Source organism: Pseudomonas sp. H3_A02 (assembly GCF_054671965.1).
Window position 1 is genome coordinate 5,000,687 of sequence record NZ_CP162807.1, and the last position, 57,671, is coordinate 5,058,357.

General features: G+C 60.9%; 50 protein-coding genes and 1 pseudogene (2 of these 51 running past the window's edge). 21 read left to right on the forward strand and 30 right to left on the reverse strand.

Annotation, left to right across the window (positions count from 1 at the left end; all coding sequences use genetic code 11):
* Positions 1–424, forward strand: the 3' portion of a protein-coding gene (locus AB4N80_RS21925; protein ID WP_122566328.1) for an efflux RND transporter permease subunit. Its footprint begins 2,672 nt before the window's first position; only the last 424 of its 3,096 coding nucleotides appear in the window; its start codon lies beyond the left edge, outside the window; it ends in the stop codon at positions 422–424.
* 654 nt (positions 425–1,078) lie between these two features.
* Here the strand turns inward: AB4N80_RS21925 and AB4N80_RS21930 are convergent.
* The 4 genes from AB4N80_RS21930 to AB4N80_RS21945 all read right to left on the reverse strand — a co-directional run bounded on the left by AB4N80_RS21930 (position 1,079) and on the right by AB4N80_RS21945 (position 5,338).
* Complete coding sequence (locus AB4N80_RS21930; RefSeq protein ID WP_460078787.1) at positions 1,079–1,927, reverse strand: ureidoglycolate lyase; 849 nt, start codon at positions 1,925–1,927, stop codon at positions 1,079–1,081.
* 25 nt (positions 1,928–1,952) lie between these two features.
* Positions 1,953–2,693 carry an SDR family oxidoreductase gene (locus AB4N80_RS21935; protein ID WP_122568393.1) on the reverse strand — a complete coding sequence of 247 codons (741 nt, stop codon included), beginning with the start codon at positions 2,691–2,693 and terminating at the stop codon, positions 1,953–1,955.
* Complete coding sequence (locus AB4N80_RS21940; RefSeq protein ID WP_122568392.1) at positions 2,690–4,072, reverse strand: MFS transporter; 1,383 nt, start codon at positions 4,070–4,072, stop codon at positions 2,690–2,692. Before AB4N80_RS21940 ends, AB4N80_RS21935 begins: the two co-directional genes overlap by 4 nt.
* 327 nt (positions 4,073–4,399) lie before the next feature.
* A complete protein-coding gene (locus tag AB4N80_RS21945; protein WP_122568391.1) occupies positions 4,400–5,338 on the reverse strand; it encodes a LysR family transcriptional regulator in 939 nt (312 codons plus the stop codon).
* 114 nt (positions 5,339–5,452) lie between these two features.
* Here AB4N80_RS21945 and AB4N80_RS21950 point away from each other — a divergent pair, with 114 nt between their 5' ends.
* Together AB4N80_RS21950 and AB4N80_RS21955 are read left to right on the forward strand one after the other, a co-directional pair.
* Complete coding sequence (locus AB4N80_RS21950) at positions 5,453–6,634, forward strand: fumarylacetoacetate hydrolase family protein (RefSeq protein ID WP_460078791.1); 1,182 nt, start codon at positions 5,453–5,455, stop codon at positions 6,632–6,634.
* A gap of 46 nt (positions 6,635–6,680) precedes the next feature.
* Positions 6,681–8,465, forward strand: a complete 1,785-nt coding sequence (locus AB4N80_RS21955; RefSeq protein ID WP_460078793.1) for an IlvD/Edd family dehydratase — start codon at positions 6,681–6,683, stop codon at positions 8,463–8,465.
* Positions 8,466–8,744: 279 nt separating this feature from the next.
* On the opposite strand, the gene AB4N80_RS21960 is transcribed toward AB4N80_RS21955, so the two are convergent.
* Together AB4N80_RS21960 and AB4N80_RS21965 are read right to left on the reverse strand one after the other, a co-directional pair.
* Positions 8,745–8,981 (reverse strand): hypothetical protein, encoded by a 237-nt coding sequence (locus AB4N80_RS21960; protein ID WP_163006827.1) that lies wholly within the window; start codon positions 8,979–8,981, stop codon positions 8,745–8,747.
* 12 nt (positions 8,982–8,993) lie between these two features.
* On the reverse strand, positions 8,994–9,461 hold the full coding sequence (locus AB4N80_RS21965; protein WP_305470636.1) for a DUF1203 domain-containing protein: 468 nt from the start codon (positions 9,459–9,461) through the stop codon (positions 8,994–8,996).
* 258 nt (positions 9,462–9,719) lie between these two features.
* On the opposite strand from AB4N80_RS21965, the gene AB4N80_RS21970 reads away from it, so the two are divergent.
* Complete coding sequence (locus AB4N80_RS21970; protein ID WP_122568387.1) at positions 9,720–9,938, forward strand: tautomerase family protein; 219 nt, start codon at positions 9,720–9,722, stop codon at positions 9,936–9,938.
* A 97-nt stretch (positions 9,939–10,035) separates the two neighbouring features.
* Positions 10,036–10,518 carry a DoxX family protein gene (locus AB4N80_RS21975; RefSeq protein ID WP_122568386.1) on the forward strand — a complete coding sequence of 161 codons (483 nt, stop codon included), beginning with the start codon at positions 10,036–10,038 and terminating at the stop codon, positions 10,516–10,518.
* 51 nt (positions 10,519–10,569) lie between these two features.
* Here AB4N80_RS21975 and AB4N80_RS21980 read toward each other — a convergent pair whose 3' ends face one another.
* The gene (locus tag AB4N80_RS21980; protein ID WP_460078797.1) at positions 10,570–12,795 is read right to left on the reverse strand and encodes a TonB-dependent receptor; all 2,226 of its coding nucleotides are present in this window, start codon (positions 12,793–12,795) and stop codon (positions 10,570–10,572) included.
* Positions 12,796–13,041: 246 nt separating this feature from the next.
* Between AB4N80_RS21980 and AB4N80_RS21985 the strand changes: the two genes are divergently transcribed.
* The 7 genes from AB4N80_RS21985 to AB4N80_RS22015 all read left to right on the forward strand — a co-directional run bounded on the left by AB4N80_RS21985 (position 13,042) and on the right by AB4N80_RS22015 (position 22,186).
* A complete protein-coding gene (locus tag AB4N80_RS21985; protein ID WP_122568384.1) occupies positions 13,042–14,286 on the forward strand; it encodes an MFS transporter in 1,245 nt (414 codons plus the stop codon).
* A gap of 836 nt (positions 14,287–15,122) precedes the next feature.
* Positions 15,123–15,638: a sigma-70 family RNA polymerase sigma factor gene (locus AB4N80_RS21990; protein ID WP_122568383.1), complete on the forward strand. Its 516-nt coding sequence runs from the start codon at positions 15,123–15,125 to the stop codon at positions 15,636–15,638.
* Complete coding sequence (locus tag AB4N80_RS21995) at positions 15,639–16,616, forward strand: FecR domain-containing protein (RefSeq protein WP_460078801.1); 978 nt, start codon at positions 15,639–15,641, stop codon at positions 16,614–16,616. It begins immediately after the preceding gene.
* Between the two features lie 99 nt (positions 16,617–16,715).
* Positions 16,716–19,127, forward strand: a complete 2,412-nt coding sequence (locus AB4N80_RS22000) for a TonB-dependent siderophore receptor (RefSeq protein ID WP_460078803.1) — start codon at positions 16,716–16,718, stop codon at positions 19,125–19,127.
* Positions 19,128–19,191: 64 nt separating this feature from the next.
* Positions 19,192–20,379: an ABC transporter substrate-binding protein gene (locus tag AB4N80_RS22005; protein ID WP_305481392.1), complete on the forward strand. Its 1,188-nt coding sequence runs from the start codon at positions 19,192–19,194 to the stop codon at positions 20,377–20,379.
* Positions 20,376–21,437 carry a FecCD family ABC transporter permease gene (locus tag AB4N80_RS22010; RefSeq protein WP_122568379.1) on the forward strand — a complete coding sequence of 354 codons (1,062 nt, stop codon included), beginning with the start codon at positions 20,376–20,378 and terminating at the stop codon, positions 21,435–21,437. The genes AB4N80_RS22005 and AB4N80_RS22010 overlap by 4 nt, the downstream gene beginning before the upstream one ends.
* A complete protein-coding gene (locus AB4N80_RS22015; protein WP_122568378.1) occupies positions 21,431–22,186 on the forward strand; it encodes an ABC transporter ATP-binding protein in 756 nt (251 codons plus the stop codon). Before AB4N80_RS22010 ends, AB4N80_RS22015 begins: the two co-directional genes overlap by 7 nt.
* A gap of 43 nt (positions 22,187–22,229) precedes the next feature.
* On the opposite strand, the gene AB4N80_RS22020 is transcribed toward AB4N80_RS22015, so the two are convergent.
* Complete coding sequence (locus AB4N80_RS22020) at positions 22,230–24,191, reverse strand: methyl-accepting chemotaxis protein (RefSeq protein WP_305481391.1); 1,962 nt, start codon at positions 24,189–24,191, stop codon at positions 22,230–22,232.
* A 271-nt stretch (positions 24,192–24,462) separates the two neighbouring features.
* On the opposite strand from AB4N80_RS22020, the gene AB4N80_RS22025 reads away from it, so the two are divergent.
* Genes AB4N80_RS22025 through AB4N80_RS22035 form a run of 3 tightly spaced genes read left to right on the forward strand, consistent with a single transcriptional unit; the run spans position 24,463 to position 27,288 of the window.
* A complete protein-coding gene (locus AB4N80_RS22025; RefSeq protein WP_460078808.1) occupies positions 24,463–25,260 on the forward strand; it encodes a MipA/OmpV family protein in 798 nt (265 codons plus the stop codon).
* A complete protein-coding gene (locus AB4N80_RS22030; protein ID WP_122568375.1) occupies positions 25,260–25,946 on the forward strand; it encodes a response regulator transcription factor in 687 nt (228 codons plus the stop codon). The genes AB4N80_RS22025 and AB4N80_RS22030 overlap by 1 nt, the downstream gene beginning before the upstream one ends.
* Complete coding sequence (locus AB4N80_RS22035) at positions 25,939–27,288, forward strand: sensor histidine kinase (RefSeq protein WP_305470627.1); 1,350 nt, start codon at positions 25,939–25,941, stop codon at positions 27,286–27,288. The genes AB4N80_RS22030 and AB4N80_RS22035 overlap by 8 nt, the downstream gene beginning before the upstream one ends.
* A gap of 156 nt (positions 27,289–27,444) precedes the next feature.
* Here the strand turns inward: AB4N80_RS22035 and AB4N80_RS22040 are convergent, their stop codons facing one another.
* The 5 genes from AB4N80_RS22040 to AB4N80_RS22060 form a co-directional block, all read right to left on the reverse strand.
* A complete protein-coding gene (locus AB4N80_RS22040) occupies positions 27,445–28,701 on the reverse strand; it encodes an MFS transporter (protein WP_122568431.1) in 1,257 nt (418 codons plus the stop codon).
* 351 nt (positions 28,702–29,052) lie between these two features.
* Positions 29,053–30,306, reverse strand: coding sequence for an OprD family porin (locus tag AB4N80_RS22045; RefSeq protein WP_122568373.1), 1,254 nt, complete (start codon positions 30,304–30,306; stop codon positions 29,053–29,055).
* Positions 30,307–30,400: 94 nt separating this feature from the next.
* A complete protein-coding gene (locus AB4N80_RS22050) occupies positions 30,401–31,705 on the reverse strand; it encodes a CitMHS family transporter (protein ID WP_122568372.1) in 1,305 nt (434 codons plus the stop codon).
* 140 nt (positions 31,706–31,845) lie between these two features.
* Entirely contained in the window at positions 31,846–33,171 is a 1,326-nt protein-coding gene (locus tag AB4N80_RS22055; RefSeq protein ID WP_122568371.1) for a dicarboxylate/amino acid:cation symporter, read from the reverse strand.
* 41 nt (positions 33,172–33,212) lie between these two features.
* The gene (locus AB4N80_RS22060; protein ID WP_305470623.1) at positions 33,213–34,295 is read right to left on the reverse strand and encodes a 4-oxalomesaconate tautomerase; all 1,083 of its coding nucleotides are present in this window, start codon (positions 34,293–34,295) and stop codon (positions 33,213–33,215) included.
* A 168-nt stretch (positions 34,296–34,463) separates the two neighbouring features.
* Here AB4N80_RS22060 and AB4N80_RS22065 point away from each other — a divergent pair, with 168 nt between their 5' ends.
* Entirely contained in the window at positions 34,464–35,354 is an 891-nt protein-coding gene (locus tag AB4N80_RS22065; protein WP_003200706.1) for a LysR family transcriptional regulator, read from the forward strand.
* Here AB4N80_RS22065 and AB4N80_RS22070 read toward each other — a convergent pair.
* Positions 35,279–36,664: an MFS transporter gene (locus AB4N80_RS22070; protein WP_460078813.1), complete on the reverse strand. Its 1,386-nt coding sequence runs from the start codon at positions 36,662–36,664 to the stop codon at positions 35,279–35,281. The genes AB4N80_RS22065 and AB4N80_RS22070 overlap by 76 nt on opposite strands.
* A gap of 125 nt (positions 36,665–36,789) precedes the next feature.
* Between AB4N80_RS22070 and AB4N80_RS22075 the strand changes: the two genes are divergently transcribed.
* On the forward strand, positions 36,790–37,248 hold the full coding sequence (locus AB4N80_RS22075; RefSeq protein ID WP_122568368.1) for a winged helix-turn-helix transcriptional regulator: 459 nt from the start codon (positions 36,790–36,792) through the stop codon (positions 37,246–37,248).
* Between the two features lie 162 nt (positions 37,249–37,410).
* Here AB4N80_RS22075 and AB4N80_RS22080 read toward each other — a convergent pair.
* Both AB4N80_RS22080 and AB4N80_RS22085 read right to left on the reverse strand, forming a co-directional pair.
* Positions 37,411–37,506 (reverse strand): annotated as a pseudogene (locus AB4N80_RS22080) (LysE family translocator); the annotation flags it as partial.
* An 81-nt stretch (positions 37,507–37,587) separates the two neighbouring features.
* Positions 37,588–37,857: a YceK/YidQ family lipoprotein gene (locus AB4N80_RS22085; RefSeq protein ID WP_460078816.1), complete on the reverse strand. Its 270-nt coding sequence runs from the start codon at positions 37,855–37,857 to the stop codon at positions 37,588–37,590.
* Between the two features lie 343 nt (positions 37,858–38,200).
* Here AB4N80_RS22085 and AB4N80_RS22090 point away from each other — a divergent pair, with 343 nt between their 5' ends.
* Positions 38,201–39,421 (forward strand): multidrug effflux MFS transporter, encoded by a 1,221-nt coding sequence (locus AB4N80_RS22090; protein ID WP_122568366.1) that lies wholly within the window; start codon positions 38,201–38,203, stop codon positions 39,419–39,421.
* A gap of 16 nt (positions 39,422–39,437) precedes the next feature.
* Here AB4N80_RS22090 and AB4N80_RS22095 read toward each other — a convergent pair whose 3' ends face one another.
* Complete coding sequence (locus tag AB4N80_RS22095) at positions 39,438–40,643, reverse strand: DSD1 family PLP-dependent enzyme (protein ID WP_460090586.1); 1,206 nt, start codon at positions 40,641–40,643, stop codon at positions 39,438–39,440.
* Positions 40,644–41,055: 412 nt separating this feature from the next.
* On the opposite strand from AB4N80_RS22095, the gene AB4N80_RS22100 reads away from it, so the two are divergent.
* Positions 41,056–41,544, forward strand: coding sequence for a hypothetical protein (locus AB4N80_RS22100; protein ID WP_122568364.1), 489 nt, complete (start codon positions 41,056–41,058; stop codon positions 41,542–41,544).
* 189 nt (positions 41,545–41,733) lie between these two features.
* On the opposite strand, the gene AB4N80_RS22105 is transcribed toward AB4N80_RS22100, so the two are convergent.
* From AB4N80_RS22105 to AB4N80_RS22135, 7 genes are all read right to left on the reverse strand, one after another.
* Positions 41,734–43,002: a lipase family protein gene (locus tag AB4N80_RS22105; RefSeq protein ID WP_354336568.1), complete on the reverse strand. Its 1,269-nt coding sequence runs from the start codon at positions 43,000–43,002 to the stop codon at positions 41,734–41,736.
* On the reverse strand, positions 42,999–43,982 hold the full coding sequence (locus AB4N80_RS22110; protein ID WP_122568362.1) for an alpha/beta hydrolase fold domain-containing protein: 984 nt from the start codon (positions 43,980–43,982) through the stop codon (positions 42,999–43,001). Before AB4N80_RS22110 ends, AB4N80_RS22105 begins: the two co-directional genes overlap by 4 nt.
* On the reverse strand, positions 43,979–44,305 hold the full coding sequence (locus AB4N80_RS22115) for a DUF4387 family protein (protein WP_122568361.1): 327 nt from the start codon (positions 44,303–44,305) through the stop codon (positions 43,979–43,981). The genes AB4N80_RS22110 and AB4N80_RS22115 overlap by 4 nt, the downstream gene beginning before the upstream one ends.
* Before the next feature lies 1 nt (position 44,306).
* Positions 44,307–45,674, reverse strand: coding sequence for an acyclic terpene utilization AtuA family protein (locus tag AB4N80_RS22120; protein ID WP_122568360.1), 1,368 nt, complete (start codon positions 45,672–45,674; stop codon positions 44,307–44,309).
* The gene (locus AB4N80_RS22125; protein ID WP_122568359.1) at positions 45,671–46,699 is read right to left on the reverse strand and encodes a phosphoglycerate dehydrogenase; all 1,029 of its coding nucleotides are present in this window, start codon (positions 46,697–46,699) and stop codon (positions 45,671–45,673) included. Before AB4N80_RS22125 ends, AB4N80_RS22120 begins: the two co-directional genes overlap by 4 nt.
* A gap of 30 nt (positions 46,700–46,729) precedes the next feature.
* Complete coding sequence (locus AB4N80_RS22130) at positions 46,730–48,127, reverse strand: OprD family outer membrane porin (RefSeq protein WP_122568358.1); 1,398 nt, start codon at positions 48,125–48,127, stop codon at positions 46,730–46,732.
* A gap of 84 nt (positions 48,128–48,211) precedes the next feature.
* Positions 48,212–49,501 carry a CitMHS family transporter gene (locus AB4N80_RS22135; RefSeq protein WP_305471185.1) on the reverse strand — a complete coding sequence of 430 codons (1,290 nt, stop codon included), beginning with the start codon at positions 49,499–49,501 and terminating at the stop codon, positions 48,212–48,214.
* 258 nt (positions 49,502–49,759) lie between these two features.
* On the opposite strand from AB4N80_RS22135, the gene AB4N80_RS22140 reads away from it, so the two are divergent.
* On the forward strand, positions 49,760–50,965 hold the full coding sequence (locus AB4N80_RS22140) for a citrate synthase (RefSeq protein ID WP_122568356.1): 1,206 nt from the start codon (positions 49,760–49,762) through the stop codon (positions 50,963–50,965).
* Positions 50,966–51,014: 49 nt separating this feature from the next.
* Here AB4N80_RS22140 and AB4N80_RS22145 read toward each other — a convergent pair whose 3' ends face one another.
* The 3 genes from AB4N80_RS22145 to AB4N80_RS22155 all read right to left on the reverse strand — a co-directional run bounded on the left by AB4N80_RS22145 (position 51,015) and on the right by AB4N80_RS22155 (position 54,188).
* A complete protein-coding gene (locus AB4N80_RS22145) occupies positions 51,015–52,388 on the reverse strand; it encodes an MmgE/PrpD family protein (RefSeq protein WP_305470613.1) in 1,374 nt (457 codons plus the stop codon).
* Between the two features lie 79 nt (positions 52,389–52,467).
* Entirely contained in the window at positions 52,468–52,776 is a 309-nt protein-coding gene (locus tag AB4N80_RS22150) for a DUF4387 domain-containing protein (RefSeq protein ID WP_122568355.1), read from the reverse strand.
* The gene (locus AB4N80_RS22155) at positions 52,773–54,188 is read right to left on the reverse strand and encodes an acyclic terpene utilization AtuA family protein (RefSeq protein WP_460078826.1); all 1,416 of its coding nucleotides are present in this window, start codon (positions 54,186–54,188) and stop codon (positions 52,773–52,775) included. The genes AB4N80_RS22150 and AB4N80_RS22155 overlap by 4 nt, the downstream gene beginning before the upstream one ends.
* A gap of 291 nt (positions 54,189–54,479) precedes the next feature.
* Between AB4N80_RS22155 and AB4N80_RS22160 the strand changes: the two genes are divergently transcribed.
* Entirely contained in the window at positions 54,480–55,406 is a 927-nt protein-coding gene (locus tag AB4N80_RS22160) for a LysR substrate-binding domain-containing protein (protein ID WP_122568354.1), read from the forward strand.
* A gap of 36 nt (positions 55,407–55,442) precedes the next feature.
* Here the strand turns inward: AB4N80_RS22160 and leuD are convergent, their stop codons facing one another.
* The 3 genes from leuD to AB4N80_RS22175 form a co-directional block, all read right to left on the reverse strand.
* Positions 55,443–56,051, reverse strand: a complete 609-nt coding sequence (gene leuD, locus AB4N80_RS22165; protein ID WP_460078829.1) for a 3-isopropylmalate dehydratase small subunit — start codon at positions 56,049–56,051, stop codon at positions 55,443–55,445.
* A gap of 3 nt (positions 56,052–56,054) precedes the next feature.
* Positions 56,055–57,476: a 3-isopropylmalate dehydratase large subunit gene (leuC, locus tag AB4N80_RS22170; RefSeq protein WP_122568352.1), complete on the reverse strand. Its 1,422-nt coding sequence runs from the start codon at positions 57,474–57,476 to the stop codon at positions 56,055–56,057.
* Positions 57,477–57,634: 158 nt separating this feature from the next.
* Positions 57,635–57,671: the 3' portion of an alginate export family protein gene (locus tag AB4N80_RS22175; RefSeq protein WP_354336563.1), read on the reverse strand. It continues 1,280 nt past the right edge of the window; the window shows 37 of its 1,317 coding nt (coding positions 1,281–1,317); its start codon lies beyond the right edge, outside the window; it ends in the stop codon at positions 57,635–57,637.

Sequence of the window (57,671 nt, forward strand, 5' to 3'; positions counted from 1 at the left end):
TCCGACCTCGGTGTTGCTGGTGGTGCCGCTGGGGGTGCTGGGTGCGGTATTGGCCGTGTCGTTGCGCGGCATGCCCAACGATGTGTTCTTCAAGATCGGGCTGATCACCATCATCGGTCTGTCGGCGAAGAACGCGATCCTGATCATTGAGTTCGCCAAGAGCCTGTACGACGACGGCCACGATCTGATCGACGCAACGCTTGAGGCCGCCCGCCTGCGCTTGCGACCGATCATCATGACTTCGCTGGCGTTCATCCTTGGCGTGGTGCCGCTGGCGATTGCCACCGGGGCCAGCTCGGCGAGCCAGCAGGCCATCGGCACCGGGGTGATCGGCGGGATGATCAGCGCCACGCTGGCGGTGGTGTTCGTGCCGGTGTTTTTTGTGGTGGTGATGAAGCGTGTCAGGCGTGTTGATGCCAAGTGAGGCTAGGCCTTATAGCCGGCCTGGTTCTCCCGGTCGTACTCTGTTCCCATTGTGGGAGCGAGCTTGCTCGCGATGGCGGCCTCGCGGCTGGCCTGGATGTTGGTGATTGAGTACATATCCATTGCTGCGGTAACGGCTGCTTAGGGTTCCGCTTTTACAGCGGGTCACTTTTGAAGAGCCCGGAAGCCGGCCCAGTCAAAAGTAACCAAAACGCTTCTGCCCCACCACTCGGCACCTCGCCTAGGCTCGGCACCTCGCCTAGGCTCGGTGTGCCCGAACGAAGGCATTGCTCCGTGGGCCCGCCGCGAAGGGCCATCCATGGCCCAGCGCGGCTATCCCGGCATCCATGCCGGGATGCCCACTCCACAATGCCTGCGTTCGGCCAGCGTGGTTAACGGGGCGCCGAGATCAACGTCCACCACGAGGCGGCCTGATAGCCGACCTGGTTCTTGGTGAGACCGCGTTCCCCCTGTGGGAGCGGGCTTGCTCGCGAAGGCGGCCTTACAGCCGACCTGTTTCTCCGGCCATGCCCTGATCCATTGTGGGAGCGAGCCTGCTCGCGAAGGCAGCCTTACAGCCGACCTGTTTCTTGGTGAGACCGCGCTCCCCCTGTGGGAGCGAGCTTGCTCGCGAAGGCGGCAGCAAGCCCAACCATCAGTCCGCCTGCACCGTGACCTGGCGCTGTTCGCCCAACCCCTCGATCCCCAGGCGAATGGTCTGGCCCGGCCGCAGGAACACCGGGTTGGGCTTGATGCCCAGGCCAACACCCGGTGGTGTGCCGGTCGAGATGACGTCGCCGGGTTGCAGGCTCATGCACCGGCTCAGGTAGGCAATCAGCTGCGGCACGCTGAAGATCAGCGTCCGGGTATTGCCGTTCTGATAGCGGTGTCCGTCAACCTCCAGCCACAGGTCCAGCGTATGGGGGTCGGCGATTTCGTCCCGGGTCACCAACCAGGGCCCGAGAGGACCGAAGGTGTCGAAACCCTTACCCTTGTCCCAGGTGCCACCGCGCTCCAGCTGCCACTCGCGCTCGGACACATCGTTAATGACGCAGTAGCCAGCGACATGCTCCATGGCATTGGCTTCGTCGATGTAGCGCCCGCCTTTACCGATGACCACGCCCAGTTCGACTTCCCAATCGGTCTTGAGCGACCCACGGGGGATCTGGATGTCGTCGTTCGGCCCGCAAATGGCACTGGTCCATTTGTTGAAGATGATCGGCTCTTTCGGCACCTCCATGTTCGACTCGGCGGCATGGTCGGCATAGTTCAGGCCGATGCAGATGAATTTGCCGACCTGGCCGACACAAGCACCGATGCGCGGCTGGCCGACCACGAGCGGCAAGCTGCGCAGGTCCAGGGCGGCGAGCGCTGCCAAGCTCTCCGCGCCCAGGACCTGTCCGGCGATGTCCGGCACATGGCCCGAGAGGTCGCGGATTTGATTGTCATCATCCAGCAGCCCGGGTTTTTCCGAACCTTTTTCGCCGTAACGCAACAGTTTCATGAAGTGCTCCTGCTCAATTGAAAATTCAGAGGCTCATGCCGCCATCAATCACGTGCACCGCCCCGGTGGTGTAGGCGGACGCATCGCTGCCCAGGTACACCGCCAATTGCGCGATTTCCTCGGTGCTGCCGATACGCCCCATGGGCTGGCGGTCGAGAAATTGCCGGTAGACCTGCGCCTCATCGACGCCCTGTTGCATGGCCTGGTCGGCGATGCGCTGGCGCAGCGAAGGCGAATCCACGGTGCCCGGGCATATCGCGTTGCAACGGATGCCCTGGCTGACGAAGTCGATGGCGACGGATTTGGTCAGCCCCACCACCGCCGCCTTGCTGGTCGCATAGGCGAAGCGATTGGGCACGCCCTTGATACTGGAGGCGACCGACGACATGTTGATGATCGAGCCACCGCCACGGGCCAGCATGCCCGGCAGGAATATGCGGATCATCCGGTACATGGCCGTGACATTGAGGTCCATCGAACGCGCCCAGGCCGCTTCATCGCATTCCAGAATATTGCCGCTGTGCACGTAGCCTGCGCAGTTGAACAGCACATCGAGCCCGCCGATACGTTCGCAAGCGGCGCTGATGGCAGCGGTCGACGTGACGTCCAGGGGCATGGCGGTGATTCCTTCGATCCCCGCCAGTGCATGGATATCGATGTCAGTGGCGAACACCTCGGCCCCGGCCCGGGCGAAGGCAAGGGCGCTGGCCAAGCCAATGCCCTGCCCCGCAGCCGTCACCAGCACGCGCTTGTTTTGTAGACTCATGCGGTCTCCAGTTGCGCTGCCGTGATGGCCTGCTTAGGGGTCCTGCCGAGCATCGAGGCAGGGATGGCCAAGATCAACCCGCCGCTGACCAAAAGACACAAGGCGAGCACATAAGTGCCGTTGTTGATGTTGCCCGTGAGGGTTTCGGCCACAGCGGTGATCATCGAGCCGGTAAAGCCGGACAGGTTGCCGATGGCGTTGATCATGCCAATGCCGGCTGCGGCGGCGACGCCCGACAGCACGGTACCCGGCAGGGTCCAGAAAATCGGCATCAGGCTGAGGATCCCCGAAGCGGAGACGCTGAGGAAGAGCACGGACAACACCAGGTTGTCAGCGAAAAAGGCACTGAGGATCAGGCCGACGCCACCAATAAACGCCGGAATCGCCGCATGCAAGCGCCGCTCACCGGTGCGGTTGGAGTGCCGGGCATTAAGCAGCATCGCCACCACCGCCACCGAGTAAGGGATGGCGGTGAGCAGACCGATGTGCAAGCTGTTGGTGATGCCGGTGCTCTTGATGATCGACGGCATCCAGAACGCCAGGCCATAGAAGCCGGTGTTGAAGGTCAGCAGGATCAACACCAGCAACCACACCCGAGGGTTGAAGAACACTTCGCTCAAGCGCGTGGCCTTGCCCTGGTTGTCGGTTTGCAGATTGGCCTTGAGCAGGGCTTTTTCCGCGACGGTCAGCCATTTGGCTTTGTCGATGTTGTCGGCCAGACAGACGATCACCACGAACGCCATGATGATCGACGGAATGCCTTCGATGAGCAGCATCCATTGCCAGCCAGACAAACCATGCACCCCTTGCATGCTGTTCATCAGCCAACCGGAGAGTATGCCGCCCAAGGTCAGGCTGACCGGTAGCGCCAGCAGGAACCCGGACATCACCCGGCTCTGGCGGTGGGTCGGAAACCAGTAGTTGAGGTAGAGGATCACGCCAGGGAAAAAGCCCGCTTCACAGATGCCCAAGAGGAAGCGCAGCACATAGAACATCGTGCTCGATTCGAGGTGGAAGAAAGCCGCCAGCGGTACGGTGTAGGCCACGGCCATGGAGATCACCGCCCAACTGAGCATGATCCGGGCGATCCAGAACCGTGCGCCAAAGCGATGCAGCAACAGGTTGCTGGGCACTTCGAAGAGGAAATAGCCCCAGAAAAACATACTGGCGCCCAAGGCATACACGGTGTTGCTGAATTGCAGCTCGTTGAGCATGTCGAGCTTGGCGAACCCGATGTTCACCCGATCGAGGTATGCCGCCATGTAGCACAACAGCAACACGGGCAGGATCCGCCAGATGACCTTGCGGTAGGTCCGGTCTTCAAAATCGAGCTCGCCGGCTTGCGCCTGAGCGGGCAACTGCTCGGAGATGGTTTGCATGAGGTAACCCCTGATTGTTTTTATTGGGTCACGTCGAATGAACGAATCATCCGGCGATTGAACGAGGACTCTACTGTCGGGAATCGATTCTTTCCCAATGGCATTTTTGGATTAGTCGATAACGTATTGTTATCGAGACTTGGGTTTGGCAAGGGGGCTACTGCGCAGCCCAGCGGGAGCAAGCTCCCTCGCCACAGGGTTCGGTGCAGGCTGATCCTCCGCCATCGCGAGCAAGCTCGCTCCCACAGATGTTTCGTGTTGGCTGAGAGATTCGCGACACTCCCGTCCCCTGTGGGAGCGAGCTTGCTCGCGATGGCGGCGGCACATTCAACGGCTCAGACGGGCGTTGTCCTTGAGGATATCGGCAAACTCCAGCGCCGCGCCCACCAATGGCTCATCCTTTCGCGTGAGGATGCCGTAGTCCTGCGGCACCAGGTGCAGCGGAGTATCGAGGGTCTTGAGTTGACCGCTTTCGAGCAGAGGGTCGACCATGGCATTGGGCAGCATGCCGATCATGGGCCCGCGTTGCAGCACCTGGAGGAAGGTCTGCATGGAAATGGTGTCGATGGTGTTGCGCGGCATCCCCACCCCGGCTTCGGCAAAGGCCAGTTCCATGCGTGCGCGGATCGGCGTACCGATCGGGTAGAGAATCCACGGCAGGTCCACCAGTTGCTGCAAGGATGTCGGCCCGGCATTCGCCAGCGGATGGCGGTCATTGACCACGATGCAGAACGGTTCCGGGGCCAGGGGTTGGAAGTCGTAGCGCTGGTGCTGGCTTTGCTCGGTAAACCGGGCCACCGCCAGATCGAGCTTTTTCTCTTCAAGCATCTTCATCAAATGGTTGCTGGTCTGCTCCACCACCTCGATGGACAGCAAGGGCCAGCGTTGCTTGATCTGCAGGATCGCCTCGGGCAAGGCCACCGCCGTTGCGGCAAAGATACCGCCGACCTTGAGGTAGCCATGGCCACCTTCGCGCAGGCTGCTGATTTGCTCGACGAACGAACGTGCGTCGTTCAAGGCGATCTGCGCGTAACGCAACACATGTTCGCCCAGTGCGGTGGGCGGCATGCTCCGGGGTCGGCGTTCGAACAGGGCGAAGCCGAGCAGGCTTTCGATTTCCTTGAGCATCTTGCTCACGGCCGGCTGGCTGAGGTTCATCTGCTCGGCCGCCAAATGCATGTTGCAGGTGCGCCCCAAGGTATCGATCAGCAGCAGATGGCGGAATTTGAGCCAGCCGCAGAAGCTGGAGAAAGACAGATCGGACATGGGCAATCCTCGACGATGCAATAACCGGACGTTATCAGATACTGAATATATCTCATTGGAGTTCATCAACTGCGCGCCCTAGCTTGAAAGCTTTACGAACCAGGAAGACTGCCCATGTCGCTGATGCTTACTCCCGAGAACACCCTGCCCGTCGATAGCGTCGCCGGCACCCTGATTGGTCGTGCCTGGGTGCCTGGCCGTATCGCCGGACCTTCCCCCGTGGTGCTGCGCAGTGACGGGGTGTTCGACCTGTCAGAACGTTTTGCGACATTGAGTGACTTGCTGGAAACAGAGTCCCCCCTGGCCGCCGTCAGGCAGACACCCGGCACTTTCATCGCCAGCGTCGAAGCGCTGCTGGCCAACACCGGCGTTCATGCCGACCCGACCAAGCCGTATCTGTTGCCGCCACTGGACTTGCAAGTGATCAAGGCCGCCGGTGTGACCTTCGCCGCCAGCATGATTGAGCGGGTGATCGAGGAACAGGCCGGCGGCGACGCGGCAAGAGCCGAGGCCGTACGCGCCACCGTACACGGCGTGATCGGCGACAACCTGCGCGCCATCGTGCCGGGTTCCGAGCAAGCCATGCGCCTGAAAGCCTTGCTCATCGAACAAGGCATGTGGTCGCAGTACCTAGAAGTCGGCATCGGCCCGGATGCGGAGATCTTCACCAAGGCGCCGGTCCTGGCCGCCGTGGGCAGCGGCAGCCGCATCGGCATTCATCCGATATCGCAATGGAACAACCCGGAACCGGAAGTGGTGCTGGCGGTGAACAGCCGTGGCCAGATCCACGGCGCCACCCTGGGCAACGACGTCAACCTGCGAGACATCGAAGGTCGCAGCGCGCTGTTGCTGAGCAAGGCCAAGGACAACAACGCGTCCTGCGCCATCGGGCCATTCATTCGCCTGTTTGACGAACGCTTCAGCCTGGATGACGTCCGCGCCTGCGTGGTCGATCTCCAGGTACAAGGCGAAGATGGCTACCGCCTGCACGGTTCGAGCTCCATGAGCCAGATCAGCCGTGACCCGCAGGACCTGGTAGGCCAGACGCTCAACGCCAACCACCAATATCCGGATGGTTTTGTGCTGTTTCTCGGTACCCTGTTCGCCCCCACCGAAGACCGCGACCATCCCGGCAGCGGTTTCACCCACAAGCGCGGGGACCGGGTCAGCATCAGCAGCCCGTTGCTCGGCAGCCTGCATAACCAGGTGACACACAGCTGCGACGCGGCCCCCTGGACCTTTGGCGTCAGTGCCTTGTTGCGCAACCTCTCCGCCCGCGGACTGCTGGGGCGCTGAACCACGACCGTGACCGATTCATCCCATTACAAGAGAGACCTGAATCATGAGTGACACGCCAAAACGCCGCCTGCGCAGTGAGCAATGGTTCAATGACCCGGCCCATGCGGACATGACCGCCCTGTATGTCGAACGCTACATGAACTACGGCATGACCCGCGAAGAGCTGCAGTCGGGACGACCGATCATCGGCATCGCCCAAACCGGCAGCGACCTGACTCCCTGCAACCGTCATCACCTGGAACTGGCCCAACGGGTCAAGGCCGGCATCCGTGACGCCGGTGGCATCCCCATGGAATTCCCGGTGCACCCGATCGCCGAACAGTCGCGGCGCCCCACCGCGGCCCTGGACCGCAACCTGGCCTACCTGGGGCTGGTGGAAATCCTCCACGGCTACCCGTTGGACGGCGTGGTGCTCACCACCGGTTGCGACAAGACCACGCCCGCCTGCCTGATGGCCGCGGCGACCACCGATCTGCCCGCCATTGTCCTCTCCGGCGGGCCGATGCTCGACGGCCATCACAAGGGCGAACTGATCGGCTCGGGCACCGTGCTCTGGCACGCGCGTAACCTGATGGCCGCCGGCGAGATCGACTACGAAGGCTTCATGGAAATGACCACCGCGGCATCGCCATCGGTGGGTCACTGCAACACCATGGGCACCGCCTTGTCGATGAACGCCCTGGCCGAGGCCCTGGGCATGTCGCTGCCGGGTTGCGCGAGCATTCCGGCGCCCTATCGCGAGCGCGGGCAAATGGCCTATGCCACCGGCAAGCGCATCTGCGAGCTGGTGCTGCAAGACATACGTCCGTCACAGATCATGACCCGCCAGGCCTTCGAGAACGCCATCGCCGTCGCCTCGGCCCTGGGTGCTTCGAGTAACTGCCCGCCGCACCTGATCGCCATCGCTCGGCACATGGGCGTCGAGCTGAGCCTGGATGACTGGCAACGGATTGGCGAAGACGTGCCGCTGCTGGTCAATTGCATGCCGGCGGGCAAGTACCTGGGCGAAGGGTTCCATCGGGCCGGCGGCGTGCCCTCGGTCATGCATGAACTGCAAAAAGCCGGACGCCTGCACGAAGACTGCGCCACGGTCAGCGGCAAGACCATCGGCGAAATCGTCAGCAACAGCCTGACCAGCAACGCCGATGTGATCCATCCCTTCGACACCCCGCTCAAGCACCGCGCCGGTTTCATCGTGCTCAGTGGCAACTTCTTCGACAGCGCGATCATGAAGATGTCGGTGGTGGGCGAGGCGTTTCGCAAGACCTACCTCTCCGAGCCCGGCGCCGAGAACAGTTTCGAAGCCCGGGCCATCGTGTTCGAAGGACCGGAGGATTACCACGCCCGCATCGACGACCCGGCGCTGGACATCGACGAACGCTGCATCCTGGTCATCCGCGGCGTTGGCACGGTGGGCTACCCCGGCAGCGCCGAGGTGGTGAACATGGCCCCGCCGGCCGCACTGATCAAACAAGGCATCGACTCCCTGCCCTGCCTGGGCGACGGCCGCCAGAGCGGCACCTCGGCGAGCCCATCGATCCTCAACATGTCCCCTGAAGCGGCCGTGGGTGGCGGCCTGGCGTTGTTAAAAACCAACGATCGGCTGAAAGTGGACTTGAATACACGCACCGTGAACCTGCTGATCGACGACGAAGAGATGGCCCGGCGCCGACTCGAATGGGCGCCGAACATCCCGCCTTCGCAAACGCCCTGGCAGGAACTGTACCGGCAACTGGTGGGGCAACTGTCCACCGGGGGGTGCCTGGAGCCGGCGACGTTGCATCTGCGGGTGATTGCTCGTAGTGGTGAGCCGCGTCATTCGCACTGACAAGGTTGCGAGGGAGTCAATCGAATCCAAGACTGTTGAGAATGGAAAAAGAGGCCGAAGCCTAATGCCGACCAGTTAAGTGGACGCCACGAGGAAACACACAAACCGTGGCGAGGGAGCTTGCTCCCGCTGGGCTACGCAGCAGCCCCAAAACAGGGCCGCTTCGCGACCCAGCGGGAGCAAGCTCCCTTGCCACAGGATGATTGCCCGGCTTTATTTCAACTAACTGACGTCAGTCAAGGCTGGGCCGTGTAATTACCCCGCCCACCGTATGCACATTCAATGTTTATCCAGTAGATGTTGGTAGTCATCCGCCAGCTTGGCGACGATGGGCAGCGTTTTTCGCAGGCTTGCGACCTGGCTCCGTGCCGACTGAATGTCGGCTTGTTGCTGAGCAATCTCAGCGTCAACAGTGAGAGGCAGGACCATCGGCAAAATCGTCTGCAGCAGCCTGACCAACATCACCGATGTGCTCCAGCCATTTGACACTCCGCTTAAACCAAGCTCTGCAAACATCGGCTCCCCTTTCTACGCCCGATCTATCCGCCCCGAGTAACACCCTTGCTTCGCATTATGAACGTGGATGTAACTGACCTCAGGATTGGCAAACAGCCGGGTGATCACAGGTTCTATTGCCTGTCCGTCCACCACATCGGCGTCGAGCAGCATCCCCTCTTCGGAAAAAGCACGCAGGGACAGTAGTCGAATGCGCATGACCTCAGGCACCTGGTTGACGGCATCGTAAGCCTGGCTCGCGCCCTCCCGGATGAAAACCGCATGAGAGGCACGGTACGGCGAGTTGGCCGGCTGGCTGACATGGTTCAGTAACAGCATGCGTTGTCCCAGCTCCGCGTCTTTCATTTCTATGCGGTCAGGAAAGCCTGGCTGACGATCAACGACATAACGCCTCACCCCCCGCGATGCAAGTGCTTCATCGGACAATCCAAACAGTGCGCGGAATGGATCGGGGGCAAGGCCTGTGATGCGAAAGTTCATGATGGGCACCTCTTGATGTGAGTGCCTAGAAGAGAGCACCTGGGCAGTACCCGCTATCCGGTTCTTGCGGCGAAAATCAATGACGCCGCGAATCCGTAGGGAGACTGGCACGTGAAAGTGATCCGCAGTACCGATTGTTCTCGGTTATTGAATTCAGATGGCAACTCAACAGGGTTTATCTCCCGGGCCCAAACAAGAAAAATGCGCGCCATGGGTTCTTCGCCCGCCCAATCTGTTTCACACCCACGGAGCAAACCGATGCCATTCGCCAACTACAAATTCCCCGAAGGAATCCTGGACCACGCCCGCAAGGAGGAGATCATCCATCGCACCACGCAAATGTTCGTCGAGTACTTTGGCGAGCAGGTGCGGCCGTTCACCATGGTCCTTGTCGAAGAGGTCGCCGACGGTGGTTGGGGGCGCGCCGATGAAACATTGACGTTGGCGAAGATGGGATTGCCGGCGAAAGGACAATAGCGCCTGTGAATCATCAGCGACGCATCGACCCCGCATCGCCGGGGTCGTTATCGACGTCATGCATCAGTGCTTCAAGCCACCCTGCCAGGGATTCCCAATGACAACTCAAGACGTATCCTCGCCGCGCTCCCTGTTGGCGACCGTGACTGCACGGGTCGCCGGTTTCGAACCGTATCTGTACGCCTTGCTGCGAATCATCTTCGCCGTCGTCCTGTTTACCCACGGCTTGCCAAAGGTTCTGCGCACCGCCCATGGCTCGATGGCCGATCCAATGGCCGCGTCTATCAACCTCATCCAGAACGTGATGGGACTGCCTTTCGCTGCGCAGCTGGCCTTTCTGGTCATGCTCCTGGAAACGGCTGGGGCGTTGATGCTGGCGACAGGGCTCGGCACGCGGCTCGTCGCTCTGCTGATCGCCATTCAAATGGTTGCCATCAGCTACGCGTTGGGGCCGACATGGCCCTGGATAGACCGAGGCATCGAGTTTCCGGTGCTGATGGGATTTCTGGCGCTCTACATCGTCGCGCGCGGCGGCGGAGTCTATTCATTGGACGCGCGCTTGGGCACGCGTCTGCGATAGAAACGGCTTAGGCGCGGGTGGCCCTTTGTTTGAACCACCCTTGCCCTATGCTCAGAAATCGACCGTGGCCGACAACTGCAAGGTACGCGGCGAGCCTGGAGAGAAGGCCCCATACGAGGCAACACCCGACCAGTACTCGTGGTCAAAGACGTTCTGGACTGTGGCCCTGAACGTCGTCGGTCGACCTTCGATCTTGGTGGCATAGCGAGCCCCCGCATCGAAGCGGGTCCAGGCATCCAACTCCTGGGTGTTGGCCTGGTTCACGTATTGGCTGCTGGTGTAGATCGCGCCGCTGGTGAGGGTAAAGCCTTCCACCCATGGGGTGTCCCATTCAGCCCACAAGTTGGCTTGTACGTCTGGCACGCCCACCGGCTTGTTGCCACGGTTGGCCGCCGTCGCGGAATCCGTCAGCTCGCCGTCGAGCAGTGTCACGCCGCCCATCAGGCGTGTGCCGGGGGCCACTTCGCCGAACACGCTCAGCTCCACGCCACGGTTGCGCTGTTCAGCCTGTACCGAGAACACGTTGTTCGCACCGATTTCGCCGCTGGGCTTCTCGATCTGGAACAGCGCCAGGGTGGTCATGAACGTGCCGTGCTCGTACTTGACCCCAATCTCATGCTGTTTGGATTCATAAGGAGCAAACGTTTCGCCCGCATTGCTCGCTGTGCCTGGCGCGACGTCACCTTTACTCAACCCCTCGACATAGTTGTAGTAGAGCGACACGTCCTCCCAGGGCTTGACCACCACGCCGACCAGCGGGGTCGTGGCGCTGTCGTCATAACGAGAACTGACCGAGCCGGCGGCATTGTAATTGCGCGACTCGATATTCTGCCGACGCAGCCCCAGGGTCAGTTGCAGACGTTCATCCAGTACCGACAAGGTGTCGCTCAAGGCGAAGCCGGTCAGCTGCGATTCGGAAACCCGCAGCACCTTGGGCGCATTAATGGCCGGCTTGGGCACGTCCACCGGGTGATAGATGTTCGAGCCGACCACCGGCCCGTTGTTGATCCCCCGGGACAGTTCATCCTGGTAAGTCGTCGCCATCAGCGTGGTCGTGTGGCTGACAGGACCGGTGTCGAACACCCCACGAACCCCCACGTCGGCTGTCGAACGGTCCACGTTGAATTTGTAATACCCCGGCGTGTTGCTGATATCGCCGGCGTCGTTGAGGATTCTTGGTACCTGGTCGGACATCCGCTTGACGTCCGACCGACCACCACCGGCGTGGGCAAACACCGTGACCGCGTCCGTCAGGTCATATTCGCCACCCAGCAAGGCCGACTGCTCCTTGGTGTCTGACCAACCCCATTTCTGTGAGGCATTGGTACGACCGTTGGGGGCGGATGGAATGTCAACGCCAGGCGCAACGGTGAAGGGGCGAGAGGCACCGTCGAAGCTTTCTTTCTGGCTGATGAAGTCGAGGTTCAAGCGCAAACGCTCGCCCCGATAATCAAGGGCGATAGCGCCGATATTAAGTTCGCGTTCCTGATCGTCGATGGCCGTGTCGCCGCCCTGGAGGCTGCCGTTGAAACGCACGCCGAACTGGTTGTCCGGGCCGAATCGACGGCTGACATCCAGATGCCCACCTACTTGGGAATCAGACGCGTAGCTGCCGGTAAAGCGCGTCAGGTCTTCGTCCAACGGACGCTTGGGGACGATATTGATCACCCCGCCCACCCCGCTGTTCGGAGAGATGCCGTACATCAGCGCCCCCGGCCCCTTGAGCACTTCGACGCGTTCGGCGTAGTCGGTGAAGACCCGGTAGTTGGGCGCCACGCCGTATACGCCGTCGTAGGCCAGCTCGCCGAGGTTGCCCTCTCCGATGGGAAAACCACGGATGAAAAATGAGTCGACGATGCCGCCCACCTGGCCCGTCGAGCGCACCGAAGGGTCGCGTTGCAGGGCATCGGCCACGGTCACGGTTTGCAGGTCGGCCAGGGTCTTGGCGGTGTAGCTGGTCACGCTGAACGGTGTGTCCATCACGTCCTTGTTGCCCATCATCCCCAAGCGCGCGCCACGCGCCACTTGACCACCGGCCAGCTCGGGCGGCAGTGCGCTCAGGTTGTTGTGGGTGCCGGTGATGTTGGTCGCGTCAAGGGTCAAGCCTTGACCGTTGTCGACCGCAGGGACGTCCGAGGTTCTATCGGTGGAGGGCTTTTGCCCGGGGGTTTGCGCCCAGGCGGTGGCGCTTCCTGCGACCAGAATGAAACTCAGGGTGGCGGTACGAATCGCGAGGGATAACGCAGACTCACCACAAGGTCGACGTGCAACAGACATGGCTTAAGGATCCTTTCCAGCGAGAGAAAATGGTAATCACTCCTATTGCCAGTCGACCTGCGGAAAAGTATCACCTCCCGGGGTTTATTTTTTCAGGTTGCGCTGGATCCATCAGGCATACAGAGGCTGCTGCGGTATCGACAGCTTGCAACCTCTCGTACAGCCGGGCATCTTGCCGACCGTGTCGTCGCCTGCAGCACATGCTGATCTACCCGCTTGCGAGCGTTTAACCACCGAGGCTGAGTCATGTCCCACGCAGGTGTCATCCAGGGTTCGAACGTCAGAATCCTGATTTACCTTCTATTCGCGATCCAGCTCATCTCCATGGGCGCGATGGAAATGAGCGGGCCGTTCTGGCCGGTCCACCTGCGCGGGCTGACGTCCTCGGAGTCGGTCTTCAGCTTCGCCAGCATCGCCGTGTATGTCGGGCCGATGCTGGGCATCATTCTGACCAGCGCCTTCTGGGGTCGTATCGGCGATCGCTACGGTCATAAGTTGATGATGATCCGCGCCCTGGCGGGCCTGTCATTGACTCAGTTGGGGCTGGCGCTGTGCAGCGATATCTGGGCCATCCTGGTGCTGCGCTTTTTGCAGGGTGCCTTTGCCGGGTACATCGCCCCGGCGCAAGCCTATGGCGTCAGCATCGAAGCCCCGTCGCGACGGGCGCGGCTGTTCGCGATCCTGCAAATATCCACCAACGTCGGTTCATTGCTCGGCGCGGTGGTCGGGGGCCTGATCCTCGATCACGCCACCTTCTTCTGGATCAACATCATCGCCTCGGCCTTGTGCGCGGTGTGCACGGTGGTGGCCGCCGTGACCTTGCCGGACGTGCCGCCGGTGAAGAAACCCGCGATCAGCCAGGCCCCGGCGACAACAAGCCGTACCGACAGCGTCTGGCAAGGATCGCCCTTGCTGTCGTTGCTGTGCGTCATGGGCATCCTGCTGTTGGCGCGGATGCTGCCACAGACCTCATTCTCCTTGTACGTGAGTTCGGTATTCGACGTCAGCAACTCGGTGGTCGGCCTGTGCTACGGCTTGCTGGCGCTGGGTTTCATCCTCTCGGCCACGGCCTGGTCGCGCTATTTCGAGCACCGTACCCAGCAGGACACCTTGCATCGCATCATCTACGTCGTGCTCGGCTGCATCGCCCTGACCGCCCTGGCGGGGGTCACGCGCAATGCCATCGTATTTGTCGTCGTCTACTTCATTTGGGGGGTGCTGCTGGGGGCTACCACGCCGGTGCTGATGGCGCTGATCTCGAAATCCGCCGACAGCGCACGGCAAGGCCACGTGCTGGGCATTGCCCAAGGCACCGCGCAGTTCGCTTCGATCGCAGGCATCTCGGCTGGTGGATTGCTCAGCCAGGTCTACGGCTTGCAGTACACCTACCTGTTCGTTTGCCTGGCTTATGGGTTGGCACTGATTCCCGTTGTCGTCTTGCGCTACTGGCCCGCGAGCCTGCAAGCCAGTCCCGCCCCGCCTGGGGACTGATCGAGGAGGGAGCGAGCTTGCTCGCGATGGCGCCGGTACAGTCCACATCCCTGCAAGCTGACATACCGTTATCGCGAGCAAGCTCGGCTCCCACACTGATCTCGGGTGTTCATGGAAGCGGTGTTCACCGCAGATCTTTGTGGGAGCGAGCTTGCTCGCGATGGCGCCGGTACAGTCCACATCCCTGCAAGCTGACATACCGCTATCGCGAGCAAGCTCGGCTCCACACTGATCTCGGGTGTTCATGGAATCGGTGTTCACCGCAGATCTTTGTGGGAGCGAACTTGCTCGCGATGACGCCGGTACAGTCAACACCCTGCAAGCTGACATACCGCTATCGCGAGCAAGCTCGGCTCCCACACTGATCTCGGGTGTTCATGGAATCGGTGTTCACCGCAGATCTTTGTGGGAGCGAGCTTGCTCGCGATGACGCCGGTACAGTCAACATCCCTGCAAGCTGACATACCGCTATCGCGAGCAAGCTCGGCTCCCACACTGATCTCGGGTGTTCATGGAATCGGTGTTCACCGCAGATCTTTGTGGGAGCGAGCTTGCTCGCGATGACGCCGGTACAGTCAACATCCCTGCAAGCTGACATACCACTATCGCGAGCAAGCTCGGCTCCCACACTGATCTCGGGTGTTCATGGAATCGGTGTTCACCGCAGATCTTTGTGGGAGTCGAGCTTGCTCGCGATGACGGCGGCACATTCAATCTCAATGCAGCCTGATCCACCGATATCGCGTGCAAGCTCGCTCCCAGTCGATGCCGCTTGCGTCGCGGGCAAGTTGTCCTTTAGCATTGGGAATACTTCTCAATTGCAAAAAGCTGCAGCCATGAGCGAAACCCTGCCCGCGAACAACGACCATCATCTGCGCGTGATCGAAGACCTGTACGCCGGCCATCACGGCTGGCTGTACGCCACGCTGAAGAAAAAGCTGGGCAATGCCATGGATGCGGCGGACCTGGCCCAAGACACCTTCACGCGCATTCTTGCCTCCCAAGTCACGGCCATTGACCAGCCCCGGGCCTACCTGAGTTGCGTGGCCAAGGGCATTCTCATCAATTGGTATCAGCGCAAGGCCCTGGAACGCGCCTACCTGGAGGCGCTCGCGCATTTGCCGGCCCAGGAAGTGCCGTCCCCTGAATTGCGCTTCCTGGTGCTGGAAACCTTGCACGAAATCGATGCCATGCTCGACACCCTCCCGGCGCCGGTCAAGCGGGCATTCCTGTTGTCGCAGATCGGCGGTCTGAAATACGACGACATCGCCCAACAGCTGAACGTCTCGCTGATCACGGTCAAGCGCTACATGAAGCAAGCATTCGTGCAGTGCTTGATGCTGGTGGAATGAATGCTCACTCGTCGCCGTGAGCCGCCCCTCGATCCCAAGGTTCTCGAAGAAGCCGCCGAGTGGCTGATGCGCTTGAGTGAAAGCGACCTCAGCGACACCGAGCGTGCCGAATGGGAGTGCTGGAGAGCCAGCAGCCCCGAGCGCGGCCGGGCCTGGTCTCGTGCGCAGTTGCTGCAAAGCAAGCTCGGCGGCTTGCCACGAGCATTGGCAATGTCGGCGTTGGATCGCCCAAGCAGCCCCGAACGGCGTGCGGCCCTCGGCAAACTGGCGTTGCTGCTGGCAGCGGTGCCTGTCGGTTGGGGCAGCTGGAAACTGGCGCAGTCGCAGCAATGGTCCGCCGACTACCGCACCGCCATTGGCGAGCGTCGCGAGTTGACCCTGGCCGACGGCTCGCACCTCACCCTCAATACCGGCACGGCCATCGACGTGCTGTTCGACACCCAGCAGCGGCTCATCCGTGTGCGCGAAGGGGAAATCCTGGTGCAGACCGCGCCGGATGCTTCACCCCAGGCCCGACCGTTCCTGGTCAGCACCGGCGAGGGTCGGATGCAGGCCCTGGGTACGCGGTTCACCGTGCGCCAACTGCCATCGCGCACCCAGTTGGCGGTACTCGAAGGCGCCGTGCGGATTGAATTGGCCGAGGCTCGCCGGGCCGCGCCGCTCATCGTCAACGCCGGGCAGCGCACCGACTTCTCGTCCCAGGCCTTCGGCCCGTTGACCCCGACAGATCGCAACGTCGGCGCCTGGACCCAAGGCATGCTGATGGCCGACAAGATGCGCCTGGCGGATTTCGTCGCCGAACTGGCGCGCTATCGCCGGGGCTTCGTGCGGTGCGACCCGGCCATCGCCGAGCTGCGGGTTTCCGGCGCCTTTCCCATCAGCGATACCCAGCGCACGCTCAACATGCTGGTGCAAACCTACCCGGTCCTGGTCACCGGCCATTTGAGCGGTTACTGGGTAACGCTCTCCCCTGCCTGACCCCACAAAAATTATTCGCTACCCAGGTGATACTTTTTTTGATCTCAACTGGCAAAGAAAGGAATAACCATTTCATCTCCTCCATAGGGTCATCCATCCATGCTCGTTGCACGGCCCCTGCGTCCGGATCGTCCGTCCAAGCCCGTCATGCGCAGTGTGCTGTTGAGCCTTGCGTTGAGCACGGTCACCGGGTCGTTCGCCTTCGCCGCCGTGCCCGCGCAACTGGAAGCCATCGCCCCGCGCGCCTATGAAATCGCCCCCGGGCCGCTCGGCCCCGCCCTGTCGAGTTTTGCGATAGCCGCCGGCATTGCCTTGTCGTTCCAGCCGTCAATCACTGAGGGCCTGGTCAGCCCGGGACTCTCCGGCACTTATCCGACAGCCCAAGCGCTCACACACCTGCTGGCCGACAGCGGCGTGGAGATGGTTGCCCGCGACGATGGCAGTTACACGCTGGTACTGCGCCAGGTGTCCCTGCCTGAGATCAACGTCGATGCCGCCGGTAGACGCAGCACCGGCCTGCCACCCACCGACGCCAGTGGCCAGGTCGCCCGCGGTGCCCGCCTCGGCCTGCTGGGCAACGCCGATGTGATGGATGCGCCGTTCAGCATCAGCAGCTACACCTCGACGATGATCAAGGATCAACAGGCGGTCACCGTGGGCGACTTGCTGGAGCGCGATGCTTCGGTGCGCTCCACTGGCCAGGCGGGCGGTATCGTCGACTCGTTCTTCATCCGCGGTTTTCCGTTGGGGGAAGGCAATCTCGGTGAGTTGGCGTTCGACGGTGTGTATGGCGTGGCATCCAATTACCGGGTATTCACCGATTACGCCGAGCGCATCGAACTGGTCAAGGGCCCCGCCGCCCTGCTGTATGGCATGTCGCCCAACAGCGCCGTAGGCGGTGTGATCAACGTGGTCCCCAAGCGCGCCCTCGACGAAGACCTGACCCGGTTCACCAGCCGCTACGCCAGCGACTCGCAACTGGGCGGTCACCTCGACGTCAGTCGACGCTTTGGTGAGGAGCGCCGGTTCGGGATCAGGCTCAACGGTAGCCTGCAGCAGGGTGACACGGCCATCGACAAACAGTCCCGAGACGTCGGTACCGGCGCCATGTCCCTGGACTACCAAGGGGATCGCCTGCGCATGACCCTGGACCTGATCAGCCAGGATGAAAAGTTCGACGCCGCCTCACGCCCTTTCAGGATCGACCCCGGCGTGCAAATTCCCTCCGCCGCCAACGGCCGCACCAGCGTCAGCCAGGACTGGGGACGCTCGCGAGCCCGGGACAAATCGGCGTTGCTAAGTGGCGAGTATGACCTCAGCGACCAGTTGACCCTGTTTGCCCACGCCGGCGGTGGGAAATCCGAGGTCGAGCGCCTGTCCGACCAGACCCCGACCATCCTCAATGCCGCCGGCGACACCTCATCAGTTCCCGGTTATTACAAATTCAAAGTCCAGCGCTACACCGTCGACGCCGGCGCGCGCCTGGGCTTCGACACCGGGCCGGTCAGCCACCGCACGGTGCTGCAAGTCAGCCGTTATCGCGACGAGTTGTCCCGGGGCATTGTTTCCGGCCCCGCCATCCTCTCGAACATCTATCACCCGGTCGACCGGCCCCGGCCCAACCTCGCCGAGCCCCACACGCCGAAAGTCTCGGCGAGCGAACTGTCGGGCGTCGCCCTGGCCGACACCTTGTCGGTGCTCGATGAGCGCCTGCAAGTCACCCTCGGGCTGCGCCGGCAAAACATCCAGTCGGACAACTACAACACCACCGTGGCCACCCCGTCCTACGACAAGAGCAAGACCACGCCCCTGTTCGGTATCGTCGCCAAGCCCTGGGAGCATGTCGCGCTGTACTACAACTACATCGAAGGCCTGAGCAAGGGTGACATCGCGCCGTCCGCCGCCACCAACGCCGAAGAGGTTTTCTCCCCCTACATCTCCCGCCAGCAGGAGATCGGGGTCAAGGTCGACTACGACCGTTTCATGGCCACGCTGGCGTTGTTCCAGATCAAGAAACCCAGCGGTGAATTGTCGTCCGGGGTGTTTTCGGTGCAGGCCCAACAACGCAACCGTGGCGTGGAATTGAACCTGTCCGGCGAAGTTGCCCGGGGCACGCGCCTGCTCGGTGGCGTAACGCTGCTCGATGGAGAACTGACCCGCACCCGTGTGGCCGCCAATCGTGGCAACACACCGGTGGGCGTCCCCAAGGTCCAGGCCAACCTCTGGGCCGAGTGGGACACCCCGGGCATCGACGGGCTGACGCTGACCAGTGGCGCGATCTACACCGCCAGCCAGTACGTAGACCAGGCCAACACCCAAGAACTGGATGCCTGGACCCGCTTCGATGTCGGTGCCCGTTATGCCACCCGCATCGCCGAACGGCAGACGACCTTTCGCGCCACGGTGCAGAACGCCTTCGACCGCGCCTATTGGTCGGGAGTCGCGTCCTATGGCGCGTTTTCCCAAGGCGCACCGCGCACGCTGTTGTTATCCGCCACCGTTGATTTCTGAAACCTGCGGGCCGGGGCGGCGACTTGCGCCGTTGTCCGGTCCGGCTTTTGTAAAGGCATGAACCATGGTTACCGCTTTTCGCCGCCCTCACACCCTCTTCGCCCTGCTGTTCGCCGGGCTGCTCGGTGTGTCGTTGCTTTCGCTGACGCCCCGCAGCGCCCTGGCCGTCGAGGCGGACCCTGCCCTGGGCAGCGTGACCGACCTGCTCGGGCGCCAGGTCAAGGTCCACCTCCCGGTCCGGCGGGTGATCCTCGGCGAAGGCCGCCAGTTGTATCTGGTGGCGGCGCTGGATACGCAAAACCCCATCGAACGCATCGTCGGTTGGCGCAAGGATCTGATCCAGTCCGACCCGGACACTTACGGGGCCTATCTGCGCAAATTTCCCGACATCGCCAAGATCCCGACCTTCGGCGGGTTCGAGGACGGCACCTTTGACATCGAGCAGGCGATTTCCCAGCGTCCCGATGTGATCATCCTCAATATCGAAGCCCAGCACGCCACCGAGGATGCGCGCTACATCGAGAAGCTCGACGCCTTGGGTATCCCGGTGGTCTACGTCGACTTTCGCAACAACCCGATGCAGAACACCGAGCCGACCATGCGCCTGTTCGGCCAGTTGTTCGGCAAGCAAGCCCGTGCCGAAGCCTTCATCGATTTTCGCAACCAACAGATTCGCCGCGTCACCGACGTCATTGAAGCGCGCCACCCTGCCCGGCCAAAAGTCTTCATCGAGCGCATCGGCGGTTACACCGATGATTGCTGCCTGAGTTTCGGCAACGAGAATTTCGGCCTGTTCGTGGAAATGGCCGGCGGCGATAACATCGCCAAAGGCATCATCCCCACCACGTTCGGCCAGTTGAATGCCGAACAAGTGGTGGTCGCAAATCCGGCGCAGGTGGTGGTCACCAGTGCCAACTGGGAAGCCTTTGCCCCCGGTGGCCATTGGGTCGGAGTCGGACCGGGGGCGGACATGACCCAAGCCAGGCAAAAACTGGCGTGGTACACCCAGCGGCCAGCCTACGCCGGCATCAAGGCCCAGGACGACCGAGCGTTCCACGCCATTTGGCACCAGTTCTACAACAGCCCCTATCAGTTCGTAGCCATCCAGCAATTGGCCAAATGGTTTCACCCGACGTTGTTCGCCGACCTGGACCCGGATGCCTCGTTCCGCCAACTGCATGAGCAGTTCCTGCCGGTGCCTTATGAGCCGGGCTACGCCGTCAGCCTGCGCCAGACCGAGGACAAGCCATGACTTCGCTGAACGAAACCCTGGTGATGCAACGTGACACCTACCGGCGCCTGGTGCTGCGCAAGCGGCTTATCCTCGGTGGGCTCGCGCTGTTGCTGATCTGCAGCGTCCTGCTCGACCTGGCCCTCGGGCCGGCCCGCTACAGCCTCGACGAAGTCCTCGGTGCGCTGTTGTCACCCGACAGCGCATCGCCCCAGGTCCGCGTGGTGATGTGGGACATCCGCCTGCCCGTGGCGCTGATGGCCGTGGCGGTGGGTGCCGCCTTGTCGCTGGCCGGCGCGCAGATGCAGACGATCCTCAACAACCCGCTGGCCAGCCCATTCACCCTGGGTATTTCCGCCGCCGCCAGTTTCGGCGCGGCCATGGGGCTGGCGTTTGGCGTGGCCTTGTTCCCGCTGGCGGCGCAGTACATGGTGCCGGTGAACGCGTTCATCATGGCCATGCTGTCGGCATTGCTGATCCACTTCCTGAGCCTGCGCCGCGGTGTCACCGCCGAGACCATCGTGCTGCTCGGCATCGCCTTGGTGTTCACCTTCAATGCGCTGTTGGCGCTGGTGCAATTCTTTGCCACCGAACAAGCCGTGGCCGCCGTGGTGTTCTGGACGATGGGCAGCCTGACCAAAGCCACCTGGCCCAAGCTCGGGGTGATCTGCCTGGTGATCCTGGTCACCCTGCCGATTTTCGCCCGGCGCGCCTGGGCCTTGACCGCGCTGCGCCTGGGGGACGACAAAGCCGCGAGTTTCGGCATCAATGTGCGCAGCCTGCGCTTTCAGACGCTGATCATGGTCAGCCTGCTTGCCTCGTTCCCGGTGGCGTTTGTCGGCACGATCGGCTTCATCGGCCTGGTCGGCCCGCACATTGCGCGGATGCTGATTGGTGAAGACCAGCGGTTCTTCCTCCCGGCGTCCCTGCTGACCGGCGCACTGATTCTGTCCGCCAGTTCGGTGATCAGCAAAACCCTGATCCCCGGGGCCATCTTCCCCATCGGCGTGGTCACGTCGCTGATCGGCGTGCCCTTCTTCATATCCTTGATTCTCGGCGGGAAGAAAAACTCATGGTAACGATCCGGCTGGAGAATCTCGGGGCCCGCTACGGCCAGCGCACGGTCATTCACGGCGTCACCACCGCAGCGTTTGTCGGCGGCCAGGTGGTGGCGGTGGTCGGCCCCAACGCGGCGGGCAAATCCACCTTGTTCAAGCGCATGGCCGGGTTGATCGACGGCCCTGGGCAGGTGGTCTTGGCGGACTCGAAAAAGGGACCCCAGGGCATCAGCTACATGCCCCAAGGCTTGAACGCCAGCGCCCGGTTGACGGTGTACGAGTCGGTGCTGCTGGCGCGCAAGCAGCTCACGCCGGGCTGGGTCGTCCATGATGATGAGCTGAAGCTGGTGGACGACATTCTCGCCGCACTGGGCATCACTGAGTTGTCGTTCCGTAACCTCGGCGAGCTCAGCGGCGGACAGCAGCAACTGGTGTCGATCGCCCAGACCCTGGTGCGCGAACCGGAAATCCTGCTGATGGATGAACCGACCAGCGCCCTGGACATGCATCGGCAAGTCCAGGTGCTGAACTTCATGCGGGCCCTGGCGCGCAAACGCCAGGTCATTGTGTTCATCGCCATCCATGACCTGAACCAGGCGCTGCGCTTTGCCGACCAGGTGCTGGTCATCGCCGACGGCACCGCCCAGGGTAGCGGCCCGAGCGCCGAGGTGATTACCGAGCCGATGCTGCGCCAGGTCTACAAGGTGCAGGCACGGATCGAGCAGTGTAGCCGCGGCGAGCGCCACATCCTGATTGACGATATCGTTTGAGCGCACACCCGGGCCTTGCGCCAAAGGCCCGGGGCCGCAGGACCTAGGCCACCTTGAAGCGATTGACCAACTGTTGCTGGTACTCGGCCAGGCGAGCCAGTTCCTGGCTGGTGATGGCTGTCTGCTCGGCTCCGGCGCTCACCTGGATCACCAGGTCATTGATCTCGTTCACGTTGCGATTGATATCCTCGGACACCGCGCTTTGCTCTTCGGCAGCGGAGGCGATCTGGATGTTACGGTCGCTGATCGTCGCCACGCCCTCGGCGATCTCCACCAACAACTCGCCCGCGCGCTCGACTTTGCTCGCCCCGTCCTGAGCCTTGTCCAAGGTCTGCTGCATGGACAGCGCCGCACGATCCGACCCGGCTTGCAGGTTGCTGATCATCTGTTGAATGTTGCCCGTGGATTCCTGGGTCTTTTGCGCCAAGGTACGCACTTCGGAGGCGACCACCGCAAAGCCGCGCCCATGATCCCCAGCCCGCGCCGCTTCAATCGCCGCATTGAGCGCCAACAGATTAGTCTGTTCGGCAATGCCGCGAATCACATCGAGCACGGAAGAAATGGCATCGCTTTCCAGCTTGAGATCACCAATGATCCCAGCGGTTTCCTCGGCCTGCCCGGACAATTGGCGAATCAGCCCGATGGTGCTTTCGATTTCCACGCGCCCTTGGGCCGTATTGAGATTGACCTGTTGCGACATGTGCGCCGCATCGTTGGTACTTTGCGCCACCTCGCGCACCGTGGCGCTCATCTGATTGATCGCGGTGGCCACCAACTCGGTGCCTTGGCGCTGTTGCTCGACACTCTCGCTGGTCTGGACCGTCACCGTGGAAGACTCTTGCGCGGCGGTGGCCACTTGCGCCGTGGCATTGCCGATTTCCTGCACGACTTCGCTGATCTCTTGCGCCATGCGATTGAGGTTGCGTGAGATCTGGCCGAACTCATCCCGGCCTTCATAGGTGGCCCTGGCGGTGAGGTCACGCTGGGCAAGGCCGTTCAGAACCCGGTTCACATCGCGTACCGCCAGATCGATCAGGCGGATGATCACATACGACAGTACCGTCACCGCCAGCAGCGCCACGATGACCGAGCCGAGGGTCAGCCACAACGCACGGTTTGCTTCATCACGCCCCTGTATCGCCAGGCGGCTGACGCTTTGACCGAGAGCTTCTTCCACCTGGCTCATCATGTCGATGCGCTGAGTGGAGAGTTCGAACCAGGCCTCTGGCTTGATGCCCAGCGACTGGCCCAAAGGAACCTCGAAAGCCAGGCGCTGCAACTTGCCGACTTCGACCGCAGCGGGTTTGAGCATCTGCTCGGTAAATTGTTGAAGCAGGGCTGGCTGGGCCTGGCGACGGAATGCGTCGGAATAAGCAGAGAACTCGCCGAGATTTCGGCTAAAGCGCGATAACAAGGTCTCGTCGAAACGATCCTGACTGAATACCAGGCCCAGCACGACCCGTTCGCGTCCGGCCCGTTCTTTCATCTCGATAAACTGATTGAGCGCACCGAGCGCATGAACAATGGTGGCGTTATTGATCGTCGCTTCCAAAGAGTGGGTATAGCCCATCAGCGCTTGAATGATCTCGGTATAACGAACACCGGATTCGGTGCTACTGATACCCAACTTATCCACTTGCCCACGAATGGCGGGCAGTTGCTCCAAGGCCTGGAGGACAGTGTCCAATTGCGCGCTCCCCGACGCAGACAACCGGCGCACCACCTCGGCCGAGGCATTGGAGCCCTGGCGCGCCTGGGCCATCCGTTCGCCCATCGACTTGCCACCGCTGCCCAGGAACACCCCGCTGGCGCCGCGCTCGCGCTGCAATACCGTGATCAGTTGACTCAATTTCTGCGCCGTGGCGCTGGCGGTGACCGTGGCGTCCATATCGCGCAGTGTCTTGTAGTTGTCCACGACAAAGACGCCGGCCAAGGTGAGGAATCCCAATAAGGGAAGTAGCAGGATCAATAAAAGTTTCAGACGCAGCGGTGCATTCCTGAGCATTTCCGTTCAAGCCTCATTTCATATTGAATTAGTGACGCGTGAACTTGTTGTAAGAAGGCTGTTATACACGCTGACTTGGGTCGATCTTAGCGCAATACTAAATAGCCATCACCCCTGATATTGCACCGCTTGGCACTTATAACGGTCATGAAGCGGGAATATGTATTTGCCTTGATCGAGGTCAAGCTTTCGACAATTAACCGTAAGTATCCGGTAAGGGAAAACGCTCAACGATAGGCGCGCATTTCATCCTGTCCCGTTGGAGCCCCCCATGCATTTGCTGCGCTTAGCCGTTTCAACCATCCCGAATGTGATCCTGCTCGCCGTGGTCAGTTCGGCGATGACCGCCCAGGCTACAGAGCCTGAAACCGTCGAACCGTCGTCGTCTTGGGGACTGGGGGTCGGCGCGATCAGCAGCCAGCAGCCCTATACCGGCATCGATCGTGACAACAAGGCGATACCGCTGATCTACTTCGAGAACGAATACCTGCGGGTGTTCGGCCCAAACGCCGAGGTCAAGCTGTCGCAGTTGGAGATCAGCGACACCCAGCAAATCGATTTCAGCCTCGTGGGCCAGTACGACTTCAGTGGCTATGATGCCGATGACTCGCGGGTTTTCGATGGCATGAGCGACCGTAAAAGCAGCTTCTGGGCCGGGGCCAAAGTGCAGTGGCACACCAATCTGGTGGACGTGCACGCCGAGTGGCTGGCGGATGTCTCGGGCAACAGCAAGGGGCAGCGCTTCAACCTGGGCCTGGAGCGGACCTGGCGGCTCGGCGAGCACATCACCCTCACGCCCCATGTGACGGCTATGTGGCAGGACAATAAATACGTCGATTATTATTTTGGCGTGCGCGACAGTGAAGCCCGCATCGGTCGCGCGGCCTATGCCGGCAAGTCTGCCCTCAATAGCGAATTTGGCATCCGGGGAAACTACATGTTCGATCAGCACCACTCTGTGTTCCTCGATATCAAGGCGACCCGCTTCGCCAGTGAGATCAAGGACAGCCCGCTGGTAGACCGTTCTACCGAAAACAGCGCGCTGTTCGGCTACCTGTACCGCTTCTGATGAGCCGCATTCTGCTGGTCGAGGACCACGAACGCTTGGCGCAACTGGTCAGCACGGGATTGACGAACGCCGGGATCGCCGTCGATGTGATCAACCGCATGGATGGCGCATGGGCGGCCATCCAGCGGATGCCCTACCAGGCGTTGATCCTCGATCGCGGCTTGCCGGACGGCGACGGGCTCGTTTTGTTGAAGCGCCTGCGCAGCGCCGGGCTTGGCCTGCCGTGCCTGGTGCTCACGGCACGGGATGCCCTGCATGATCGGGTACAGGGGCTCGATGCCGGTGCCGATGACTATCTGCCCAAGCCGTTTGCCATGGATGAAATGGTTGCCCGGGTGCGGGCTTTGCTGCGGCGCCCGGTGGACTGTCGCCCACTGGCCCCCAGCCACGGTGACCTGAGCCTGCAACCCGAGACCGGCACTATGTGTTGTGCCAATGAAAGCATTACCTTGGCGCCGGCGGAAATGCAGATCATGTTGCTGCTGTTGCGCAAGTCTGGGGAAATCGTCCGTCGCCCCAGCATCGAGGCGGCGGGCTGGGGCTTGAGCGAAGCGGTCACGCCGAACGCCCTGGACGTGGCCCTGCACCGTATCCGCCGCAAGCTGCTGGCCATCGGCTCCCGCCAACGCATCGTCAACCTGCGAGGTCTCGGTTATGCGCTCCGCCAGGTCGACGTGGTTGAGTAGCCTCAGGTTCAAGGTGCTGCTGGCCTATATTGCCGGCGTGGCGCTGAGCATCCTGCTGATCGTCTCGGCGGCGTTGGTCCTGGTCACCTCACAGAGCGACATCCTGTCGGTCATGAACATGGCCGAACGCACCCAGGAGCTGGCGGAAAAACTCCAGTTCGATGCTGGCGGGCGCCCGGTCGGATTCGACCCCAGCGAGGCGGATCGAATCTGGACCTATGACAGCATGCGCCAGGAGATCGGCTACCGCGTGCTGGACGCCTCGGCAAACGTGGCCCTGGCGTCCACCGATGCGACCTTTTGGCCGGCGAGCGCCTCGGTGCGCCCTTTGGAGCAGGAACCGTTCAAGTTCGAGCGCCAGGGCATTTTGATGTATGGCGCCACCGCACCGGTCGAACACGACGGCCAGACCTGGTTCCTGCAGCTCGCCGTCAGCGAACGGTTGATGGACCTTTTCCACGGTGCCTTCGCCCTGCCCTTCATGGGCGCCGGCATCGTCCTGTTCAGTCTGGTACTGCTCTTCGTCTTTGGCGCCTGCGCCTATGTCATTTTGGGCTATACACTCAAACCCTTGCGCGAAGTGTCCGAGTCAGCGGCGGCCATCTCGCCTCGCTCGCTGCATTCACGCTTGCAAGTCAGCAGCGTACCGTCCGAGGTCGTGCCACTGGTGGACAGTTTCAATCGAGTCCTCCAACGCCTGGAAAATGGCTACCGGATCCAGCAGGAATTCCTGGCGACCGCGGCACACGAGCTGAAGACACCGCTGGCGCTGATACGCGCGCAAATCGAATTGATGGCAGACAGTCCCGATCGCAATGCGCTGCTCAACGACGTGGCCCACATGACCCGTCAAGCTCAGCAACTGCTGTTGTTGACCGAAACCAGTGAGGCCCAGAATTATCGGTTTGCCGCGGTCGAACTGGCCGATGTGGCGAAGGAAGCCACCGACTATCTACAGCGCATGGCCGAAGCCGTCGATGTGCGCCTGGTGCTGGCCGAGGATTGCACGGGCATTGCCCCTTGGCAGGCAGATCGCAGCGCCCTCTTCACCTTGCTGAAAAACCTGCTGGAAAACGCCCTCCAACACGCCCCTCGGGGCACGGAGGTTCGGGTGGACATCGGCAGGGATCACCTGAGCGTACGCGACTGGGGCCCTGGGGTTGATCGGGAGCAACTGCCCCAGCTGTTCGTACGCTTCTGGCGCGGACCTCATCGTCGCGACCATGGCGCCGGCCTGGGTCTGACGATCTGCCAGGAAATCGCCCAGGCCCATGGCTGGACGCTCTCGGCCACGAGGGCGGAGCCAGGCTTGTTGCTGCAGGTATCTCGACGAGATGACTAGATTCAGATGCCAGGCATGATATGCAACTCAATGTGGGAGCGAGCTTGCTCGCGATGATGGCGGCACATCCAACATCGATGCCTGCTGGACCACTGCTATCGCGAGCAAGCTCGCTCCCACAGGGGGTTGAGTATGGGGGGAACTTGATGGGCGGCCTCAGGCAACGCCACCGTCAGCTACCGCAAGGGTGTCGACCTGGGGAACGCGGCTTGGCCGGAACGTCTCGGGCATCGCCAGCAACAGACCAAATGCCAACGCGGCAATCGCCGCCAGGGTCAGGAACGCCGCGCTGTAGCCAGCTCCTTGCACGACGAAGCCGGCCAGGCTGTTGCTCAACGCAGCACCGAACCCGAACACCGTCGACAACACCCCGAGGCTGACGTTGAAACGCCCGGTGCCCTGGGTCAGGTCCTTGACCACCAGCGGAAACAGCGCGCCAAACAACCCGGCACCAATCCCGTCCAGCAACTGCACCGCCACCAACCAATAGGGATCGTCGGAGAGTACGTACAACACACCGCGGATGGGCAGGATCAGGAAGCCGGCCAGCAGCAACGGCTTGCGGCCCCAGGCATCGGCCTTGACCCCCACCAGCCACGCCATGGGCACCATGACCAGTTGCGCCGCAACGATACAGGCCGACGTCAGCGGCGTGGCCAGGTGCACGTTGGCCTGGGCCAGCTTCTGGCTGACCAGGGGGAGCATCGCCGCGTTCGCCAGGTGAAACAGCCCACAGCAAATGGCGAACAACAGCAGCGTGCGGTTATCCAGCAAGACCCGCAGCGTCGAGGGTACCGGGCCGTGGACCGACTGACCGGCCTCCAGGCCCCGTGCCACGTCATGGTCGATGGCTTCGGCGGACACGCAACTGACCGCCACGATGCTGGCCAATGCCATGGCCGCCATCAAGTAGAACACCGCAATGGGACCGAACAGCCAGGCGAACCCACCCGCCAGCAGCGCTGCGCAGGCATTGCCTGCATGGTTGAACGTTTCGTTGCGCCCGGTGCGCCGCGTAAAGGCCTTGGCGCCGGTAATGCCCAGGGAAATCGCGGCGATAGCCGGCGCGAAGACCGATGCCGCCACGGCGCCGATGGCCTGGGTCAATGCCACCAGGCCGAAGGACGAGGTGAACGGAAGCACCAGACAACCCAGCGTCACCATCAAGGCCGCGACAGCCACCACGGCACGCTTGCTGCGCACCCGATCGATCAACGCGCCGGCGGGCGCCTGGGCGACGAGGCCGGCCATCGCCGCCACCGTCATGACCACGCCAATGCTGGCCGGGTCCCAGCGATGCACCGCCAGTAGGTAGATCGCCAGGTAAGGACCCAGCCCATCGCGCACATCCGCGAGGAAAAAATTCAGGCCATCCAGGGACAGGTTGTTGCGTCGGTCTCGGTTTCGATCCACAGCGGCCTCGACGAGGGCTTTGCCCAAAGTTGATTGACGCCATGATGTCGCAAAGAATCGAACCGAGCCACCGCGACGAACCCGAGGCCACTGAGAAAACCGTTGATAGTTCCCACCTGTGGGAGCGAGCTTGCTCGCGATAGCGGACCATCAGCCAACGATGATGCTGGATCTGACACCGTCATCGCGAGCAAGCTCGCTCCCACACTGGCTTTTGGGTTGGGTGGGAGTTCACCCCTCAGCCAGGAGAGCTGAGCCCGATCTCGCAACGATTCGATCCTAGCCACTGCGATGTACGCGCAGCCGCTGAGGGCGCGCTACGCCAAGGCGTCGGCCGTCGCACACAGCGCCCTACCAAAGCGCGATGTCGTAGGTGAAATAGATCCGGTTACTGTCACGACCCCGGGCAAAGTCCGAGCGATAGACGTAGTTTCGCACCTTCACGCCCAACCCCTTGAACGTACCCTGCTGCACCACATAGGCGATCTCTGCGTCACGTTCCCACTCTTTGACCGTGGTGTTGGACTTGCCGTCGTTGCCGCTCAGGTAACGGGTGGAAAACGTCAGGCCGGGCACACCGAGGCGAGCGAAGTCGTAGCCGTAACCGAGCATCCAGGTCTTCTCGTCTTCCTCGATGAACTTGCCGATCCCGACGTTGCTGAAGGAATACACCGTGGCGCCGCTGATGTAAGGCAAGCCCGCATCGCCGCTGAGCGTTTGGTAGCCGGCGCTCAACGTGTGGCCGACAACGGCGTAGGACAGCGACCCGCTGAGCATGTCGTTGTCGACCTTGCCGCCGTAGGCCGACCCCGAATCGACGCTGTTGAAGTAGCGCAGGTCGCTGGTCAACACCCCGGCGCCCAGGGGCAGATCATGCTGGATGCCAACAAAGTTCTGTCGATAGAAATTCTCCAGCTCGCCGTAGAAGTAACTCAGGCGGATGTTCTTGCCCAGCTTGTAGTCGGCGCCGGCATAGCTGAAGTCACCGGACTTATCGCCACCATAGCCGTCGGGCACGATAGGCATGCTGTCGCTCGAATCCCGCAGCTTGAAACGCTCCAGATGCCCGCCGGTGAGGGTGAGGTTGTCGATGTCACTGCTCGTGATCTGGGTGCCCTGGTAAGTCTGGGGCAACAGCCGCGCATCGTTGTAGATCAGCACCGGGGTCTTGGGCAGCAAGGTCCCGTATTTGAGCGTGGTCTTGGCCAGCCTGGCCTTGGCGGTCATGCCCGCGCTGGCGAACTCGTCGGCGGCGCGACCGTCGTCATGCACCGGCAGCAGACCGGTGCCGCTGCGGCCACGCCCGGAGTCGAGCTTGACCCCGAGCAGGCCCAAGGCATCGACCCCAAAACCGATCGTGCCCGGCGTAAAGCCTGACTGGTAATCCAGCAGGAAACCCTGGGCCCATTCGGTGCGCTCACTCTTGGCGGTCCTCGCCGCCCGTGCGCTCATCCCGTGCTCGTCACGGAAATTTTCGTTGAAGTAGACGTTGCGCAATTGCAGCTTCAGCTTGCTGTCGTCGATGAAACCTTCGGCGCTGGCCGTGGCCAGGGGCAACAAGCCAAGGATTGGAAACAAAGCCCCGCGGGTAAGCAAAGTGGTCATGTCTAGCTACTCGTTGTTGTTATTGGGCGTGCAGGCCGGCACCCCCCCACTTGCGGGGGCGTGTCAGGCAGGAAAACCAAGGTTGTCGGGTGAATCAGGAAAACAGCGTCAGCGCCCCGGTCAGCAGGGCCAGTGCGGTAATCACCAGGGACGTGAGCACCGCCCATTTGACGGTGGCTTTCTGGAAGTCGCCCAGGTCGCGGTCGACCATGCCCACCAGCAACAGGGTCGATGCCACCAGCGGGCTCATCAGGTGCACCGGCTGGCCGAGAATGGAGGCCCGGGCAATTTCCACCGGATCGATCCCGTAGGCTGCCGCGGCGTTGGCCAGGATCGGCACGACACCGAAGTAGTAGGCATCGTTGGACAAAACGAAAGTCAACGGCATGCTGGTAATCGCCACCACCAGCGGGAACAGATGCCCCCAGGAAGGCGGGATCCAGTCCACCAGGGTTTGCGCCAGAGCATCGACCATTTTCGTCCCGGAAAAAATCCCGGCGAAGATGCCCGCGGCAAACACCAGCAGGACCACGGTCATGGCGTTACCCGAATGGGCAAGAATGCGCTCCTTCTGAATATCCAGTTGCGGGTAGTTGATCATCAGCGCCAGGACGAAACCGATCAGGAACAGGATCGCCGAGTGCATGAGCCCCATCACCAGCGCGACCATCACCGCAACCACCAGCAGCAGGTTGACGTAGGCCAGCTTCGGACGCTTGTGTGGCGTGTCCTCCATGATCGCGTTGATGTAGCAGTCACCGCCACCGCTTTGCAGCTGAACGTTGCCGATGCGCTTGCGCTCGGCACGGCCCAACAGGAACGCCGTGAACACCACCCACATCGCACCGCCGATCATGGTCGGCAGCAACGGCACGAAATACTCGCCGGCATCCAGGCCCAGCGCTGCGATCGCACGGGTCGCCGGACCGCCCCAAGGGGTCATGCCGCTCATGATGCTCAACGAGAGCATGGAAATGGTTGCCAGAATCATCGGATTCATGCCGATGCGCTTATACAGCGGCAACATCGCGGCACAGGTGATCATGTAAGTCGTCGTGCCGTCACCGTCCAGTGCCACCAACAGTGACAGCAGCGCCGTGCCCACGGCGATCTTCATCGGGTCGCCGTTGACTCGTTTGAGGATCTTGCGGATCAGCGGGTCGAACAGACCGGCGTCGATCATCAGGCCGAAAAACAGGATCGCGAACAACAGCAATGCCGCCGACGGCGCGACCATTTTCAGGCCGTCCAGCATCATCTTGCCGGTGGTCCCGCCAAAGCCGCCGATCACGGCAAAGACGATCGGTACCACCGTCAGCGCGACGATCGGTGATAACCGTTTGGTCATTATCAGGAAGGTGAAGACCACCACCATGGCCAAGCCAAGTAAAGCGAGCATATGTCAGATCTCTTGTTGTTATGAGTAGCTTGGCAGACACCCAGGCACACGCCCTCCCACCCGCCAGGCAACACTAAGGCGTGCCTGGCGCAGAGGTATTGAGTGAGCTTACGCGGTGCTGTCAAGTCAGCCGTGAGCGGTTAGATGTGTTTGGCGACCTTCGTGCCGTCCCAGCTCGAGTCCGTTGCCGGGGTCTGCGTCTGGGCGGGTTTGCCATCCAGGGTCTGCAACAGGACTTTGCGGTCACAGGCATTTTCCGAGAGGGAGATCACCACGGTCGCGACGGCGTTGCTCGCCAGGCTGGTCAACGCCCGCGCTTCAGACATGAACCGGTCGATTCCGATCAACAGGGCCAGGCCCGCCAGGGGAATGTCGTGGATGACCGTCAAGGTCGAGGCCAAGGCGACAAACCCGCTACCGGTCACACCTGCGGCACCCTTTGACGACAGCAGCATGATCGCCAGCATGGTGATGACCTGGGTCAGCGTCAGATCGATGTTGCAGGCCTGGGCAATGAAGATCGCCGCCAGCGACAGGTAGATCGCCGTGCCGTCAAGGTTGAACGAATAACCGGTCGGCAGTACCAGCCCCACGACGCCTTTCTTGCAGCCCAGGGCCTGGAGTTTTTCCAGCATTCGCGGCATCACCGGTTCGGTCGAAGACGTCCCCAACACCACCAGGAACTCTTCACGCAGATAACGCAGCAGCTTCCACAGGCTGAAACCGTGTGCCCGGCAAATGCTGCCCAACACCACGAAGACGAAGAAGGCGCAGGCGATATACAGGGTCATGATCAGCTTGGCCAGGGAGCCCAGCGACGTGATGCCGTACTGCCCCACCGTGAAGGCCAAGGCCCCGAAAGCGCCAATCGGAGCGAAACGCATCAGGTAGGAGAAAATCTTGAACACCATGTGCGAAGCTGATTCCAGGACCTCCAGCACAGGCTTGCCGCGCTCGCCCAAGGACGACAAGGCAAAACCGCAGAGCACCGCGATAAACAGCACCGGCAACACCTCGCCTTTATTGAAGGCGCCGATGAAGGTGTCGGGGATGATGTGCATGAAGAAATCCACCACGCTCAGTTTCGCGGCGGAGTCGGTGTACTGCGACAGTCCTTGGGTGCTCAACTGCGTCGGGTCGATGTTCATGCCCGCGCCGGGCTTGAACAGGTAGACCGACACCAGGCCGATGATCAGGCTGATCACCGTCAGCGCCAGGAACAGCAGCATGGTCTTGCTCAACAAACGCCCCAGCGAGCGCTTATCGCTCATGCCGGCGATGCCAGTGACAATGGTGCAGAACACCACCGGCGCGATCATCATCTTGATCAGCTTGATGAAGGCATCACCCAGCGGCTTCAAGGCAATCGCCTGTTGCGACCAGAAATGCCCGACGACCACGCCCAGCAGCACGGCGCAGATGATCTGGAAGTAGAGCGATTTAACAACTTTCATGGCATCACCCATTTTTAGAATTGTTCTGATGCAAAAGACCCAGGCGACCTGGGCTATCCGGCCAGCCGTTGGGACGCCGTGGCGTAGACGTAGCCTGAGAAAAGCCGGCGCGCAGTACGTACTACCGAAGCCCGAATGGTCTCACCCTTTTCACCGGTGTAGGACAGTACGACATCGATACCGCCGCTTGGGTGTTCGATCCGAACCTGTTGCAAGCGCGGCTCACTGACGGTGCCGAGCAACTGTGCGACGACACTGCCCTCGGTCACGCATGCGGTGGCCAGGCCGATGGAGCCAGTGATCGCCAGGGCGCGGTGACAGTTGTGCGGCATGAAGTAACGCACCTGGATCGTCCCGCCGGACTTGGCCGGAGACACCAGCACCGGCTTGGGAATGACCTTGTCACTGACATCACCCAGGCCCATGGCCAGGCCGGCTTTCAGGCGCAGGGACTCCAGGCGCTGCAGGAAGGCTTTATCGGCGTCCAGTTCAGCGGGGCTTTCATCGCCGCGCTTGCCAAGCTGGCTGGCCTGAACAATCACCATCGGCATCGCCATGTCGATGCAGGTCACCGGGATGCCGTCAATCACGTCCAGGGTTTGCCCGGTCGGAAACAGTTTCCCGGTCTTGCTGCCCGCTGCGTCGAGGAAGGTCAGTTGCACCGGAGCGGCCGTGCCAGGCACGCCGTCGATGGCGGTGTCGCCTTCATAGCTGACCTTGCCTTCCGGGGTTTGCACGTCGGAATTCACGAAGGTCCCGGTATTGAGGTTACGAATGCGCACCTGGGTCAGGTCACCGGAAGCCTTGACCAACCCCTGCTCAATGGCGAACGGGCCGACGGCGCAGAGCATGTTGCCGCAGTTGGGAGCGGTATCGACCCGACGCTGGGAAACCATGACCTGAACGAACAAATAATCGACATCCGCGTCAGGGTGCAGCGATGGGCTGACGATCGCCACTTTGCTGGTTTGTGGACTACCGCCACCGATGCCGTCGATTTCCAGCTCGTGGCCGGAGCCCATCAGGTTGAGCAGCAGCTCGTCACGTTCGGCGATGGCGACCGGCAGATCCCAGGCGAGAAACACCGGGCCTTTGGAGGTACCGCCGCGCATTAGCACACAAGGAATTCGCTGCATGATCACTAACTCTTGTTGATCAATCTGGATAATTGATGCTCTGGACACAAGAGTGGCAGGGTTTAAAAAGTGTTTCCAATGCAAAGATCGGAGCGATTATTGCGTTTCACAAATGAATTATCTTACGATGATTGGTATCGCGCAGCCCTCTCTCCGCCGAGGTAGAACATGGAATATGAGCTCCAGGACATACGATCTTTCGTGAAAATCGCCGAACTGGGCAGTTTCCACGAAGCCGCTGATGCGCTGCACCTGTCGCAACCGGCCCTGAGCCGACGGATGAAAAAACTCGAGGAAGGCCTGGGCACCGCTTTGCTCGATCGCACGACTCGCAAGGTCAGCCTGACCAGTGTCGGCCGTGATTTCCTGCCCAAGGCGCGGCGCCTGCTGGATGATTTCGACGACTCGATTCTCAACATCCGCGAGCTGGCGGAACGGCAGATCGGCCGGGTGACCTTGGCCTGCATCCCCACGGCGGCGTTCTATTTCCTGCCTTCGGTGATCCGCCTCTACAACGAGCGCTACCCGAAAATCCGCATCCGCCTGCTCGACCTCAGTGCCAACGAAGGGCTCGAAGCGGTGCTGCGCGGCGAAGCCGACTTCGGCATCAACATGATGAGCGGCCAGCACCCCGACATCGAGTTCGTGCCCCTGGTCAACGAACCCTTTGTGCTGGCCTGCCGGCGCGACCATGAGTTGGCTGAACGCAGTGCGGTCACCTGGTCGGAACTCAGCGATTACCGGCTGATCGGCGTGGGTCGCCTGAGCGGCAACCGCATGCTGCTGGATCATGCGCTGTCGGGCCTGAGCTGGCGCCCGCAGTGGTTCTATGAAGTGCAGCACCTGTCGACGTCGCTGGGGCTGGTCGAGGCGGGCCTGGGCGTGTCGGCGATGCCCAGCCTGGCAATGCCCGCCGGGGATCATCCAACCCTGGTCAGCGTGCCGCTGATCGAGCCGGTGGTAAACCGCTCGCTGGGCCTGGTCTACCGCCGGGGCGCATCGCTCTCCCCGGCCGCGGAGAAATTCGTCTCGATCCTGCTTGAGCAGTGGCCGCAATGAAGCGAGCGCCGCCACAACACCAGTGCGGCGAGGCTGATCAAGGCGCCCAGCAGGCTGACCGCCCTCCAGCCCCACAGCGCATAGACCTGGGTCGCGGCGGCCGCCCCCAGTGCGCTGCCCACCGAGTAGAAGCACATGTACGCGCCGACCATGCGACTTTGGGCATCAGGCCGCGCGGCGAAAATCAGGCTCTGGTTGGTGACGTGCACGGCTTGTACCGCGAAGTCGAGTAGCACCACGCCGCAGACCAGTGCGATCAGGGAGCTCTCGGTAAAACTGATGGGCAGCCAGGAGAGCGTCAGGAGCCCCAGCGACCAGCCGGTCACCCGTTGTCCAAAACCTCGATCTGCCCAACGACCGGCGCGTCTGGCCGCCAGGGCCCCGGCGACGCCCGCCAGGCCAAACAGGCCGATGGCCGTGTGTGAAAGCGACAGCGGCGCGGCGCTCAACGGCAGCACCATCGCCGTCCACAGCACTGAAAAAGCGGCAAAGATCAGCAAGGCCAGCAGGCCCCGGGTCCGCAGCACCGGCTCGGTCGCGAACAGCATGAACAGCGAGCGGATGAGCGCCAGGTAGGGCTGCCGGTTACCGGGCGACACGGCGGCAGGCACCCTGGCCCAAAACACCGCCGCGATGATCAACATCAAGCCCGAGGAAACGAAATAAACCCCGCGCCAGCCCGCCAGATCGGCGATCACCCCGGAGGTAAACCGCGCCAGGAGAATCCCCAGGACAACGCCGCTGGTGACGGTTCCCACGGCCTGCCCTCGCTGCGAGGGCGAGGACAGCACGGCGGCATAGGCCACCAGCACCTGGACGACCACTGCCAGTAACCCCATCACGATCATGGCGCCCAGCAAAGCCAACCAATGTTGGGCTGCGCCGACGGCTGCCAGCGCAATCGCAGACAACACCAACTGCGCGAACACCAGCCGTTTACGGTTGATCCTGTCCCCCAACGGGACGATCAACAGCAATCCCAGGACGTAACCCACCTGAGTGGCCGTCACCGCCACCCCGATCAATCCTTGAGCAACGCCCAGGCTCTCGGCCATCGAGACAAGCAAGGGCTGGGCAAAGTAGACATTGGCGACGGCCAGTGCGCAGGTCACGGAAAACAATAACGTGAGCGATGGCGAAAGCCCTGGGCACTGCTGTTCATTCAACGACCCTGTGGCGAGGGAGCTTGCTCCCGCTGGGCTGCGTAGCGGCCCCTTTTGTGAGCGCTTCGCACTCAAGCGGGAGCAAGCTCCCTCGCCACCCTGCTTGTCCGAAGGCTGCCGGGTGAAACAGTCGGCCTCTGCTGTCATGCACGTCTCCTTGGCGCTAAACTGGTTTCAATTAAAAACCTGAACGGATTGTTGATCGATCAGGTTTCAATTTGCAACCACAAAGTTCCGGCCAACTTGGCAATGCTTTTTCAGAGGTCAATGAAATGGAAACCGCTTCATCGCAAAACAACGAATGCCCGGTCGCCAGGACACTGGACGTGATTGGCGATCGCTGGTCGCTGATGATCATTCGAGACGCCTTCGACGACATACGTCGATTCAGCGAATTTCAAAAGAGCCTGGGCGTTGCCAAGAACATTCTGGCTTCGCGACTCAAAGCCTTGGTCGAGGTCGGCGTACTCGACGTTCGACCCGCCTCGGATGGGAGCGCCTACAAGGAGTACGTCTTGACGGAGAAAGGCCGGGAGATCTTTCCAGTGGTAGTCAGCCTGCGGCAGTGGGGCGAACGTTTCCTGTTCGAGCCGGGAGAGACGCGCTCCGTGCTGCTGGACAACGCATCCGGCCAGGCCCTCATGCCGATGGAGGTGCGCTCGGCAAGCGGTCAGACACTCGGGCCGACCGATTGCCACAGGGTGAGACTCGTGACCGACAACCTGACGTGAGCGTTTTTATCTCTGCAAGACCAGGGACAGGTCCGGGTACCTGGCGCACATGAAATCGGCCACTATGAAGACTTCGTTCGCGAGGCCGTCGCCGGGGTTTAAATGGCACAGGCAGTACTGTCAGGTCATCCCTGCTCAGCGATGGGCGCTCGGTCAGCGGATGACCGATCTGGAGACCACGGCGACGAAATTCGGCCCAGGAATCACCACACCGGCCAGGTAGACCAAAAAAACTGTCAAGACAGCGGAACCGTCGATCTTGTGCTTCCTCGCGAGGTCTGTGGGTGGTGATCGTTACCCAAAATGCCGTATGGCGGCCCTGCGGACGGGGCAACACCCTTACTCCTCGGCAGGCCTCATATGAAAAATCGTATAGGGCAGGAGCAGCGTATCGGCGACGATACTGAAAGGCAGGTCAATGATTGCAAACGGTGCCAGCGCACGTGAATACACGTCGTTGTCGTTCGTCGAGCCCTTGATGATCTTGATATCGGTGGCCGCACCGCAGTAAGGCTGGCGGCCGCAAAGCTGCCCCATGCCAAAGGTTTCGTTAGCCGTCGCGCATCCCGTCAGCAGCGCCATCGTCAAAGCCAATACCACGATCCGCATGACGCTCTCTCCCCTGGAAAGACGGGACTGTAGCATCGATGGCGGACGACCTGTAGAGGTACACCATGCTGACGCTGCGTCGGCCGGTCGCTTAGGAGGCCTGTGTATTCGGCGCTCCCCACTCCCCGCTCGTTCAACGCTGCCTGCTTTTTTGGCAGCAAGTGAATCCCCGCCTGCACCCGCCAGATATTTAGCTTGACGCAAGAGATGACGATCATCATATTTATGAAAATATTACGATCATCATGTAGAAAGCCGCCGTCACTACGTCGGGGTCGCGAGCCACCATTGCGGCATTTGGCATCAACGTCTTTACCCGCCAAGCAAACACCGGAGAGGATGTATGGAAGCCCAAACTTCATTGGCGATTGCCAATACCCAGCCCCACGCCTCCACCCAACCATTGACCGGCAAAGTCGTGGCGCTGCTTGCAGGCCTCGCGGCGATCAGCATGCTCTCCACCAACATCATCCTCCCGGCGTTTGCAGATATCGGTGAAGACCTGGGCGTGACCGCTCGCGAGCTGGGCCTGACGCTGTCCAGCTTCTTCATCACGTTCGCCTTGGGCCAGTTGGTGGTCGGTCCACTGGCCGATCGCTACGGACGCCAGAAACTGGTGCTGGGCGGCCTGTCGGTGTTCGTGGTCGGCACCGTGATCGCCGGTCTTGCCAGCACGCTCGATGTCCTGATCGCCGGACGCGTCGTGCAGGCGTTGGGCGTGTGCGCGGCCTCGGTGCTGTCACGTGCCATCGCACGGGATCTGTTCGAAGGCGAGACGCTCGCCCGCGCTCTGTCGCTGACGATGATCGCCACGGCCGCGGCACCGGGGTTTTCGCCGTTGGCCGGCAGCGTCCTGGCCGTCACGCTCGGCTGGCGCGCCATCTTCATCCTGGTGGGACTGGCCGCCGTTGTACTGGCGTTTTTCTACGTGCGCGACCTCGGGGAAACCCACCCCGCCGATCGCCGGGCACCACACTCGGCCAAGAGCGTGGTGCTCGCCTATCGCCGATTGTTGCTGGATAAGCGCTTCATCCTTCCCGCCCTCTCAATGAGCTTGCTGATGAGCGGCCTGTTCGCCTCGTTCGCAGCGGCGCCGGCCATTCTGATGCAAGGTATCGGCCTGACGTCGGTGCAGACCGGCCTGTATTTCGCCGCCACGGTCTTCGTCGTGTTCGCGGCCGGCATGGCGGCTCCGCGCCTGGCCCATCGGCATGGCGCCCGAATCGTCACGCTGCTGGGCATTGCCTGCGCCATGGTCGGCGGCAGCCTGCTTCTGGTAGGTCCGGCCGTGCCTGGCCTGGGGTGGTATGCCCTCTCGATGGTCACCTTCCTTTGGGGCATGGGCCTGGCCAATCCGCTGGGCACGGCCATCACCATGGGCCCTTTCGGCAAAGAAGCCGGGATGGCGTCCGCACTGCTGGGCTTTCTCTCCATGGGTGCGGCGGCGCTGACCACCTGGCTCGCCTCGGTCTTGAGCTTAGCGCCGATAACGACGCTGGGTGGAATTCAGGCGACAGCCTGCCTGGTCGCGCTGGTGCTGTTTCTGTTGCGGGGCCGGTTGTGAGCAAGCGCCTTGCCAATCAATACACCGACCAGGTTTCGACAATCTTCCCCCCGCGCACGGCCAGCAAATCGCCAAACTGCAGCAGCACAGACTCGGTCTGGGTGGGTCGTAAAAACACCTGGTCCTCCACGTTCAGCCCCACGGCCGGCGAGCCATTGACCATTTCCTGATTGGAACTGCGACCATAGAGCTCATTGCTTTGCAGCCCCGAGGGAGACTCGAACTCGGCCATCCAGTTGCCGCCATAGATGAAGAATGTTCCGCGCTGATTCGGATTCCACCAGGAGAACAATCGGGACTTGTCATCCAGGGCGGGAAAATTGACCGCCCCGGTGCTTTTCAATACGGGCGTTGCGATAAAGGCCGCCGGCACATGCTCGGCCAGCGAGGGCAGGTCGTAATGCGTCGGCTTGAGAAATGCTGTCCCCACCGAGACCTCGCTGCTCAAGCGCTCCTGCTCGTGCATGCCGTAGCTGGGGCTGCCGGCGGTATTGAGCGTGAGCCCGTCGTGCCAAAGCGCCGGGAAATGTTCACGCACGTAATTCACATGACCGTTGTAAATGACCATCACCTGATCGAACAACGCCTGGGACGAACCAAGGACCCGGGGCACGCCCATGCCGACAAACGGGTCATACCCCATGAAGCCTGAAAATTCGAGCTGCTGCGGATGGGCGCTGATCAGCGTCAGCATCTCGCCGAGCACCGCGTGATCCGCGACTCCGCCGCGATGCAGGCCGACATCCAGCTCGATATTGACCCGCATCCGAATGCCCAGACCCTGGGCCAATATCAGGTAATCCATCAGCCGCTGTGGGGTGTCAAGCAGCCACTGCAATTGTCTGGAGGGGTCAAAGGTGCCCTTGTGGGTTTGGTAAAACAGCTCGGCCGAGCGCACCGGCAAAGGCTTGCCGAGCAAGAGGTCGGCCTCGGGAAAGGTCACTGCATCATGGTTGAGGAAAGGCTGGTGAAATGACATCAACCGCTGGCTATCGGTGCGTTTGGCGATGTACGCCAACAACCCGGGCGACGGCAGGGACTTCTCCACCAGGCGCAAGTGTTTACCGGCGCGTTTGACCGATTGCATGACCACATTGATGTTGTGATCGAGCAGGTCGAGGTCGATCAGCATCACGGGGCGCATCGGCCCATGAATCTTCAGCTCCTGGTTCAACGCACGGAAGTACTCGTTGTAGGGACTGCCCCGGTCGCTCGGCCGCAACAGGGCCCCCGCTCCGGCCATCAACGCACCCACGCCCGCGGTGCCGAGCATAAAGGTTCTACGGTTCATCAGGATGCTCCTTTGCGCGCAGTCAGGTGCACGTTACGGCAGCGGTACCAGGCTGTTGAGGCTATGGGAGGTCAGAAAGGGGACTTTGGCGGCCATGCTTTGCCGATGCCCAGAAGAAATGCCCCTCATGGGTGAGTGGCTACAACGGACTCAATCCGTTCATGCCCTCCTCTTGGCGCAAGTTTTTCCAAAATATCCTGATGACATATTCACGTCCGTGGTGGCAAGCTTCCGACCGCAGCCCAGCCCCATATGCAACCGGGCAAGTCGTCCATGGCCGATGCCCGTTGCCATTCATCTCGGGCTCCCATTACCTGTTATCCAACTGTACAAGGATGTCCTCATGAAAATCTCTCTTGGTGTCGTTGCCCTGGCTGGCTGCCTGTCCACCGCCCCTGTCTTGGCCGCCGGTCCAAGCCACAGCGATCTGTTCAAGGCCCTGGCGCAGTGCCAGGCCAGTGCGCAACAGGTGAGCGAGTTCAACGGCCTGGTTGACGCGGAGCAAGTGTCGCTGCCCAAGGATGAAGCGCACACCCCGTGGGGCGGTGGCGCCTGGCAAGCCTCCCCGGCACTGACGGTGCACGGCGTGTCGTCGACCACCCTGGTGATGACCGACCGCTTCAGCTTCTTTCTCCAGGCCAAGAGCAGCAACCCGAAGGCCGATGCAGAGAAACTCGCCAGCGCCCTGAAACTGGAGAAGACCTTGGATACCGACGGCTACGTGGATTACCAGCGCAACCTCGACAACGGCGCGACCCTGCGCGTGGTCTCCACCGAAAACAAGGACAGTGACCTCTACGTGGGTTGCACCTATCAGCAGGACGCGTCCTGAGACCAGACGGCCTCGACAAAGCCTCAACCTGTCGCAAGATCGGGCCCTTGTGGAAGTCTGTGCCTGCCTCAAGGCCCAGGCTTCACCCGACCCCAATGTGGGAGCGAGCCTGCTCGCGATGAGGCCCTCCCGGCCGATACTTCATCGTCTGACCCACCGCCGTCGCGAGCAAGCTCCCACTGGAGGCATTCAGTCGTTGTTGAATGGCGCGGTTGTATCCCTTTCACCCGGCGGACCGGGCCTTTGCAGAGTGGAGCAATTCGAGCCAGGGCCCGATCCGTCGAGCTGGGCCTCAACGAAGGCAAATGCATCGTCCAATGAACCATGCAGCACCCCGTCATGCCCCAGGCCTTCATAAGTCCGCCAGGTGACTTGATTACCAGCGGCACACAACGCCGCCGCGACCGCGTACTGGCGCACAGGGGTGATCGTTTCATCCGCCTGGCCGGTAGCAATGAGTAACGGGAAGGCAATCGATGCCTGGGGCATGTCGGTCGTTGGGATGCGCATCGCATTCAACGCCTCGGGGGTAACGGTCAGAAGCTCGGCAAACGAATCGATCTGCAACGCTTTGGATTCTCGGGCAATGTCACGGGTACAGCCGTGCCGAGCCACACTTAGCAGTTCAAGCCCCTTGTCCGTCAGGATGTCCTCGACCTGCGGCCCGTCCTCGTGCAAGCCGCCGGATGCCAATGCCAGGAACACCGTATTGGACTGGCGCGGCGGCAGCGCAATGGGGCCATGGGGAAATGTGCTATTCGGCGCCGTGAGTACCGCGCCCCGGATAGAAAGCTCCGGTGCGTAGCCATCGGCAAGGATCGCCGCGCCCAATGCCGCCCCTCCCCCCTGAGATTGCCCGGCCAGGATCGTGTGACTAGCCATCAGGCCCGGCCGGATCGAACGGACCGCGCGAATCGAGTCCAGGACAGAGCGTCCCTCGGCCTGCCAGAACGTGTAGGGATGCGGCCCTGGCCCTCCCAAACCTTGATAATCGGTGGCGACCACCGCGAATCCGCGCGCCAGCCAGCGATTGATATACGCCGCATCACGGTCGCGCCAGCCAGCCCAGGACGGTGCGCAAGCATCGGCAATCCCCAGCGTACCATGGGCCCAGGCCAGCAACGGCCAGCCTTGCGCCGGTGGAGGTCCAGCCGGCAGGTACAACGTCCCGCTGACCGCAACGAGTCCGGAGTGCCAGCGCTCGTCGATAGAGCTGTAGAGCAGGCGCAAAGCTTGCGCGGCGGCAGGCATCTGCGGTTGTGTCGGCAAGGTCTCGCTTCGCAGCAGCGCACCGGGCAGCGCGGGCATTGCTTCAGGCCAGCGGTAAAACGCCGACAGCTCGTTGTCTCCTGCGGCAGGACCGACAGGGAGCCTGCCAGCCGCGAGGGCGTTGGCCGCCATGACGAAGAATAGGCCGCCGCAAATTCGCGCAAAGCCCGCGCTACGGAATCGGCTCATGGGAAGTTCGCCTGAACAGAAAGAGCCTTGCGCAAAGCACTGCCCTGCGCAGCGATGACATCGCGCACGACCGGGGCCACCTCATTGAATCGGACAAACCCGTGGGTCATGTTCGCGAGCACTTGCAGGTGTGTCGCCACACCCGCGCTTTCCAAGCGGTCCGCCAGCTCACGGTTCTCATCCAGCAACGGGTCCAGTTCCCCCACCACCAATCGCACCGGTGGCAGGCCGACCAAGTCAGCGTTGATCGGCTGTACCCGCCAGTCATCCTCGTCATTGACCAGGTAGCTCGCCCAGTAGGCGCTCATGGTCTCGACCGACAGATTCTGCCCCCCGTATCCACCCAGCCTTTGCCACGAATCGGAGCTCATGTCGCGTGAGTAATTGCCGTAGAACAGCAACAACTGCCGCAACACATCAAACCCTGCGTCGCGCAGCGCAATCGCAGCACCCAGGGCCAGGTTGGCGCCTGCCGAATCGCCACCCAAGGCATAACCGCGCACCGGGCAATCGGTGATCGCCCCAAGCTTGATGACCCGGCTGATGATCGACACCACTTCGTTGAATGCCACCGGAAAACGATATTCCGGCGACAGCGCATAGTCGATGGACAGCACCGCCAGGCCACTGTCGCGCACCCACTGGCGCAGCGGCGCGTCCCAGCCGGCGAGCGAGCCGTGGCGAAACCCACCGCCATGGCAGTAGAACATCAAGCAAGGCGTCTCGTCGCCCTCCGGCCAATAGAGCTTGCAGGGCACCGTTCGACCATCGACGGCAAACCCCAAGGTGCGCTCATAGGACAGCGGCACGCTGCGGTGTGCAGCCCAGACATTGATCCGCTCCAACTGAGCCCTGACGCTATGCACATTCCCGTGAACGACCGGCAGCAACCCTTGCTCGCGCAGTGTCGTGGCCACGGCCACCAGGTCAGGGTGAACCGGCGCAGGTGCATCCGCCGACAAGCTTTCAACGCCACTCATGGCCGGTCGTCCTCACCGCTTCCAAGCGCATCCAGCAGGATGAACGCCCATTGCGCTCCGTGCATGTCCCGGTCCTGCAAGGCGCCCTGCGCCACGGGACGCGGCAGGCTGATCTTGATCACGTTCAACGCCTCGATGGGGAAAACACTGATCAACTCCGCCGGCCTGCGGAACAGCTCGGCGACCGCCAATGCTTGCAGCTTCGGCGCCGCGGCCAATTGCGCGAAGATTTCCGAGTCCTTGCAGAACACATCGATGGTCAGGGAAAACGGCCCGGCGTTCTTGGAACGGATCTCATAACCCAATGCTTGCAGAGTATTCATCTCATGCTCCCTCGACTGTCTTGATAGCAAACCGGAAAGGTGCCAACGGGTCTGCCACGACCATCACATGACTGAGCACGAACTCGTGCACCATGCCCCGGTCCATCGAGGCCGGCGAGAACGGGAACGCGTGGGTGGGCAGGTCCTTGTCGCCGGGCAACGGAAAGTGCAGCAGGTAGGGATTGAGCAACGCGACCATGTCCTGGGTGCGCTCGGCGGTTGCCGACGTGGCTATCGCCATGACACCGATTTCCACTGGCGTCACCCTTCGCGACTCGAGGGCTCCCAAAGCGGAATCCTTGCCAATGGCGCGGAACTGCAAGTCGTAGTCATCGGAGCCGATGCCCAGGTGTTTTTCGATTCGCTGACGCATGACCGAATCCAGGCTGGCAAGCCACTCATCGAAGCGCTCGACGTATTCCGGATCACGGACAATGCACATGACTACCGATTGGAAACCGCACGGCGCCGCTCCCTCCAACTTGACGGTGTAGTCTTCGCTGGGCTTCCAGACCGAACCTTCCACTCGCACGGTCTGTTCGTCCAACGCGGTGTAGACCGCCTCTTCCACGTGCAATACGCCGCCGGGCTCGACGAGTACGTAGGGGTTGCTGTTTTCATAAAGCATGTGGGCCATGACTGATCGCGGCGTGAGCCGGGCGCCCTCGCCGATGGCCTTGATGGTGAATCCCGTGTCGTCGATCGTTGCCATCACCACCGCGCTGGCGGGCGTCGTCGTGCAGGACGCGCCGCACTCCAGAATCTTTCCGGCATGCCACGCAGCGCCCTGATGGGCTCCGCGCAGGATGGGCAGCGAAGCCATGACCGCTGTGTCGGTGGAACGGCCCGCCAAGATAATATCGGCACCGTCTTCAAGCGCATGAATGAAGGGTTCCACGCCCATCAGCGCGACAATACGCGAGCAGCGCTCAACCAGGGCATCGTCGATGTGATCCAGTTGCAAGGGCCTGATTCGACCTTGGGCCAGTGCTTGTTTCACGACGCTTGCCGGTTGTTCACTGTAGAGGCTCGCAATACGTACGACCTGACCGAGTTCGGCGGCGATGTCCTCGCACAGGCCGCGCATCAAGTCGACGCCCGCGTCGGAACCACAGGTGCCACAGCTGCCAATGATCAGCGGGATGCCCAATTGCGCCCGCGCCTGCATGAACACGCGCAACTCGGCCCGTAGTATCGAGGCCGAAGCCTTGGTCGTGCCGGTGCCCAGGTAATGAGGACCGGAGTCGGTAGACCCCGCGTCCATTGCAATCACGTCCGGTCGTTCCAGCAGCGCCAGGTCAAACGCCGCCCGTGGGAAGCCGGTGCCAATGGCACCCGTTGGCGTCAGCACTTTGATCGGGGTATTCATGGATTCTCCTTCGAGCCTGTAGAGCGACGTCCGTCAGCGATGACGCAATGACCCGGCAGGCTACGCCCTTGCAGCACGGCCACCGCACATTGAGCGGCAATCAGGTTGGTACGATTGAGCCCCTCGACCGTGGAGGCGCCGACATGGGGCGTCACGATCACATTCGGGAGCTGGATGAGTTGTTCGGTCACGGCCGAAAGCACCGGATCCGACTCGCTTTCGAACACATCGAGCCCTGCCCCAGCCAATTGGTTTTCCCGCAGGGCCCACAGCAGATCCGTATCCCGTACCAGCCCACCCCTCGCGGTATTGATCAGCACTGCGGAAGGTTTCATCCGCTTCAGCGCACGGCCATCGATGAGCCCCTGGGTATGTAGGTTGAGCGGCGCATGAAGGGTGATGAAATCGCTTTCCTCGAGCAGCGTTTCCAGGTCGACAAAGCAGCTTTGAGCAATACCGTCGAGCTGTGTGCCGCGCGGACGAGGGGTGTAGATCAGCGGTTTGACTTCGAACCCGGACAAGCGCTGCAGCACGCCCCGACCAATCCGGCCCAAGCCGACGACACCAACGGTCTTGCGGTACAGATCGCCCCCAAGGGGAATCGACCAGTCGTTTGCCGACAGCCCCAACTGGCAGCGTTTGAGCTGGCGGCACACGGCGAGCATCAACGCCACGGTATGGTCGGCAACGCTGGCGTCGTTGCCGCCGATGGCGATGGTCGCCACCTTTCCGGCCGCTGCTACCGCTGCGGTATCGACCCGCTCGTAGCCCACGCCACGACGGGCAATGACTTGCAGACGCGGGAGCGCACTCAACAGGCCCGACGTGACGTTCGCGTGCCCGACGATCCAACCGTCGGCGTCTTCCAGGAGATCGATCAATTGGCGTTCGCTCAGGTCGCCGTCCGCTTGCCCCTTAGCCAGCTGCGCGACGACAACGTCACAGCCATGGCTCTCCAGGTAATGCACGGTTTCTGAATCGAAGAATCGCTGTGTAACCACGATGGTGTGGCGAGGTTTAAACATCACGGGCCTCTCGATAGGTATGTCCGGCAATCAAAATGCGTAATCCAGGTACACCCGAGCCTCTGAGCCAGTCACCACGTTGTCGGGTTGAGCGGACACCAGCGCGACAAAGTCCTGGTCGATTCGGTAATCGATATAAATCAGGCCGACTGAAAGTCCGGAATATTCCTTTTCGTCAAAGCGATAGTAGAGACGGTATTCATTCTGTCGTTCGATCACGTCAGTGCGTCGGCCACTGAAAGGGTCGGTGGCATCAAATTCGCCTTGTTTGTAGATAGTCATGACTTTGAAACCGTCCAGCGAAGCCCCTAACAACGAATGCCCGCTCAAGTCATACTCGGCGCCTATTTGCCAGGTTCGCTCGCCATCGTTATTGAAGTCGTTACCGGAACGTGTCCAGGCATCCATCTTGCCATCGACGTTATCGCCATGATCGAAATAGGCGTAGCCCAGTTGTCCGTTGCTCAACTCGGCTTTTGTTTCGGAAAATGAAACACCCAGGCGAAGTTTATCGAGCAATAAACCCAGATTGATGTTCAGCCACGTGGCGTCATCGTCATAAGCGGCCTGGCCGGCCTGCCAATCACGCTCCCATATTCGTCCGGCTTTTTGAAACTCATAGTATTGAGTGTCCAATACAACGCCCGCCTTTTCGCCGAGAGGTGCTTTCAGCGTCAGTCCATAACGGGTATTTTCATTGAAGTCTCGCGACACCCCATGATCGTAGCCAAGTTCAATGGCCTTCAAATCGTATTTGATGCCGTAGGTGTACAGGTCTTTTATTTCCTCGCCTGACTGGCTCAGCAGGTGTTCGAACTTTTCCCGGTCCCGAGGAGATGTGCGGTTGATGTAAGCGGTTTCAAACCCCAACGTACCGGGTAATGGGCCAATGCCCATCTCGGTAAAGTTCAAGTGGGCCCGGCCTCCTTGATAGGAGCCCGGGACGATCCGAGTGTCGAGTGTCACCAACGTTCCCGCATCGAACCGGCCCCGCCCTATTTGCGAATCGGCGTTCCAGCCCTCGCCCTCATAACGCAACTTGAAATAACTCTGACCGACTTTCGCGAAACCACCGTTAGTGCCGTCGGAGTCGTCAAACAAATCCCGACCATTGTCTTTCGAATCAATCATCGCCACACCATACAATGAGGCATCAAAGCCTACGACACCGGCCCAATAACTGGAGTTGTAGTCCAGGATCGCGCCAACCCCTGTCCCGCCCAACTCGGAGCCGTCCGGAAACCCACCGAAACGATCTTCGATCAAATCGTTGGATATCCGCGTATTGATATACATCGATCGAAGATAAGCATTCAGCTTGCCTTCATGCTGGAACCTGTCCGGATTGCTGATGGTTGCCGATAGACAAACATCAGACACCAACAATGTCGACAGCAACGTCATAGCGACGGCGTTAATCGATTTCATCGACCACCTCATCTATTATTTTTATTTTGACGTGAGCAGACGCGACCTGGCGTCCTTCAAACTTCGGCGCAGCGAACTAATTAATCAAATAATCGCCCGTGTAATAACGGCAGTTACAATCAAGACAAGGCTGCTGCCTATGGCCCAGAGCAAGCAGTATCGTTGCATGTCACCCATGTCGCGTTTGATGATGCCGCTGATGAGATAAACCGCCGCGACCAACGGGCTGAGTGCATGGACCGGCTGTCCCAGTACCGCCGCACGGGCGATGTGCATGGGATCAATACCGTATTCGGCACCCGCCGCCCCCAGCACCGGCAAGATGCCGAAGAAGAACGCGTCGTTGGACAACAGGAAGTTCAGCGGCAAGGCCACCAGTGCGGTAATAATGCCGAAGTATTGTCCGCCACCGTCGGGAATCAGCTGGACGATTTTCGCCGACATGCCATCGACCATTCCGGTGCCTGACAAAATCCCGGTAAACGCACCTGAAGCGAATATCAGGGCGATGACCATCAGGACACTTTCAGAATGAGCCGCAACCCGTGCCTTCTGTTCCGACAGGCGCGGATAGTTGATCAGCAGCGCCAGGGAAAACCCCACCATCATCAACATGGGCAAAGGGGCCAGCCCTGTCGCCATGGCGTACATGAGTCCTGCGGTGAGCGCCAGGTTGACCCAGAAAAGCTTCGGTCGCTGTGTTTCGGATTGCACGGTCGGCAAGGCGACCTCCTCCGGTGCGACGTACTGGCTACCGGGCGTCCAGCCCAAGCGGCGCCGTTCCTTGTGGCCGATCCAGAACGCCACGACGAATGCATAGGCAAGCCCCGCGAACATGGCCGGCACCAAGCCCAGGAACATATCCGCCACATCGAGATGAAGGGCGCTGGCGGCGCGGGCGACCGGCCCTCCCCAGGGAATCAGGTTCACTACGGTATTGGTCAGCAAGAGCATCAACGCCAGAATGAGCGGGTTCATCCCGAGGCGCAGGTAGAGCGGCAGGAACGCGGTCGTGACGATCAAGACCGTCGTCGCACCATCGCCATCGAACGAGATGACAGCGGCCAGCAGCGCAGTGCCCAGTACGACTCGAAGAGGATCATTGCCGACGAACCGCAAAATCCGCCGTACCGCAGGTTCGAAGAGCCCAGCGTCAAACATGATCGCGAAATACAGAATTGCAAACATCAACATCAGTGCGGTGGGAGCTACTTGCTTGACGCCGTCCATCACCATCCCACCCAGTTCCGGCCCTGCCCCACTGGCCAGCCCGAAAGCGACCGGAATGAGAATGAGCGCCGTCACCGCGGAAAGTCGCTTGCTTATGATCAATGCCATAAACGTGACGACCATTGCGAAACCTAACCAAGCCATGCGTTTCACCTTTTCGTTTTTATTGTTATCGATGCATCGAAAATCAATGTGAACAACTTTTGCGCACTCGAAATCTACATAGGGGGCGAAAGCCTGTAAATCTTGATTTTTTTCGTCAATATCCCCGTCAAGTTCATCGGTTTTGATGAAAAATTTTAGGGTGGAACTGAGGAAAAACCGCTACCTTGTTTACATTGATGAAATGACGGTATATCTAATAAACATGTACGCCTTTCAATCAATCTGATCGGACCCGTCATGCCAGAACAAGAAGACCTCTACCTTTCGGCAGAAGAGGCTGCTGCCCTACTCGGGATCAGCCTGCCGACGCTGTACGCCTACGTCAGCCGCAAAAATATCCGCTCCCTCAAGATCCCGGGTACGCCCAAGCGCCGCTATTGGGCCGAAGACATCCAGCGCCTGGTCAAGCGCCCGGCGGGAGAGAAACACGCATTCAAGCGCTCGTCACCGTCGGACAGCGCGATTACGCTGATCACCGATGATGGCCTGTTTTATCGGGGCCATGACGTCGTCGAGCTCGCGGACCGCGCAACGGTTGAAGAAGTCGCCGAATTGATCTGGCAAGTGCCTTCGGCGTTCGGCCCGTCACTGCCCCGTGTACCGAGGGACAGTGTCAAGCTGCTGAAGATCTACGAACACATGTCCGCCCAGGAAAAAGCCATCGCGCTTTTCCCCTTGGTGCAAAGAGAAAATCCCAAGGCCTTCGACCTTTCCACGGACAGCTACGCGCGCACCGGCGCCGATGTCGTGAGATGGTTTGCCGCCTTGGTCGTGGGAGCGACCGAACCGAGCACGCAACCCTTGCATGAGTTCATCACCCAGGCCTGCGGCGCTCCGCCTGAGCATGCGGACCTGATCCGGCGCCTGCTGATCCTCAGTATCGACCATGAGTTGGATCACACCACCCATAGCGTGCGTGTCGCCGCCACGACCGGCGCAACCCCCTACTACGCGGTCATTGCCGGACTTGCCGCAGCCCGGGGCCACAAAATCGCGTATGGAAGAAATGAAGCCGCCAGCAGGATGATCGAGGAAATCTGCACCGCTGCGGACCCTGCGCGACCTATTTTGCAGCGCTACAGCCAGGACGGACACATTGTCGGGTTCGGCCCCAATGTCCATTCCGTCAACGATCCGCGAGCCAGTAACCTCATGGCGGCGCTGACCGCGGTGTTCGAGGGTGACAGCGAGTTCGCAAAGCTGCAGAAAGCTTTTGCGGTGGCCTCGGAACTCGTGGCGTACCCGCCGGAATTCATCCTTCTGGTGAGCTTCATCGGTCAGAAATTCGGGCTGCACGGGCAGGAAATTTCATTGGCTGGCGTCGGTCGCTTGATCGGCTGGATAGCCCATGCCAGCGAGCAATACAACCAGCACCATGACGCCCGCCCTCGCGCCCGTTACGTAGGGACGTTGCCTACGGCAACCGAGACCGACCGCCGTTAAGCCCCGTGCGGTCGCTCCTTTGGCGAAAACCCATTGGAGCGACAGACCGCTAGGAGACAGCCATCGCCGCAAACAGCGATGTGAATTCGGTCTGCTTCTCGAGGCCTGCGACGAACCCGAGCACTTCGGCCTGTGCCGATGCGTCGATATGCGGCAAGGCCATGCGCCGGAATTTTCGTTCGAAATCGTGATCGGTCATCGGCGTTTCGACTGACCCGGGCCCGGTGATCATCTCGCTCACGACTTGCTCGCCGGAAACCAGGGTGACGCTGACACGGTTGGCAAGATGGCGTGGGAACAGCGCGGTCAACGCCGGATCCTCGACCACGCTGACCTTGTCCATCAAGGCAATCACCGCAGGGTCGGCAATCTTTTCAGGGCAATACGAACCCACCGTGAGGTCACCGTCGAGCAAGGCTCGGGCCACGTTGTAAGGTAGGCTGTGGTCCGCCGTTTCCCTGGTTTTCGGCAGCCATTTCTCAGGCGTATCCGCCAGTACCCGACGGTTGAATTCAGATGTCTCGATCGTAATAGTCGCGATGGCCTTTACATCGTCGATCCGTTTGCGGATATCAAGCGCGGCCCAGACGGCGGTGTGCAGCTCGCCATTGGTGGGGAATGTCTTGGTCAGGGAGCGCCGTATCGCGTAATCGCCATTGTCGGGCGTACCAAAGCGATTCGTCTCCAGGTCGAACGGCCCCGAAACCTGTTTGAAGAAACCCATCTCACCTTCAAACACTGGCGACGGCCCCGTCATGCCATGACGCGCCAACTGAGCGGCGAAAATGGCGTTGCGCGCGGCATTGGCGGCTGAGCAGCCCTTCCAGTCGGACAACGCTCCGCTGCGTACCTGACGCATGGCCAAGTGACCACTCACGGCGATGTTGATCGCTTGCTCCGTCTGTGCCACGTCCAGCTTCATCAGGTTGGAAGCCGCCGCCGCCATCGCGACGTTGATGTAATTGACGTGGTCCCAGCCACGCTTGTTCAAGCTTGCCGCATCCTGCAAGCGCATCTGGATTTCATAGGCCAGGACGATAGCCGAAATCAGTTCGGCACCGGTGGCCCCCTCCGCTTGCGCCACGGCGAGGCAGGCTGGAATGTTGTCACTCGGATGGCCCGGCTCCAGGCCCATGTAGCCGTCGTTATAGTCCAGGAAACGAACCATCAGGCCATTGGTGAAGGCCGCGATTTCCGGCGTTGTTTGCAGGTTCGTACCAAATACGCTGGATGATTTCGCGGTATTGGCGGCGGCGTAGCACACGGCGGCCTCGACCGGATCAGCTCCGTAGGCACCCAGCACGCACGCCAGGCTGTCGATAAAACGCTGGCGCACAAGGTGGATGATCGCTTCGGGCAAGTGCTGTTTTCTGAATGCGTGGGCATAGCGCGCAAGCCGCATCGCAACGGTCGAGTCCGTCATAACTACCTCGGGTTGAATAGGTGGGTCAGGCCTCGTCCATGAGGCGAACAGATCAAGGGACGACATGGCGCCCGACGTCTCAGTCGATGACGACGTCAAGCAAGCGGACGTATTGCTGGCCAGCGTGCATGTCCCGCTCGACCATCCCGCCTTGTGGCGTTGCACGAGGATAGGAAATCTTGACCATTTCCAGGTCCGGCACTGCAATACGCTTGACTCGTTCGGGATCGGTTCCGTAGAGCCTGGCAAATTGCGCCGGGGACAGTGCGGCACAATCGCAATAACGCTCGAAGTTCTCGCGTCCGTTGAAAAAAATATCGAATGTAATCCAGAACGGCCCCGCCTGTTTGGATCGGACATGCCGGCAAACATCACGCAACTTAATCATTGTGCAAGCTCCTTCATCGCCATCGACGTGTCCGACAAATCAATCCATTTCAAACGGACCAACTCCATGGGATTCTCGAGTTGCACCACATGGTTCAACTTGAACTCATAAATTTGGCCTCGGGGTATATCCGCAGGTGTAAAAGCGAATCCGTACGAAGGTAATTCCTTGCCCATGACGCTGGGATAATGAAAGAAGTAAGGATTACAGGCATGGGCAATTGTATTAGCCATTTCCTGAGTAGCAGCAGTGGCTACAAACAACATGCCTATTTCAGACGGCGGTAATGTTCCGACAGGCGGTTTTACACCGGTGACGCCATTCCACCCGTACATCCGCAGGGAAATATGAAACTCGCCCAACTCTTCGGCTGGAATGGATTGGCGGGTTCTTGTGTAAAGTGCTTCCAGCAAACGATCGTGAAACCCATCGACATCATTGAGCACATCCGGGTCCTGGATGCCCACCAACATGATCGTTTGATATAAAGCCGCCGCCGCCCCTTCCAATTTCATTGTGTAGGGCATGCTTTCCCAGCGCGAGCCTTCCACCCGAACGGCACGTCCATTCAAATCGGTATAACGCGCCTGTGCAACATTCAGGATGCCACCCGGCTCCACCAACCGGAATGGGTCGCTGTTTTCATACAGCATATGCGCCGAGACGCTATGGGGCGTGCACTGGTTGTCCTGGCTCAAGGGCTCGACTTCAAAGCCGTTCGCATCAACACTCAGCAAGATGCCCGATCCAAGCGTGGGATTGACGGCGCATTGCACGCCGCATTCACCGGTCTTGCCAGCGTGCCAGGACGGGCCCCACGGTGCGCCTTTCCAGATGGGGTAACAGCCAATGACGGCGGTATCGGTCGCGCGGCCGGCCAATATGATATCGGCACCACCGTCCAAGGCCGCGATAAAGGGCTCCACCCCCAGTGCAGCGACAATGTGTTCACAACTGTCCACCGTTGCGTCTTCCAACTCGGCGTGAGGCGGGAGCGCTTTGATACGACCTTCGGCATTGAGTTTCTTGATGGTGTCTTTGTCTTGCTCGCAATAGATGAGCGCAATCTTCGGCGACACGCCCAACTCTTTGGCGATTTCCAGAGCAATATCGCGCGTCCAATCAAGATTGAGATCACCTCCGGCCTGCCCTGCGGTTCCCACAATGATCGGCACACCGGATCGCGCTTGCGCTTTCATCAATATCGTCAGGTCACGTTTTACCGCGCCTCGGTTGTTCTTGGACTTTCCAAGTGCAAGGTAGGCCGCGCCACTGTCCGTTGAACCTGCATCCGTGGCGATGACTTGCGCCCCTGCCGCCAGCCCATAAGTAATTTCTTCTTCTCGAACACCCGCCCCCAAAGAACCACAGGGAACGATCACTTTTACGCAACCTTCAAATAACTGCGCCATGACAACCTCTTCTAGACCACTCAGTGCGCCAATAATAATGGCTGCAATTACGCTGACAAGTGGACAGAATTTATCCATATATCGCTGACAAACAAACGGTAACTCAGGCACTCCAAAAATAACCGGATCAATATCGCGGAAAGACTTCGAGCCTATTTTTTATTTCCAGGCGGGTGTGTTAAAAGCTGGTCTCAGGGGTGTAATCGATGGGCACTTGCATTGCAACGCATGAACGTTTAGCGCATCCATTGCAAACTGACTCCGATCACATCATTGGAATAAATCCAAGCCATGAGACGCAAGCCTACCCATCGAGAACAATCCCTGCTGCCGGAGGACCTGCGCGTGTTCCTCACCGTCATCCGCAAAAACGGCTTTGGCAATGCTGCCGAGGCCTTGGGATTTTCCCCTGCGTACGTCAGCAAGCGGATCTCCGTCCTCGAGGCCGCGTTAGGCGCGAAGCTGTTGCATCGGACGACCCGACGTGTCGCATTGACCGACGATGGCGAACGTGTCCGCGTCTTCGCGACTCGACTCCTGGGGGATATGGACGACTTCATCAGCGAGTTGACCGACTCGCGCCAACAATTGCAGGGGAGCCTGCACATTTGCAGCTCTTTCGGTTTTGGCCGCAACCACGTCGCGCCCGCGATCGCCGCGCTGTCGCAGTTGTACCCTCGACTGGAGATTCGCCTGGACGTGTTTGATCGCATGGTCGATATCGTCAACGAAGGCTTCGATCTTGAAATCAGGGTGGGTTACGACCTCCCTCAACAACTGCTGGGAAAAAAACTCGTGAGTAACCGCAGGGTGCTCTGTGCAACCCCCGGGTACCTGGAAAAACGTGGCATCCCGACGTCCCTGGATGATCTGGCCCGGCATGATTGCCTGGTGCTCAAGGAGCGTAACAACGCCTTTGGCATCTGGAACCTGACAAAAGACGGCGTTGAAGAGTCCATTCGCGTCAACGGCCCGCTGTCATCGAACAGTGGCGAGATTGTGTTGCGCTGGGCCTTGAGTGGCGCAGGCATCCTTTTGCGCTCCTTGTGGGACGTCAAGCCCCTGCTTGAAAGTGGACAACTGGTCCACGTGCTGCCTGACTATTCCCAGAGCGCCGATGTCTGGGCCATTTACCCGACGCGGGTCAGCCAGTCCGCCAAGCTAAGGGTCTGTATCGAATTCTTCGAAGAGCATTTCAGAACCCTCGCCCTCGCTTGAGCGCCCGGCAGCCGCAGCTGGCAGGCGCTTGGGAACTCAGTTCAGCCACGGATTTTCTGCGTAGTGACGCGCTTCGAAATCACGAATCTGCGCCGCCCGCTGCAAGGTCGCGCCGATAGCGTCCAGCCCCGACAACAACGATTGCTTGCGTAGCGCATCAATGGGGAATTCGATGACCGACCCCTCACTTAGCCAAATCCGCTGGTTCGGCAGATCGACGCTGATGGTCGCGGTGGCCCCATTGTTTACTACGCGAGCCAGTCTTTGTAGCTGCGATTCGCAAAGTTCTATCGCGAGCACGCCGTTACGCTGACAGTTGTCATAGAAGATACCGGCAAAGCTTATCCCGATCAGTGCACGAATCCCCAGTTGCTTGAGCCCCCATACCGCGTGCTCGCGGCTGGAACCACAACCAAAGTTGGGCCCGGTCACCAGGAAACTGGCCCCGCTCCACGCTGGTTGGTTGAGGACGAAGTCTGGATTGAGCTCGCCGGACTCAAGAAAACGCAGATCGAAAAACACACCTTTATCCAAGCCACTTCGATCGATCCCCTTCAAGAACTGCTTGGGCATGATGACGTCGGTATCGATGTTGGAGGCGAGCAAAGGCGCGGCTTTTCCAGTCACGATCTCAAAAGGTTGCATGGCTCAAGCCTCCTCGGCCAATAGGCGTACGTCCGTCAGGCGACCACGGATGGCTGCAGCGGCAACCATCGCCGGGCTCATGAGGTGAGTGCGTGCGCCCGCCCCCTGACGACCTTCAAAATTTCGGTTGGTGCTGGACGCACAACGATCGCCCGGAGCAAGCACGTCATCGTTCATGGCGAGACACATCGAGCATCCGGACTGGCGCCATTCAAAACCGGCCTCGAGGAAGATCCTGGCCAAGCCTTCCTCCTCAGCCTGGGCACGCACCAGAGTTGATCCGGGGACGATCATCGCCCGCACTGTCGAGGCGACTTTCCTGCCCTTCACCACCCGTGCGACGTCACGCAAGTCTTCGATGCGCGCGTTGGTACACGAGCCGATGAAGGCATGGCTGATCTGCACGTCACTCAACGCCATGCCGGCCTCCAGCCCCATGTAGGTCAAGGCGCGCTGCATGCCCTGGCGCAGGATCGGATCGGCGACGGTCGCTGGGTCTGGAACCTTGCCACCCACAGGCGACGCCTGGTCCGGGCTGGTTCCCCAGGTCACCATCGGCTCCAACGCATCCACGTCCACCCGCACTTCCCTGTCGAACAACGCGTCCTCGTCGGTGAAGAGTTCGCGCCACTTTTTTTCGGCGACATCCCAGTGCTCGCCTTGAGGCGCACGCGGCTTGGACTTGAGGTAGTCATAGACCTTTCCATCGGGCGCCATGAAGGCTCCCCGGGCGCCGGCCTCCACTGCCATGTTGCACATGGTCATCCGCGCCTCGACGCTTAATGCGCTGATGACCGGGCCGACGAACTCGATGGCGTACCCGGTCGCGCCTGACGCGCCAATCTTCTCGATCAGCGCCATGATGATGTCCTTCGAGGTGACGCCCATGCCCAGCGTACCGGTGACCGTGACGCGCATGGTTTTCAGGCGCTTGTAGACCAACGTCTGCGTCGCCAGCAAATGCTCGATTTCAGAGGTGCCAATACCAAAACCAAACGCACCCAGGGCGCCATAGGTCGTGGTATGGCTGTCGCCCGCGGCCACCACCATGCCAGGCAGGATAAAGCCTTGCTCCGGCGCGACCACGTGTTCAATCCCCTGGCGCTTGTCCAGCACATCGAAAAGCTCGATGCCGAAGTCCCGACAGTTCTCCTCGAAATATGCGACCTGCAAGGCGCCGCCGGCGTCGGGCATGGCAGCGACACGACTCGGGGTGGTCGGGTTGACATGGTCGACGACCGCCAGCGTGGCCTGAGGGCGCCAGACATCACGCTTCGCCTCGCGAAGCCCGCTGAAGGCTTGAGGGCTGGTGTATTCGTTAGCCACCTGGCGGTCGATGTAGAGCAATACATGCCCTTGATCGTCCAGGGTAGCGACAGTGTGGCTGTCGATGTGTTTCTGGTAGAGGGTACGAGGGCTGTTCATTGCGATGCGCTCTGTTGTGCCGGGTCACGGATGAACAAAGAATATTCGCAATGAAAAACCCTTCAATGGCCCTCAGGTAATGGTATGAAACACGATTCGTGAACAATCAGCGTGTTCAGACACCGAGCTTCCGCCAGCGTCATGCAGTCATCATTGAATTAGAACGCCCACGCCACCAGTACCTGACCATAAAGA

Coding starts and splice junctions, on each gene's coding strand:
- AB4N80_RS21930 (WP_460078787.1), bottom strand. CDS start 1,927: ATGAAACTGTTGCGTTACGGCGAAAAAGGTTCGGAAAAACCCGGGCTG.
- AB4N80_RS21935 (WP_122568393.1), bottom strand. CDS start 2,693: ATGAGTCTACAAAACAAGCGCGTGCTGGTGACGGCTGCGGGGCAGGGC.
- AB4N80_RS21940 (WP_122568392.1), bottom strand. CDS start 4,072: ATGCAAACCATCTCCGAGCAGTTGCCCGCTCAGGCGCAAGCCGGCGAG.
- AB4N80_RS21945 (WP_122568391.1), bottom strand. CDS start 5,338: ATGTCCGATCTGTCTTTCTCCAGCTTCTGCGGCTGGCTCAAATTCCGC.
- AB4N80_RS21950 (WP_460078791.1), top strand. CDS start 5,453: ATGTCGCTGATGCTTACTCCCGAGAACACCCTGCCCGTCGATAGCGTC.
- AB4N80_RS21955 (WP_460078793.1), top strand. CDS start 6,681: ATGAGTGACACGCCAAAACGCCGCCTGCGCAGTGAGCAATGGTTCAAT.
- AB4N80_RS21960 (WP_163006827.1), bottom strand. CDS start 8,981: ATGTTTGCAGAGCTTGGTTTAAGCGGAGTGTCAAATGGCTGGAGCACA.
- AB4N80_RS21965 (WP_305470636.1), bottom strand. CDS start 9,461: ATGAACTTTCGCATCACAGGCCTTGCCCCCGATCCATTCCGCGCACTG.
- AB4N80_RS21970 (WP_122568387.1), top strand. CDS start 9,720: ATGCCATTCGCCAACTACAAATTCCCCGAAGGAATCCTGGACCACGCC.
- AB4N80_RS21975 (WP_122568386.1), top strand. CDS start 10,036: ATGACAACTCAAGACGTATCCTCGCCGCGCTCCCTGTTGGCGACCGTG.
- AB4N80_RS21980 (WP_460078797.1), bottom strand. CDS start 12,795: ATGTCTGTTGCACGTCGACCTTGTGGTGAGTCTGCGTTATCCCTCGCG.
- AB4N80_RS21985 (WP_122568384.1), top strand. CDS start 13,042: ATGTCCCACGCAGGTGTCATCCAGGGTTCGAACGTCAGAATCCTGATT.
- AB4N80_RS21990 (WP_122568383.1), top strand. CDS start 15,123: ATGAGCGAAACCCTGCCCGCGAACAACGACCATCATCTGCGCGTGATC.
- AB4N80_RS21995 (WP_460078801.1), top strand. CDS start 15,639: ATGCTCACTCGTCGCCGTGAGCCGCCCCTCGATCCCAAGGTTCTCGAA.
- AB4N80_RS22000 (WP_460078803.1), top strand. CDS start 16,716: ATGCTCGTTGCACGGCCCCTGCGTCCGGATCGTCCGTCCAAGCCCGTC.
- AB4N80_RS22005 (WP_305481392.1), top strand. CDS start 19,192: ATGGTTACCGCTTTTCGCCGCCCTCACACCCTCTTCGCCCTGCTGTTC.
- AB4N80_RS22010 (WP_122568379.1), top strand. CDS start 20,376: ATGACTTCGCTGAACGAAACCCTGGTGATGCAACGTGACACCTACCGG.
- AB4N80_RS22015 (WP_122568378.1), top strand. CDS start 21,431: ATGGTAACGATCCGGCTGGAGAATCTCGGGGCCCGCTACGGCCAGCGC.
- AB4N80_RS22020 (WP_305481391.1), bottom strand. CDS start 24,191: ATGCTCAGGAATGCACCGCTGCGTCTGAAACTTTTATTGATCCTGCTA.
- AB4N80_RS22025 (WP_460078808.1), top strand. CDS start 24,463: ATGCATTTGCTGCGCTTAGCCGTTTCAACCATCCCGAATGTGATCCTG.
- AB4N80_RS22030 (WP_122568375.1), top strand. CDS start 25,260: ATGAGCCGCATTCTGCTGGTCGAGGACCACGAACGCTTGGCGCAACTG.
- AB4N80_RS22045 (WP_122568373.1), bottom strand. CDS start 30,306: ATGACCACTTTGCTTACCCGCGGGGCTTTGTTTCCAATCCTTGGCTTG.
- AB4N80_RS22050 (WP_122568372.1), bottom strand. CDS start 31,705: ATGCTCGCTTTACTTGGCTTGGCCATGGTGGTGGTCTTCACCTTCCTG.
- AB4N80_RS22055 (WP_122568371.1), bottom strand. CDS start 33,171: ATGGGTGATGCCATGAAAGTTGTTAAATCGCTCTACTTCCAGATCATC.
- AB4N80_RS22060 (WP_305470623.1), bottom strand. CDS start 34,295: ATGCAGCGAATTCCTTGTGTGCTAATGCGCGGCGGTACCTCCAAAGGC.
- AB4N80_RS22065 (WP_003200706.1), top strand. CDS start 34,464: ATGGAATATGAGCTCCAGGACATACGATCTTTCGTGAAAATCGCCGAA.
- AB4N80_RS22070 (WP_460078813.1), bottom strand. CDS start 36,664: ATGACAGCAGAGGCCGACTGTTTCACCCGGCAGCCTTCGGACAAGCAG.
- AB4N80_RS22075 (WP_122568368.1), top strand. CDS start 36,790: ATGGAAACCGCTTCATCGCAAAACAACGAATGCCCGGTCGCCAGGACA.
- AB4N80_RS22085 (WP_460078816.1), bottom strand. CDS start 37,857: ATGCGGATCGTGGTATTGGCTTTGACGATGGCGCTGCTGACGGGATGC.
- AB4N80_RS22090 (WP_122568366.1), top strand. CDS start 38,201: ATGGAAGCCCAAACTTCATTGGCGATTGCCAATACCCAGCCCCACGCC.
- AB4N80_RS22100 (WP_122568364.1), top strand. CDS start 41,056: ATGAAAATCTCTCTTGGTGTCGTTGCCCTGGCTGGCTGCCTGTCCACC.
- AB4N80_RS22105 (WP_354336568.1), bottom strand. CDS start 43,002: ATGAGCCGATTCCGTAGCGCGGGCTTTGCGCGAATTTGCGGCGGCCTA.
- AB4N80_RS22110 (WP_122568362.1), bottom strand. CDS start 43,982: ATGAGTGGCGTTGAAAGCTTGTCGGCGGATGCACCTGCGCCGGTTCAC.
- AB4N80_RS22115 (WP_122568361.1), bottom strand. CDS start 44,305: ATGAATACTCTGCAAGCATTGGGTTATGAGATCCGTTCCAAGAACGCC.
- AB4N80_RS22120 (WP_122568360.1), bottom strand. CDS start 45,674: ATGAATACCCCGATCAAAGTGCTGACGCCAACGGGTGCCATTGGCACC.
- AB4N80_RS22125 (WP_122568359.1), bottom strand. CDS start 46,699: ATGTTTAAACCTCGCCACACCATCGTGGTTACACAGCGATTCTTCGAT.
- AB4N80_RS22130 (WP_122568358.1), bottom strand. CDS start 48,127: ATGAAATCGATTAACGCCGTCGCTATGACGTTGCTGTCGACATTGTTG.
- AB4N80_RS22135 (WP_305471185.1), bottom strand. CDS start 49,501: ATGGCTTGGTTAGGTTTCGCAATGGTCGTCACGTTTATGGCATTGATC.
- AB4N80_RS22140 (WP_122568356.1), top strand. CDS start 49,760: ATGCCAGAACAAGAAGACCTCTACCTTTCGGCAGAAGAGGCTGCTGCC.
- AB4N80_RS22145 (WP_305470613.1), bottom strand. CDS start 52,388: ATGACGGACTCGACCGTTGCGATGCGGCTTGCGCGCTATGCCCACGCA.
- AB4N80_RS22150 (WP_122568355.1), bottom strand. CDS start 52,776: ATGATTAAGTTGCGTGATGTTTGCCGGCATGTCCGATCCAAACAGGCG.
- AB4N80_RS22155 (WP_460078826.1), bottom strand. CDS start 54,188: ATGGCGCAGTTATTTGAAGGTTGCGTAAAAGTGATCGTTCCCTGTGGT.
- AB4N80_RS22160 (WP_122568354.1), top strand. CDS start 54,480: ATGAGACGCAAGCCTACCCATCGAGAACAATCCCTGCTGCCGGAGGAC.
- leuD (WP_460078829.1), bottom strand. CDS start 56,051: ATGCAACCTTTTGAGATCGTGACTGGAAAAGCCGCGCCTTTGCTCGCC.
- leuC (WP_122568352.1), bottom strand. CDS start 57,476: ATGAACAGCCCTCGTACCCTCTACCAGAAACACATCGACAGCCACACT.